Source organism: Escherichia sp. E1130, from assembly GCF_005781065.1.
GTDB lineage: Bacteria > Pseudomonadota > Gammaproteobacteria > Enterobacterales > Enterobacteriaceae > Escherichia.
The window spans coordinates 57,672-115,342 of sequence record NZ_VATL01000020.1 but is presented as its reverse complement, the minus strand read 5'-3'; the positions used below and the strand labels follow the sequence as shown (position 1 = coordinate 115,342).

Sequence of the window (57,671 nt, the reverse complement as noted above, 5' to 3'; positions counted from 1 at the left end):
CTGCTCAAGAACCTGGCGTTTAAGCGCAAATGGCGTCAGTTTTACCGGTACACTCAACAGAGATGGCCCCAAATGCACAATGCGGGAACGCAGTTTATCCAACACGAGTTTTACTCCCTGCTTCAACAATCATCCTATTTTGCCATATTGGAAAAATAACATGGCGGTATAAATCAACAATTCCATATGAAATTGCTGCTACCACCAATACAACTTTAACTGCCTTAAATCAAAAATTGTCGCAGCAGGGTTAACTAAAATCCCAGTTCGTTAACATTTTTGCGCTTTGACTGCGCAACCTTCAGGAAAAATTATGGAGCTGCTCTGCCCTGCCGGAAATCTCCCGGCGCTTAAGGCGGCCATCGAAAACGGCGCAGATGCTGTTTATATCGGGCTAAAAGATGATACTAATGCCCGTCACTTCGCCGGCCTTAACTTTACCGAGAAAAAATTGCAGGAAGCGGTGAGTTTTGTTCATCAACATCACCGCAAACTTCACATCGCAATTAACACTTTTGCGCATCCGGACGGTTACGCCCGTTGGCAGCGCGCCGTGGATATGGCGGCGCAGCTGGGTGCCGACGCGCTGATCCTCGCCGACCTCGCCATGCTGGAGTACGCCGCCGAGCGATACCCGCATATTGAGCGTCATGTGTCAGTGCAGGCTTCGGCAACCAATGAAGAGGCGATTAACTTCTATCATCGCCATTTTGACGTTGCCCGCGTGGTGCTACCGCGCGTGTTGTCGATTCATCAGGTGAAACAACTGGCGCGGGTTACCCCTGTACCGCTGGAAGTGTTCGCTTTCGGCAGCCTGTGCATTATGTCGGAAGGCCGTTGCTATCTGTCGTCGTATCTGACGGGGGAATCGCCCAACACCGTGGGCGCGTGTTCTCCGGCCCGCTTCGTGCGCTGGCAACAAACGCCGCAGGGGCTGGAATCCCGCCTGAACGAAGTGCTGATCGACCGTTATCAGGACGGCGAAAACGCAGGTTATCCGACGCTGTGTAAAGGGCGTTATCTGGTGGACGGCGAGCGTTATCACGCGCTTGAAGAACCAACCAGTCTCAATACCCTGGAACTGCTGCCGGAGTTAATGGCGGCAAATATTGCTTCGGTGAAAATTGAAGGCCGCCAGCGTAGCCCGGCGTATGTCAGCCAGGTGGCGAAAGTCTGGCGTCAGGCTATCGACCGTTGTAAGGCCGATCCGCAAAACTTCGTACCGCAAAGCGCGTGGATGGAGACGCTCGGGTCGATGTCCGAAGGCACGCAGACCACCCTTGGCGCGTATCACCGTAAATGGCAGTGAGAAAAGCAATGAAATATTCCTTAGGGCCGGTGCTGTGGTACTGGCCAAAAGAGACGCTGGAAGAATTTTATCAGCAGGCCGCAGCCAGCAGCGCCGACGTGATTTATCTTGGTGAAGCGGTATGCAGCAAGCGCCGGGCAACTAAAGTTGGCGACTGGCTGGAGATGGCAAAATCGCTCGCCGGAAGTGGCAAGCAGATTGTGCTCTCCACGCTGGCGCTGGTGCAGGCATCCTCCGAACTGGGCGAACTGAAACGCTATGTTGAGAACGGTGAGTTTCTGATTGAAGCCAGCGATCTCGGCGTGGTGAATATGTGCGCTGAGCGCAAACTGCCGTTCGTCGCCGGGCATGCGCTGAACTGCTACAACGCGGTGACGCTGAAAATATTGCTTAAACAGGGCATGATGCGCTGGTGTATGCCGGTGGAACTTTCCCGCGACTGGCTGGTGAATCTGCTTAATCAGTGCGATGAACTGGGCATTCGCAACCAGTTTGAAGTGGAAGTCTTGAGCTACGGTCATCTGCCACTGGCCTACTCCGCCCGCTGCTTTACCGCGCGTTCGGAAGACCGCCCGAAAGATGAGTGTGAAACCTGCTGCATTAAGTATCCGAACGGGCGCAACGTGCTGTCGCAGGAAAACCAACAAGTGTTTGTACTCAACGGCATTCAGACCATGAGCGGCTACGTTTACAACCTCGGTAACGAGCTGGCATCCATGCAGGGATTGGTTGATGTGGTCCGCCTGTCACCGCAGGGTACTGACACTTTCGCGATGCTCGACGCCTTCCGCGCCAATGAAAATGGCGCTGCGCCACTGCCGTTGACGGCAAACAGCGACTGTAACGGCTACTGGAGACGGCTGGCCGGGCTGGAGCTGCAAGCGTAAGTATATAGCTCACTTTGTTAACAACTTTAACTACTCTTTAATGCAGTATTAAAGATTAATCGGTAACAAAGTGAGCTGTTATGACTGATAAAACCATTGCGTTTTCGCTACTCGATCTGGCCCCCATTCCCGAAGGTTCTTCAGCGCGAGAAGCGTTCTCCCACTCTCTCGACCTCGCCCGTCTGGCTGAAAAGCGCGGCTATCATCGCTACTGGCTGGCTGAACACCACAATATGACCGGCATTGCCAGTGCTGCAACGTCGGTATTGATTGGCTATCTGGCGGCGAATACCACCACGCTGCATCTGGGTTCCGGCGGCGTGATGTTGCCTAACCACTCACCGTTGGTCATTGCCGAACAGTTCGGCACGCTTAATACACTCTATCCGGGGCGAATCGATTTAGGGCTGGGACGTGCTCCAGGTAGCGATCAGCGGACAATGATGGCGCTACGTCGTCATATGAGCGGCGATATTGATAATTTCCCCCGCGATGTCGCGGAGCTGGTGGACTGGTTTGACGCCCGCGATCCCAATCCGCATGTGCGCCCGGTACCGGGCTATGGTGAGAAAATCCCGGTGTGGTTGCTAGGCTCCAGCCTTTACAGTGCGCAACTGGCAGCGCAGCTTGGTCTGCCGTTCGCGTTTGCCTCACACTTCGCGCCGGATATGCTGTTCCAGGCGCTGCATCTTTATCGCAGCAACTTCAAACCGTCAGCACGGCTGGAAAAACCGTACGCGATGGTGTGCATCAATATTATCGCCGCCGACAGCAACCGCGATGCCGAATTCCTGTTTACCTCGATGCAGCAAGCCTTTGTGAAGCTGCGCCGCGGCGAAACCGGGCAACTGCCGCCGCCGATTCAAAATATGGATCAGTTCTGGTCGCCGTCCGAGCAGTATGGCGTGCAGCAGGCACTGAGTATGTCGCTGGTGGGCGATAAAGCGAAAGTGCGTCATGGCTTGCAGTCGATCCTGCGCGAAACCGACGCTGATGAGATTATGGTTAACGGGCAGATTTTCGACCACCAGGCGCGGCTGCATTCGTTTGAGCTGGCGATGGATGTGAAGGAAGAGTTGTTGGGATAGTGTGTTTTAACGCGGGAAGCCTTATCCGAGCTGGCAACGCTGTCCTACGTAGGCCTGATAAGCGAAGCACATCAGGCATTGTGTAGGCAGCAGACATGTCGGATAAGGCACCGCTGATTACTGATACACCGGCAGCAAATTAAAGCTCGATAAAATATGGATCAATGCGTTACCAACGCCAAACACCAGAATCAGCACAATCATCGGTTTGCCGCCCCAGACGCGGAATTTCGGGCTGCCAAAGCGTTTACGCGATGCGCGGGCCAACAGCGCCGGAACAATTGCCGCCCAGATGGTAGCCGCTAAACCGGCATAACCAATGGCGTACAGGAATCCGTTCGGGAACAGCAGACCACCCACGACAGGCGGGGCAAAGGTCAGCAATGCTGTTTTCAAACGGCCCATAGCCGAGTCGTCGAAACCAAACAGATCTGCCAGATAGTCAAACAAACCCAGCGTTACGCCAAGGAACGAACTCGCTACCGCAAAGTTTGAGAACACGACCAGCAGAAGGTCCAGGCTACGGCTGTTCAGCACGCCGCTTAATGCCTGTACCAGCACATCAATATTACCGCCCTTCTCGGCGATGCCGATAAACTCCGGACGAGGGATGTTACCCATCGTCGCCAGCAACCAGATGGTATACAGCGCCAGCGCCATCAGCGTACCGTACACCAGGCATTTCACGATGGTTTTCGGATCTTTGCCGTAATACTTCATCAGGCTCGGCACGTTACCGTGATAACCAAACGACGCCAGGCAGAACGGCAGGGTCATCAGCAAATACGGCGCATAAGACGCATTGCTTTCGGCGACGTTGAACAATGTCGCAGGCTGTACATGCCCCAGCAGGCTACCGAAGGTGAGGAAGAAGGTAATGACTTTCGCCCCCAGCACAATCGCCGTCATCCGGCTGACCGCTTTGGTGCTCAACCACACCACAAACGCCACCAACAGTGCAAAACCAAAACCCGCCGCGCGTGCCGGGACGTTCAGCGACATCTCCGCGAAGGTGTGATGCAGAATCGAACCACTGGCAGAAATATAGGCATAGGTCAGGATATAGAGCACAAAGGCAATGGAAATGCCGTTGACCACGTTCCAGCCTTTGCCCAGCAAATCTTTGGTGATGGTGTCAAAACTCGAACCGATCCGGTAATTCAGGTTAGCTTCCAGAATCATCAATCCGGAATGCAGCATGCAGAACCAAGTGAAGATCAGCGCCGCCATTGACCAGAAGAACCACGCACCGGACATGACCACTGGCAGAGAAAACATCCCTGCGCCAATAATGGTGCCGCCGATAATCACCACGCCGCCAAGCAGCGACGGTGACGTTTGGGTGGTGGTTAGTGTTGCCATGAGGGCTTCTCTCCAGTGAAAAATAGTGCGACTGCGTTGTTATGCATTGCACTGTACCAGTACACGAGTACAAAAGACAGAAAAAAAGCCCCGATTGTTAAAATCGGGGCTGTATATATTATTTTACAGACTGTGTTCGCTGTTCAGCGATGATTACGCATCGCCACCGAAACGACGACGACCGGTAGAGTCATCACGACGCGGTGCGCGGCCTTCACGACGTTCACCGCTAAAACGGCGACCATCACCACGACCACCTTCACGGCGTTCACCGCTGAAGTTACGACCGCCTTCACGACCACCTTCACGACGCTCGCCACTGAAACCACGACCACCCCCACGACGCTCACCGCCAGTATGCGGCTGTGCATCGCCCAGTAACTGCATGTTCATCGGCTTGTTGAGAATGCGAGTGCGCGTAAAGTGTTGCAGCACTTCACCCGGCATACCTTTCGGCAGTTCGATGGTGGAGTGAGAAGCAAACAGCTTGATGTTACCGATGTAACGGCTGCTGATGTCGCCTTCGTTAGCAATCGCGCCAACGATATGACGAACTTCAACACCATCATCACGGCCCACTTCAATGCGGTACAGCTGCATATCGCCAACGTCACGACGTTCACGACGCGGACGATCTTCACGGTCGCCGCGCGGGCCACGGTCGTTACGATCGCGCGGACCACGATCATCACGGTCACGGAATTCACGTTTCGGACGCATCGGCGCATCTGGCGGAACAATCAGAGTACGTTCACCCTGTGCCATTTTCAGCAGTGCGGCTGCCAGAGTTTCGAGATCCAGCTCTTCACCTTCTGCAGTCGGCTGAATTTTGCTCAGCAGTGCGCGGTATTGATCCAGATCGCTGCTTTCCAGCTGCTGCTGTACTTTAGCGGCGAATTTTTCCAGACGGCGTTTGCCCAGCAGTTCTGCGTTCGGCAGTTCTACTTCCGGAATAGTCAGCTTCATAGTACGTTCAATGTTGCGCAGCAGACGACGCTCGCGGTTCTCAACGAACAGCAGCGCGCGGCCAGCACGCCCCGCACGACCGGTACGACCGATACGGTGAACGTAAGACTCAGAATCCATCGGGATATCGTAGTTAACCACCAGGCTGATACGCTCAACGTCCAGGCCACGGGCCGCAACATCGGTCGCAATCAGGATGTCCAGACGACCATCTTTCAGGCGTTCCAGTGTCTGCTCACGCAGCGCCTGGTTCATGTCACCGTTCAGCGCGGCGCTGTTGTAGCCGTTACGCTCAAGAGCTTCAGCCACTTCCAGAGTCGCGTTTTTGGTACGAACGAAGATAATCGCCGCATCAAAATCTTCCGCTTCCAGGAAACGTACCAGTGCTTCGTTTTTACGCATGCCCCAGACAGTCCAGTAGCTCTGGCTGATGTCAGGACGGGTCGTTACGCTGGACTGAATGCGCACTTCCTGCGGCTCTTTCATAAAGCGGCGGGTAATGCGACGAATCGCTTCCGGCATGGTTGCAGAGAACAGAGCGGTCTGATGACCTTCCGGGATCTGCGCCATAATGGTTTCAACGTCTTCGATGAAGCCCATGCGCAGCATTTCGTCAGCTTCATCCAGAACCAGACCGCTCAGTTTAGAGAGGTCCAGAGTGCCACGTTTCAGGTGGTCCAGCAGACGGCCCGGAGTACCGACAACGATCTGCGGCCCCTGACGCAGGGCGCGTAATTGCACGTCATAACGCTGGCCGCCGTACAGGGCAACCACGTTTACGCCGCGCATGTGTTTAGAGAAATCCGTCATTGCTTCAGCAACCTGTACCGCCAGTTCGCGGGTCGGTGCCAGCACCAGAATCTGTGGTGCTTTCAGCTCAGGATCAAGATTCTGCAGCAGAGGTAAAGAGAATGCTGCAGTTTTTCCGCTCCCCGTCTGGGCCATACCCAGAACGTCGCGGCCATTCAGCAGATGTGGAATACACTCTGCCTGAATTGGAGATGGTTTTTCGTAACCCAGATCGTTAAGGGCTTCAAGGATAGGAGCCTTCAGGCCCAGATCTGCAAAAGTGGTTTCGAATTCAGCCATGTAGTACGTGTGCCTCAAAATTAATGGCGGCCAGTCTACATAACTCATCATGAAATTGATCAGCAATTTTCATTGAAAAGTGTGAACCGGCTCAAAGTAGGTGTATTAACGAACAACAACGCCCTCACCCGTTAAGGTGATGGCAATCAAATAAGATTACGGGCTGATGTGTACGTCAGCTATTGCTGGTCCGATTCTGCCAGGTCATCTTGGTCCTGGCCCAGGAGCGATAATTCCAACAATGCGTATCGGTGCTCAACAAAGTTATGAACGTTGTTGGCAACCGCCAGTTTGAACAGTGCCGTGGCGCTGTCCAAATCCCCCAGACTTAGGTAGTACTTACCTAAATAGAAGTTGGTTTCACTGAGATGCTCAGCGAGCGAGGTGTTATCCGTTGCGTCCGCCTTGAGCCTTTCCATTAACGTTTGTTCGCTAATGTTGCCCAGGTAGAACTCGACAATGTTCCATCCCCACTGTTCCTTGTCCGATTTTTCGAAGTGCTGTTTCAACACTTCTTTAGCCTGCTTCTCATCGAGCTTCTGCTCGGCGAGATAAAGCCACAGACTACGGAAAGGATCATTGGGATCGTCTTGATAAAACGCCAGCAGATCATCTTGCGCTAACTTGTCACGACCGCCGTAATATAATGCGATCCCGCGATTCAAGTGCGCGTAGTTGTAAGTTGGATCAAGCTCAAGTACAGAATCAAACGCTTCATAGGCAGCATCAAAATTGCCTGCCTGCGTTAAATATATGCCTAAGTAATTGAATACTTCAGGCATATCCGGTCGGATTGCCAGCGCTTGCGAAAAATCGTTACGCGCTAATGCCCTCAGACCGAGACTATCATACAACACTCCGCGCTCATATAAAAGCTGTGCGCGTTCGTCATCGGTTAAAGCCCGACTGGCAAGGATTTGTTCCATACGTGCCAGAATCACTTCCTGCTGTAAAGTCGGTTGCAATGGTACCGCGAGGACTTCACTTTTACGCCAGGAAGTATTACTGCATCCTGCAAGCGTAAGTGCTGTCGCAACGAAACACCAGCGCAAAAAAGGCTTCATTTCCCACTCCCGAAGACCACGGTTGAATGAACGTCCTGTTCCCGGTTGCTAACAAGGCGTCCTGCCCGGTTAAAAGCCCCCCGCCGCAGCGGAGGGCAAATGGCAACCTTACTCGCCCTGTTCAGCAGCCGGAGCTTCCGGTGCTGCAGCAGGTTGAGACTGCTCAGTCGCTTCTTTAATGCTCAGACGGATACGGCCCTGGCGATCAACTTCCAGAACTTTCACCGGTACTTCCTGACCCATCTGCAGGTAATCGGTCACTTTCTCAACGCGTTTGTCAGCGATTTGAGAGATGTGGACCAGACCTTCTTTACCGCCACCAATGGCAACAAATGCGCCAAAGTCAACGATACGGGTCACTTTACCATTGTAGACGCGGCCCACTTCGATTTCTGCAGTGATCTCTTCGATACGACGAATTGCGTGTTTCGCTTTCTCGCCATCGGTCGCTGCGATCTTCACAGTACCGTCATCTTCGATTTCGATGGTGGTGCCTGTTTCTTCGGTCAGAGCACGGATTACAGAACCGCCTTTACCGATAACATCTTTGATCTTGTCCGGGTTGATCTTGATGGTATGGATACGCGGTGCGAACTCAGAGATATCGCCACGCGGCGCGTTGATCGCCTGTTCCATTACACCCAAGATGTGCAGACGCGCACCTTTAGCCTGGTTCAGTGCAACCTGCATGATCTCTTTGGTGATACCTTCAATTTTGATATCCATCTGCAGTGCAGAGATACCGTCGCGGGAACCCGCAACTTTGAAGTCCATATCGCCCAGGTGATCTTCGTCACCCAAAATGTCAGACAGTACAACGTAGTTGTCGCCTTCTTTCACCAGACCCATCGCGATACCCGCAACAGCGGCTTTGATCGGCACACCTGCGTCCATCAGCGCCAGAGACGCGCCGCACACGGAAGCCATAGAAGAGGAACCGTTGGATTCGGTGATTTCAGACACAACACGTACGGTGTACGGGAATTTGTCCATATCCGGCATTACTGCCAGCACGCCGCGCTTCGCCAGACGACCGTGGCCAATTTCACGACGCTTCGGAGAACCGACCATGCCGGTTTCACCTACGGAGTACGGAGGGAAGTTGTAGTGGAACAGGAAGGTGTCAGTACGTTCGCCCATCAGTTCATCAAGAACTTGCGCGTCACGTGCAGTACCCAGCGTTGCGGTAACCAGCGCCTGCGTTTCACCACGGGTGAACAGCGCAGAACCGTGAGTACGCGGCAGCACGCCAGTACGCACATCCAGACCACGGATCATATCTTTTTCACGACCGTCGATACGCGGTTCGCCTGCCAGTACGCGGCTACGAACAACATTTTTCTCGATAGCGTGCAGAATTTCACCCAGTTCGTTTTCGTCCAGGGTTTCATCTTCAGCAAGCAGCGTCGCGATGGTTTCAGATTTGATGACGTCAACCTGCGCATAACGCTCTTGTTTGTCGGTGATGCGGTAAGCATCGCTCAGACGAGCTTCAGCCAGTGCAGCAACGCGCGCGTTCAGCGCTTCGTTTACCGGCTCCGGGTGCCAGTCCCAACGCGGTTTACCGGCTTCTTTCACCAGTTCATTGATGTTCTGAATAACAACCTGCTGTTGTTCATGACCGAACACTACTGCGCCCAGCATCTGGTCTTCGCTCAGCAGTTCAGCTTCAGATTCAACCATCAGTACAGCGGCTTCAGTACCCGCAACAACCAAGTCCAGTTTGCTCTCTTTCAGCTCGTCCTGAGTCGGGTTCAGTACGTACTGGTCATTGATGTAACCTACGCGGGCAGCACCAATCGGACCATTGAACGGAATACCAGACAGAGACAGTGCTGCGGAAGCACCAATCATCGCGACGATATCCGGGTTAACCTGCGGGTTAACAGAAACCACGGTGGCGATAACCTGAACTTCGTTGACGAAGCCTTCCGGGAACAGCGGGCGAATCGGGCGGTCAATCAGACGCGCGATCAGGGTTTCGCCTTCGCTTGGGCGGCCTTCACGACGGAAGAAGCTACCCGGGATACGACCAGCAGCGTAGGTACGCTCCTGATAGTTAACGGTCAGTGGGAAGAAGTCCTGACCTGGTTTGGCTTTTTTCTGGCCGACAACGGTAACAAATACCGCGGTGTCATCCATGCTAACCATAACAGCGGCAGTGGCTTGACGCGCCATCATGCCGGTTTCCAGAGTCACGGTGTGTTGGCCGTACTGGAATTTACGAACGATCGGATTAAGCAATGTAATACCCTTTTCTTTCTTAGACAGCACCTTACGGTACTGGTGTTAATACCCGATCTTCTGCGCATCCTCGCGACTAATGACAACCCTAACCCAGCCAAATGTGGGTAAAGCCTCTCATTAGCCGCGCGAACCTCTGCAACGGAAGATCATTCATAGCAACAATACATTAGTTTCCAGTGAATTGCTGCCGTCAGTTTGAAAAAAGGGGCCACTCAGGCCCCTTTTCTGAAACTCGCAAGAATTAGCGACGCAGACCCAGGCGCTCGATGAGCTGGGTGTAACGTGCTACGTCTTTACGTTTCAGGTAGTCGAGCAGTTTACGACGCTGAGAAACCATGCGCAGCAGACCACGACGGCTGTGGTGATCTTTTTTGTGCTCTGCAAAGTGGCCCTGCAGGTGGTTGATCTGTGCAGTCAGCAGTGCTACCTGAACTTCAGTAGAACCGGTGTCGTTTTCACCACGACCAAACTCAGAAACGATTTTAGCTGTTGCTTCAGTACTTAGAGACATTTTAAAACTCCAAAGTATATAGAATGAAAGGACGCCGATCTCTAATTCAGCGATCCCAGTGTACGTTACGCAAAGTGTTAAATATTTTACGCGACGTTAAGCGGCAGTATTCTACTCGTAGCGACCTGTTATCGCAAGACGGTTAACATTACGCCGGATATTCAACCACCAGGCGACGAGGCGCTACGCGGCCTTCATCGTCAATTTCACCCATACCGATAAACTTGCCATTCTCACCTTCTGTAACACGAACCAGTCCTTCCAGCGGCGCACCAGATGTACGAACTGGGTTACCATTTTTGAAGTAAACAGAAGACGTTAACGGAAGATTCACCACCGGATAGTCCGAAGCTGGACTGTCCATTGGCATCAGTAATGGATCAAGTAACTCCGCAGCCGGAATATCCTGCTGTTCAGCTTGCTCAACAAGTTCACGCAGGTGCTCCAGGGTCACCATCCGTTCAACCGGATATTTACTTACCGCCAGACGGCGCAGGTAAATAACATGCGCGCCACAGCCGAGTTTTTCACCCAGGTCGTCAACGATAGTGCGGATATAAGTGCCTTTTGAGCAGTGAATTTCCAGCTCCAGCTCATTGTCTTCATGGCGAATAAACAGCAATTCATAAACGGTAATCGGGCGCGCTTCACGTGGAACTTCAATGCCCTGACGCGCGTATTCGTACAGTTTTTTGCCCTGATATTTCAGTGCTGAATACATCGAAGGGATCTGTTCGACATCGCCACGGAAAGTATCCAGCGCCGCCGCCAGTTGCTCTGCGCTAAAGGTTACCGGACGCTCCTCAACGATTTGTCCATCTGCGTCAGAAGTATCGGTACGCTGTCCAAGACGCGCAATCACCCGATAGCGTTTGTCGGAGTCCAGCAGATACTGGGAAAACTTCGTCGCTTCCCCGAGGCAAATCGGTAACATGCCAGTTGCCAGCGGGTCCAGCGCACCGGTGTGTCCGGCACGGTTGGCGTTATATATACGTTTCACTTTTTGCAGCGCATCGTTGCTGGACATACCCTGCGGTTTATCCAGCAACAAAACGCCGTTAATGTCGCGACCGCGACGACGAGGACGACTCATTAGTCCTCCTTGCTGTCGTCCGGGTTAACACGACGTTCTTCGTCATGTTTGACCACGCTGGTCACCAGATTTGACATACGCATCCCTTCAACCAGTGAGTTGTCGTAGAAGAAGGTCAGTTCCGGCACGATACGCAGACGCATCGCTTTACCCAGCAGGCTGCGGATGAAACCAGAAGCTTCCTGCAACGCTTTGATGCCCGCTTTAACCGCGTCTTCATCTTTGTCGTTGAGGAACGTCACATATACTTTGGCATACGCCAGGTCACGAGACATTTCGACACCGGAAACGGTGGTCATCATGCCCAGACGAGGATCTTTAATTTCACGCTGCAGGATGAGAGCAATCTCTTTTTGCATTTCCTGCGCTACGCGCTGCGGGCGACCAAATTCTTTCGCCATAATAAATTCTCCTGACAAAAAAGGGGCTGTTAGCCCCTTTTTAAAATTAATTTCAGGTGGAAGGGCTGTTCACGTAGGCCTGATAAGACGCGCCAGCGTCGCATCAGGCAATCCATGCCGGATGCGGCGTAAACGCCTTATCCCGCATGGAACCCTAAAAACCTTAAGCGATGGTACGTTGGATCTCGATGATTTCGAATACTTCGATCACATCGCCAGTGCGGACGTCGTTGTAGTTCTTAACGCCGATACCACATTCCATACCGTTACGGACTTCGTTAACGTCATCTTTGAAGCGGCGCAGGGACTCCAGCTCACCTTCGTAGATAACCACGTTGTCGCGCAGGACGCGGATCGGGTTGTGACGTTTAACCACACCTTCGGTAACCATACAGCCTGCAATGGCACCAAATTTCGGCGATTTGAACACGTCACGAACTTCCGCCAGACCGATAATCTGCTGTTTCAGTTCAGGAGACAGCATACCGCTCATCGCCGCTTTCACTTCGTCGATCAGGTTATAGATGACGGAGTAGTAACGCAGATCCAGGCTTTCCGCTTCAATCACTTTACGTGCAGAGGCATCAGCACGAACGTTAAAGCCAACCAGGATGGCGTTGGACGCCGCAGCCAGGGTGGCGTCGGTTTCGGTGATACCACCTACACCAGAACCGATGATCTTCACTTTAACTTCGTCAGTAGACAGTTTCAGCAAGGAGTCGGAGATCGCTTCCACAGAACCCTGTACGTCTGCCTTCAGGACGATATTCACTTCGTGAACTTCGCCTTCGGTCATGTTGGCGAACATGTTCTCGAGTTTAGATTTCTGCTGACGAGCCAGTTTAACTTCGCGGAATTTGCCCTGACGGTACAGTGCAACTTCACGTGCTTTCTTCTCGTCACGTACAACGGTAACTTCATCACCCGCAGCCGGAACACCGGACAAGCCGAGGATTTCCACCGGAATGGACGGACCCGCTTCCAGCACTTCCTGACCCAGTTCGTTACGCATCGCACGAACACGACCGTATTCGAAGCCACACAGAACGATATCGCCCTTGTGCAGAGTACCTTCGCGTACCAGTACAGTAGCAACCGGACCACGACCTTTATCGAGGAAGGATTCGATAACCGCACCGCTCGCCATCCCGTTACGTACGGCTTTCAGTTCCAGGACTTCAGCCTGCAGCAGGATAGCATCCAGCAGTTCATCAATACCGGTACCCGCTTTTGCAGATACGTGTACGAACTGGCTTTCGCCGCCCCACTCTTCTGGCAGGATGCCGTACTGAGAGAGTTCGTTCTTAACGCGATCCGGATCGGCTTCTGGTTTATCGATTTTGTTCACAGCAACCACTACCGGAACACCCGCCGCTTTCGCGTGCTGGATAGCTTCGATGGTCTGCGGCATTACGCCGTCGTCTGCAGCAACAACCAGGACTACGATGTCCGTTGCCTGCGCACCACGTGCACGCATTGAAGTAAACGCGGCGTGCCCCGGGGTGTCCAGGAAGGTGATCATGCCGTTTTCAGTTTCAACGTGGTATGCACCAATGTGCTGGGTAATGCCGCCCGCTTCGCCAGAGGCCACTTTCGTTGAACGAATGTAGTCCAGCAGAGAGGTTTTACCGTGGTCAACGTGACCCATGATGGTCACAACCGGCGCGCGCGGTTCAGCCGCAGCACCCGTGTCACGGTCGCTCATTACCGCCTCTTCCAGCTCGTTTTCACGACGCAGGATAACTTTGTGGCCCATCTCTTCAGCAACCAGCTGTGCGGTTTCCTGATCGATAACCTGGTTGATGGTTGCCATTGCGCCCAGTTTCATCATCGCTTTGATGACCTGAGAGCCTTTAACCGCCATCTTGTTAGCCAGTTCGCCAACGGTGATGGTTTCGCCGATCACAACGTCACGGTTAACGGCCTGAGCAGGCTTCTGGAAGCCCTGCTGCAGCGAAGAACCTTTACGTTTTCCGCCTTTACCGCCACGTACCGCTGCACGCGCTTCTTCGCGATCAGCTTTTGATTCAGCGTGTTTGTTGCCTTTCTTCGGACGCGCTGCTTTCGCGTTACGACCACGGCCACGGCCGCCTTCGACTTCACGATCGCTTTCGTCTTCTGCCTGACGGGCATGTTGAGAGGTAGTAACGTGATAATCGCTGGAATCTTCAGTTGGTTCCGCGTTATCAGTCCATTTATTTTCTTCCGCCATACGACGTGCTTCTTCAGCAACGCGACGTGCTTCTTCTTCGAGTTTACGACGCGCTTCTTCTTCAGCTTTACGCTTGAGCTCTGCAGCTTCCTGCTCACGGCGGGCTTTTTCAGCCTGGGCGGTTTTAGTCATATCGTCTTGTTGATTGCTCACTTTGTCTTTTTCCGCAGCTTCACGTTTCGCTTGTTCAGCGGCTTCACGTTTAGCTTGTTCTGCGGCCTCACGTTCAGCTTTTTGTTGCGCCTCGCGTTTGGCCGATTCTTCTGCCTCACGACGGGCTTGCTCTTCCGCTTCACGCTGCGCTTGCTCTTCCGCCGCAAGGCGCTCGGCCTCTTGCGGGTCACGTTTCACAAAGGTGCGTTTCTTGCGGACTTCGATTTGTACCGATTTGCTTTTTCCACCGGTACCAGGAATGTTAAGGGTGCTGCGTGTTTTACGCTGCAGCGTTAATTTGTCCGGACCTGAATTTTTCTGGTTCAGGTGGTCAATTAAAGCCTGTTTCTCTTGTGCGGACACAGAGTCGTCAGCAGACTTCCGGATACCTGCATCAGCAAATTGCTGTACCAGGCGTTCCACGGAGGTCTGTCGCTCTGCGGCCAGCGTTTTAATCGTTACATCTGTCATGCTGTTCCTTCCTGCTACAGTTTATTACGCTTCGTCACCGAACCAGCAAATATTACGGGCAGCCATAATCAGTGCTCCGGCTTTTTCGTCGGTCAACCCTTCGATATCAGCCAGATCATCAATGCCCTGTTCGGCGAGATCTTCCAGCGTACAAACGCCACGGGCGGCCAGTTTGAATGCCAAATCACGATCTATCCCTTCAAGGTTCAGCAGATCGTCAGCCGGCTTGTTATCACCGAGGCTTTCTTCCTGGGCCTGTGCAATGGTGGCCAGTGCATTTTTAGCACGCTCACGCAGTGCTTCAACGGTCGGCTCATCAAGGCCTTCGATTTCCAACAGCTCTTTCATCGGCACATAGGCCAGTTCTTCCAACGTTGAGAAACCTTCTTCTACCAGGACAGTCGCGAAGTCTTCGTCAATGTCGAGATAACGGGTGAAGGTGTCAATCGCTGCATGCGCTTCCGCCTGATGCTTAGCCTGCAGGTCGTCAACGGTCATCACGTTGAGTTCCCAACCGCTGAGCTGCGAAGCCAGACGCACGTTCTGACCGTTACGGCCAATCGCCTGCGCCAGGTTACCGGCTTCAACGGCGATATCCATGGTGTGTTTATCTTCATCCACCACGATAGAAGCAACGTCTGCCGGTGCCATCGCATTAATCACGAACTGCGCCGGGTTATCATCCCACAGGACGATATCGATACGCTCGCCGCCCAGTTCAGTAGAAACCGCCTGAACACGCGCGCCACGCATACCTACGCAAGCACCTACCGGATCGATACGTTTATCGTTGGTTTTCACCGCGATTTTCGCACGAGAACCCGGGTCGCGAGCCGCTGCTTTAATTTCAATCACTTCTTCGCCGATTTCTGGCACTTCAATGCGGAACAGTTCGATCAGCATTTCCGGCTTGGAACGGGTAACGAACAGTTGCGCGCCACGCGCTTCCGGGCGAACGGAATAAAGCACGCCACGAACGCGGTCGCCAGGGCGGAAGTTTTCACGCGGAAGCATATCTTCGCGCAGGATCACGGCTTCAGCGTTGTTGCCCAGATCCAGAGAGATGTTGTCGCGGTTTACTTTTTTCACCACGCCGGTGATGATTTCACCTTCGTGTTCACGGAACTGATCAACCACCATCGCACGTTCGGCTTCACGCACTTTCTGCACGATAACCTGTTTTGCCGTCTGGGTGGTGATACGGTCAAAGGTAACAGACTCAATCTGATCTTCAACGTAATCGCCCAGGTTCAGGCTTTCATCTTCATAACGTGCGGCTTCAAGGGTGATTTCCTTGGTCGGCTGGGTGACTTCATCAACAACTAACCAGCGACGGAAGGTGTCAAAATCACCGCTTTTGCGATCGATCTGTACGCGGACGTCGATCTCTTGTTCATATTTTTTCTTTGTTGCTGTCGCCAGCGCGCTTTCCAATGCTTCGAAAATCTTCTCGCGAGGTAGCGCCTTTTCATTGGATACGGCTTCAACTACAGCCAAAATTTCTTTGTTCATCGCGGGCTTTTCACCTCATCCAGACTATTAAAAGTGGGGAACCAGGTTCGCCTTCTGGATATTACTCAGCGCGAACACTTCATCTTTACCTTCGACGGTAACTGTGATCATTTCACCGTCTACCGCTTTGATAACGCCCTGCCATTTACGACGGTTTTGTACCGCCATACGGAGAACCAGAGTCACCTCTTCTCCGACAAAACGGGCGTAGTGTTCAGCCGTGAACAGTGGGCGATCGAGACCCGGTGAGGAGACTTCCAGGTTATAAGCAACGGTGATGGGATCTTCAACATCCAGCACAGCACTTACCTGGTGGCTCACATCAGCACAATCATCAACATTGATGCCATCTTCACTATCAATATAGATGCGCAGTGTGGATGTGCGACCGCGAATAAACTCGATGCCAACCAGCTCAAAACCCAGGGCCTCAACTGGCGCAGTAATCATCTCTGTTAATTTTTGCTCTAATGTGGACAAGCCCACCCCCAAGACATAAAAAAAGGGCCTAAAGCCCAGTTATTCTGTAGTCAGATAACAAAAAACCCCGATAAATCGGGGCTTTATATAACTGAACCCTATAACCGCAACTGCGGTCTGGAGCACTTTCCAGAAGGATTTTTTCAAATCCCACTACGAAGGCCGAAGTCTTCACAGTATATTTGAAAAAGAACTCTAAGGGAAAGTGGTTGCGGGGGCCGGATTTGAACCGACGACCTTCGGGTTATGAGCCCGACGAGCTACCAGGCTGCTCCACCCCGCGCCTGAAACGTGGCAAATTCTACTCGTTTTGGGTAAAAAATGCAAATACTGCTGGGATTTGGTGTACCGAGACGGGACGTAAAATCTGCAGGTATTATAGTGATCCACGCCACATTTTGTCAACATTTATTGCTAATCACATGAATGAATATCCAGTTCACTTTCATTTGTTGAATACTTTTGTCTTCTCCTGTTCTCCCTTAAGCGCATTATTTTACAAAAAACACACTAAACTCTTCCTGTCTCCGATAAAAGATGATTAAATGAAAACTCATTTATTTTGCATAAAAATTCAGTTAGAGCGGAAATCCAGGCTCATCATCAGTTAATTAAGCAGGGTGTTATTTTATGACGACGATTCTCAAGCATCTCCCGGTAGGTCAACGTATTGGTATCGCTTTTTCTGGCGGTCTGGACACCAGTGCCGCACTGCTGTGGATGCGAAAAAAGGGAGCGGTTCCTTATGCATATACTGCAAACCTGGGCCAGCCAGACGAAGAGGATTACGATGCGATCCCTCGTCGTGCCATGGAATACGGCGCGGAGAACGCACGTCTGATCGACTGCCGCAAACAACTGGTGGCCGAAGGTATTGCCGCTATTCAATGTGGCGCATTTCATAACACTACTGGCGGCCTGACCTATTTCAACACGACGCCGCTGGGCCGCGCCGTGACCGGTACCATGCTGGTTGCTGCCATGAAAGAAGATGGCGTGAATATCTGGGGTGACGGCAGCACCTATAAAGGAAACGATATCGAACGTTTCTATCGTTACGGTCTGCTGACCAATGCTGAACTGCAGATTTACAAACCGTGGCTTGATACTGACTTTATTGATGAACTGGGCGGCCGTCATGAAATGTCTGAATTTATGATTGCCTGCGGTTTCGACTACAAAATGTCTGTCGAAAAAGCCTACTCCACGGACTCCAACATGCTTGGTGCAACGCATGAAGCGAAGGATCTGGAATACCTCAACTCCAGCGTCAAAATCGTCAACCCGATTATGGGCGTGAAGTTCTGGGATGAGAGCGTGAAGATCCCGGCAGAAGAAGTCACAGTACGCTTTGAGCAAGGTCATCCAGTGGCGCTGAACGGTAAAACCTTTAGCGACGACGTAGAAATGATGCTGGAAGCTAACCGTATCGGCGGTCGTCACGGCCTGGGCATGAGCGACCAGATTGAAAACCGTATCATCGAAGCGAAAAGCCGTGGTATTTACGAGGCTCCGGGGATGGCACTGCTACATATCGCTTATGAACGTCTGTTGACCGGTATTCACAACGAAGACACCATTGAGCAGTATCATACACATGGTCGTCAATTGGGCCGTCTGCTGTACCAGGGGCGTTGGTTTGACTCCCAGGCGCTGATGCTGCGTGACTCTCTGCAACGCTGGGTTGCCAGCCAGATAACAGGTGAAGTGACGCTGGAACTGCGTCGCGGGAACGACTACTCGATCCTCAATACCGTCTCTGACAACCTGACCTATAAAGCAGAGCGTTTGACCATGGAGAAAGGCGACTCTATGTTTACGGCTGAAGATCGTATTGGTCAACTGACCATGCGTAACCTGGATATTACCGATACCCGCGAGAAGCTGTTCGGTTATGCCAAAACTGGACTGCTCTCCTCCTCCGCCTCTTCGGGCCTGCCGCAGGTGGAGAATCTGGAAAATAAAGTTAAGTAATCTCAGAGCTTTCATGCTAAAGGCCGCCGATGCGGCCTTTTTTACGACCAATATAATGTGATCGCGCATAACGATTTAGATGTCTGTTCCAGCAAAGCTGGCCAATGTCATGAGTTGATTAATATCGCTTGTCGCATGCAAAACTGAAGCTGAACGAACTATTGCGCCGATTCGTTTGACGTTCGAAAGGCTACGGAAATTGGTCAAGTTGATGACATTCAGGACGGGTCATTAAAACGAAAAAAGACGCTTTTCAGCGTCTCTTTTCTGGAATTTGGTACCGAGGACGGGACTTGAACCCGTAAGCCCTATTGGGCACTACCACCTCAAGGTAGCGTGTCTACCAATTCCACCACCTCGGCACGGATACTGCTTTTTAGTTCGGGATATCGCTGGTCGGCTTAGCCGGAGCAGCTGGCTGAGTTTGTTCGGTTTTCGCCGGCGCACTCAGGTTTTCCCATTCGCTACCTTTATTGGTTTTGTTGCTATTGATGTTACCCAGCACCAGACTGATGATGAAGAATAACGTTGCCAGCAGCGCCGTCATGCGGGTCATGAAGTTACCAGAACCACTTGAACCAAACAGCGTAGCGGAAGCGCCTGCTCCGAAGGAGGCTCCCATATCAGCGCCTTTACCTTGCTGCAGCATGATCAGACCTACAAGGCCAATTGCTACAATAAGGAAAACTACTAAAAGAGCTTCGTACATAATCAACCTGTTCCTTGCGGAGTTGCCGCGTACCAATGCTTCAACCAATAAAGCGGGAGTTTTTAATCTTTCCCACTGAAGCGGGTGTGAATACTAACCAAAGCGAATGACCTTCGCAAGGGCAATTTTATTGCATTGTATCAACTGCGGAAAAAAACAGCAAAACCGATGTACTTAAGAAGAACAAAGGCGACAATCGCCGCCTTTTTAGCCAGTTAGCTATCGAATCAAACTGCTTTTACCGCGTCAGCGATGCGATGCGCAAATTCGGTTACCTGCGCTTCGTCTTCACCTTCTACCATCACGCGAATTAACGGCTCGGTGCCAGATTTACGCAGCAACACGCGTCCACGGTTGCCCAGCGCAGCTTCAACCTCTGCGGTCACGGCTTTAACTGACTCATGCTCAAGCGGATCGCCGCTACCTGCGGTGTAACGCACATTAACCAGAATCTGCGGGAACATTTTCATGCCGCTGCAAAGGTCGTGCAGGCTCATATGGTTACGCGCCATAGCCGCCAGGACCTGCAAACCTGCAACAATGCCATCACCGGTGGTGGTTTTATCCAGCAGGATCACATGACCGGAGTTCTCGGCACCGATGCGCCAGCCTTTCTCCTGCATTTTTTCCAGTACGTAGCGGTCGCCCACTTTCGCACGAGCAAATGGAATACCTAACTGTTTCAGCGCCAGTTCCAGCCCCATGTTGCTCATCAATGTACCCACCGCGCCACCACGCAGCTGGCCCTGACGAAGACCTTCACGCGCGATGATATACATGATCTGATCGCCATCGACTTTATTACCTTCATGGTCAACCATAATCACGCGGTCGCCGTCACCGTCAAAGGCGATACCGAGATCTGCTTTTTCAGCCAGTACGCGCGCCTGTAACGCACGAACATCAGTTGCGCCCACTTCGGCATTGATGTTTACGCCGTTCGGCTCACAACCGATAGCGATAACATTCGCTCCCAGCTCGCGCAGCACGTTCGGCGCAATGTGATAAGTCGCGCCGTTGGCGCAATCCACCACAATTTTCAGTTCGCTCAAACTAAGTTCATTCGGGAACGTGGCTTTACAAAATTCGATATAGCGCCCCGCTGCGTCAACGATACGGCTGGCTTTACCCAGTTCTGCCGAATCAACGCAGCTAATCTCTTTTTCCATTTCAGCTTCAATGGCTTCTTCAACTGCATCCGGCAGCTTGGTGCCGTCAATAGAAAAGAATTTGATCCCGTTATCATAGAATGGGTTATGTGATGCAGAAATTACAATCCCAGCTTCGGCGCGGAAGGTACGCGTCAGATAAGCCACGGCCGGTGTTGGCATTGGACCGGTAAAGAGCGCGGAAAGACCGGCAGCCGCCAGACCCGCCTCCAGCGCCGACTCCAGCATATAGCCAGAAATACGGGTGTCTTTACCGATAATAATCTTGCGGGAACCATGACGTGCCAGCACTTTACCCGCAGCCCACCCCAGCTTAAGCACAAAATCAGGCGTGATCGGCGCATCCCCAACACGACCACGAATCCCATCGGTACCGAAATATTTACGATTACTCATAGCGTTTGTTTTCCTTTGCAGACAGAGTGGCTTCCACCACTCGCATCGCTTCTACGGTTTCTTTGACGTCATGAACACGAATAATGTGCGCGCCTTGCATTGCGGCAATGACCGCACAGGCCAGACTACCGCTCAGGCGCTCGGACGGCCCCACGTTCAACAGCTGTCCAATCATCGATTTTCGTGACATACCCACCAACAGCGGCAGGTTGAAATGATGAAATTCAGCCAGACGCGCCAGTAATGCATAGTTGTGATGGAGATTTTTACCGAAACCGAATCCGGGGTCGAGCAACAATTTCTCTTTTGCGATACCAGCCTGTTCGCAGCGTGCTATTTGCTCAACAAAGTAGCGATTTACCTCGGCAAAGACATCGTCATACTTTGGCGCTTCCTGCATAGTCTTTGGATTTCCCTGCATATGCATCAGGCATACTGGCAAACCAGTTGCAGCAGCAGCTTCGAGGGCGCCGGGTTCGGAAAGGGAGCGGATATCATTAATGATGTGAGCGCCTGCTTTCGCTGACTCACGGATCACTTCCGGTTTGGATGTATCTACCGAGATCCAAACTTCAAATCGTTGCGCAATTGCCTCAACGACTGGAATAACACGCTGCAACTCTTCTTCAACGCTCACTTCCGCAGCCCCTGGACGTGTGGACTCGCCGCCAACGTCAATGATCGTTGCGCCAGCATTGATCATCAGATTCGCATGTTTCACCGCATCAATCAGCGAATTATGCGTGCCGCCATCGGAGAAAGAATCAGGCGTGACGTTGAGGATCCCCATTACGTGAGGATGGCTAAGGTCCAGTGAAGAGCCCTGGGCAAAGAGTTTCATGGTGTTATCCCTGGTATGAATTGATAAGAAAAAACCCCGGAGCACGCCCCGGGGTTTTCGGTACAAATACAGTCATCTGATGCGGGAACTTACTTGTCGCCTAACTGCTCTGACATGGTGTTACCCGGGTTCGGCGTACGCGGTTCATCAACCGGACGAGGAGCCTTTGGACTACCATTGTCGCCAGAATTGTTAGAAGCGCCTGGTTCTTCCCAGCCCGCTGGCGGGCGTACATCGCGACGTGCCATCAGGTCGTCAATCTGCGGTGCATCGATGGTTTCATATTTCATGAGCGCATCTTTCATTGCATGCAGAATATCCAGGTTGTCGTTCAACAACTGACGCGCACGATTGTAGTTACGCTCAATCAGTAACTTCACTTCCTGGTCGATGATACGCGCAGTTTCATCGGACATATGTTTCGCTTTCGCCACGCTACGACCGAGGAACACTTCACCCTCTTCTTCCGCGTACAGCAGCGGACCAAGTTTTTCGGAGAAGCCCCACTGAGTCACCATGTTACGTGCCAGGTTGGTCGCAACTTTAATATCGTTGGACGCACCGGTAGAAACATGTTCCGGCCCGTAGATGATCTCTTCTGCCAGACGACCACCGTACAGCGTAGAAATCTGGCTTTCCAATTTCTGACGGCTGGCGCTGATTGCGTCGCCTTCAGGCAGGAAGAAGGTCACACCCAACGCACGTCCGCGCGGGATAATCGTCACTTTGTGCACCGGATCGTGTTCCGGCACCAGGCGACCGATAATCGCGTGGCCTGCTTCGTGATACGCGGTAGATTCTTTCTGCGCTTCCGTCATCACCATGGAGCGACGTTCTGCACCCATCATGATTTTGTCTTTCGCTTTTTCGAACTCAACCATCGATACAACGCGTTTGTTGCCACGAGCGGCGAACAGTGCTGCTTCGTTCACCAGGTTCGCCAGGTCAGCACCGGAGAAACCTGGGGTACCACGGGCAATGATTGCCGCGTCAATATCTGGTGCCAATGGTACGCGACGCATGTGAACTTTCAGGATCTGCTCACGACCGCGAACATCTGGCAAGCCAACCACAACCTGACGGTCGAAACGACCAGGACGCAGCAGCGCCGGGTCCAGAACGTCCGGACGGTTAGTCGCGGCGATAACGATGATACCTTCGTTACCTTCGAAGCCATCCATCTCAACCAGCATCTGGTTCAGAGTCTGTTCACGTTCATCGTGACCACCGCCCAGACCTGCGCCACGTTGGCGGCCGACGGCGTCGATTTCATCGATAAAGATGATACACGGTGCCGCTTTCTTCGCCTGTTCGAACATGTCACGAACACGGGATGCCCCCACACCGACGAACATTTCTACGAAGTCAGAACCGGAGATAGTAAAGAACGGAACTTTCGCTTCGCCTGCAATCGCTTTCGCCAGCAGCGTTTTACCGGTACCCGGAGGACCGACCATCAGGACGCCTTTCGGGATCTTACCGCCGAGTTTCTGGAAGCGGCTTGGCTCGCGCAGATACTCAACCAGTTCAGCAACTTCTTCTTTTGCTTCGTCGCAGCCCGCAACGTCAGCAAAGGTCGTTTTGATCTGATCTTCCGTCAGCATGCGCGCTTTGCTCTTACCGAACGACATGGCACCTTTACCACCGCCGCCCTGCATTTGACGCATGAAGAAGATCCAGACACCAATCAGCAACAGCATCGGGAACCAGGAGATGAAGATAGAAGCCAGCAGGCTTGGCTCTTCAGGCGGTTCACCGACAACCTTGACGTTCTTGGTCAGCAGGTTATCCAGTAACTTCGGATCCTGAACCGGAATGTAAGTGGTATAACGGTTACTATCTTTCTTGGTAACGTTGATTTCACGTCCGTTGATACGCGCTTCACGAACCTGGTCGTTATTGACCTCTTGTAGGAAGGTAGAGTAATCCACCTTACGTCCATTAGACTCGCTGGGCCCAAAGCTCTGGAATACTGACATCAGCACAACGGCAATGACCAGCCAGAGTATTAGGTTTTTCGCCATGTCACTCAAGGGATTAACCTCTTATTACAACTGTGTTAAAAACAGCGTCAGGATACTCTATATCCAGCAGCTTTCAAACTTTCGTCTGAAATCTCCCGGTTAGGGTTTACGCCCGGTCGCTACAATATACACTTCCCGCGAACGTGCACGAGAAGAGTCCGGCTTACGAACTTTGACCTTCGTAAACAGGGAGCGAATTTCCCTTAGATACTCATCGAAACCTTCGCCCTGGAACACCTTCACTACAAAACTGCCACCTGGCGCTAATACATCACGACACATTTCTAGCGCCAGTTCCACCAGATACATGGCACGGGGGATATCCACCGCCGGTGTTCCGCTCATGTTTGGTGCCATATCGGACATGACAACCTGGACTTTGCTGTCGCCTACGCGCTCCAGCAGTGCTTTCATCACCAGTTCATCACGAAAATCGCCCTGAAGAAAGTCCACACCAACGATAGGATCCATAGGTAAAAGATCGCAAGCGATGATACGGCCTTTGCCGCCAATTTGGGTGACCACATATTGTGACCAACCACCTGGCGCAGCACCAAGGTCGACAACCGTCATTCCCGGTTTAAAGAGTTTGTCACTTTGCTGTATTTCATCAAGTTTAAACCAGGCACGGGAACGTAACCCCTTTTTCTGTGCCTGTTGAACATATTTATCGCTAAAGTGTTCCTGAAGCCAGCGACTGGAGCTGGCAGAACGCTTCTTACCTGTCATTTAACTTTCCCATTGGGATAACTCATCGTAACCAATTGCGTAAATTTTTACGCGCCTATTTGGCGATATATGGGAGATGGCGGTAGAATGACCCGTTTTCAATCCCAACGTAAGCAAAAAAATACGATGAATCTGAGTACTAAACAAAAACAGCACCTGAAAGGTCTGGCACATCCGCTCAAGCCAGTTGTTCTGCTTGGCAGTAATGGTTTGACCGAAGGGGTGCTGGCCGAGATTGAACAAGCGTTAGAGCACCATGAACTCATCAAGGTGAAAATCGCCACTGAAGATCGCGAAACTAAAACCTTGATCGTGGAAGCTATCGTGCGCGAAACCGGCGCCTGTAATGTACAGGTCATCGGTAAAACGCTGGTGCTTTATCGTCCAACTAAAGAACGTAAAATCTCGCTGCCACGCTAAGATTATCCTAAAGTTACACACATTTGCTGTGTAAAACGAGGGATTTTCCGCAAGCAGGAGAGCAAAATGCCACGCTCTGTTCGTTGATAAAAGGCCGCATAGCGGCCTTTTTCCTTTCTTTACAATACATCAACATTTTGAGTATTGGGTAATTCTTACAGGTATTCCACCTTAATTACTTCAAATTCTACATCGCCGCCCGGCGTTTTGATGACCACTACATCATCTTCTTCTTTGCCAATCAGTCCACGAGCGATAGGCGAGTTTACAGAAATCAGGTTCTGTTTAAAGTCAGCTTCGTCATCGCCTACGATGCGATAGGTCTGTTCTTCATCAGAATCCAGATTCAAAACCGTCACGGTAGCGCCAAAAATCACGCGACCATTGTTTGGCATTTTGGTGACATCAATTACCTGCGCGTTCGACAGCTTGGCTTCGATATCTTTGATACGGCCTTCGCAAAAACCCTGCTGCTCACGCGCAGCGTGGTATTCGGCGTTCTCTTTCAGGTCGCCATGCTCACGCGCTTCCGCGATAGCAGCAATGATTTCAGGACGGCGCACAGATTTCAGAAAATCCAGCTCTTCGCGTAATTTTTCAGCGCCGCGTAAGGTCATCGGAATAGCTTGCATTTGTTATACCTCTTGAATATTCCTGATGGGGAGAGTCTCCACTCGCCCCGGCTGTTCGGCATGCCCGGCACAACTCCTCGTCGGGGCCAGAAGCAAAAAAATACCGACCCGGGAACAGGTCCCAGGCCAGCAATAATTCACATTTTGATAGTCATTTTACCCTGAAGTTCCCGAAGGGTCATCGTTTACTTTATAGGGCGTTGCGCCGTAGTATGACGGCTCGATTCCAGGTTGTTAGCGCGAGATTATGCGATTTTCCAGATTTATCATCGGATTGACCAGCTGTATAGCGTTCAGTGTTCAGGCCGCGAATGTTGATGAGTACATTACTCAACTCCCCGCTGGCGCCAACCTTGCCCTGATGGTGCAAAAAGTCGGCGCGTCTGCCCCCGCTATTGATTACCATAGTCAGCAAATGGCGCTGCCCGCCAGTACGCAGAAGGTGATCACTGCGCTGGCGGCGTTGATTCAACTTGGCCCCGATTTTCGTTTCACCACTACACTTGAAACCAAAGGCAATGTGGAGAACGGCGTACTCAAGGGTGACTTAGTGGCGCGATTTGGTGCCGATCCGACGCTAAAACGTCAGGATATTCGTAATATGGTGGCGACCCTGAAAAAATCAGGCGTCTCCCAAATCGATGGCAATGTGTTCATAGACACGTCCATTTTTGCCAGTCACGATAAAGCCCCCGGCTGGCCCTGGAACGATATGACACAATGCTTTAGCGCCCCGCCTGCCGCCGCCATTGTTGACCGCAATTGCTTTTCCGTCTCGCTCTACAGTGCCCAAAAACCCGGTGATATGGCCTTTGTTCGCGTGGCCTCTTATTACCCTGTGACTATGTTCAGCCAGGTACGCACTCTCCCCCGAGGTTCAGCCGAAGCGCAATATTGCGAGCTGGATGTGGTGCCAGGCGACCTTAACCGCTTTACGTTAACCGGATGCCTACCACAACGTTCAGAGCCGCTACCGTTGGCTTTTGCCGTACAGGATGGCGCCAGCTACGCCGGAGCGATTCTGAAAGATGAGTTAAAACAGGCAGGCATTACCTATTCCGGCACGCTACTGCGACAAACGCAGGTTAACGACCCAGGAACGGTGGTTGCCAGTAAACAGTCGGCCCCTTTGCACGATCTGCTTAAGATTATGCTGAAAAAGTCCGACAACATGATCGCCGATACCGTCTTTCGCATGATTGGTCATGCGCGCTTTAATGTCCCGGGGACATGGCGTGCCGGGTCGGACGCCGTGCGTCAGATCCTGCGTAAGCAGGCGGGTGTGGATATTGGCAACACGATTATTGCAGATGGTTCGGGGCTTTCACGGCATAACCTGATTGCACCAGCCACCATGATGCAGGTGCTGCAATACATTGCCCAACACGACAATGAGCTTAACTTTATCTCAATGCTACCTTTAGCAGGCTACGATGGTTCGTTGCAGTACCGTGCAGGTCTGCATCAAGCGGGCGTAGATGGTAAAGTTTCAGCGAAAACAGGTTCGTTGCAGGGCGTGTATAACCTGGCAGGATTCATCACCACAGCAAGCGGGCAACGAATGGCGTTCGTACAATATCTTTCTGGTTATGCAGTAGAACCCGCGGATCAGCGTAATCGCCGTATTCCGTTGGTACGTTTTGAAAGCCGTTTGTATAAAGATATTTACCAGAACAATTAGTCAAAAAGAAACCCCGGCACATGACCGGGGTTTCAGATTATTGACAAAGTGCGTTTTGTTTATGCCGGATGCGCCGTGAACGCCTTATCCGCCCTACAAAATCTTTCAAATTCAATATATTGCAATCATCTTGTAGGCCTGATAAGTGTAGCGCATCAGGCTTATTTGGCATTGGTCATCAGTGATTAACGCTTGTAAATGAACTCAACGCCTTCTTCGTCGTCTTCGTCCCAGTCGTCATCCCAGTCTTCATCATCCTCTTCAGCAATCTCTTCAAGCTGCTGACGATGATAATCATCCCACATGAATTCGACTTTCTCAGGCTGTTTCGCTTCTTCTGCCTGCACGACCGGGTTTTCAATGATAAAGGTCATCACATCCCAGCAGAGATCTTTCACACCCAGTCCGCTCGCCGCAGAGATCAGATAATATTTATCTTCCCAGCCCAGCGCCTCAGCGATCGCTTTCGCTTTCTCTTCAGCTTCTGCTTTATCCAGCAGGTCGATCTTGTTGAAGACTAACCAGCGTGGTTTCGCCGCCAGATCCTGGCTGTATTTTTCCAGCTCGCTGATAATAATACGCGCGTTTTCAACTGGATCGGTGCCGTCAATCGGATCGATATCGATGAGGTGCAACAGGACGCGGCAACGTTCCAGGTGCTTCAGGAAGCGAATACCCAGACCTGCGCCTTCCGCAGCACCTTCAATCAACCCCGGGATATCAGCAACAACGAAGCTCTTCTCGTTGTCCATACGTACCACGCCCAGGCTTGGTACCAGAGTAGTAAACGGATAGTCCGCTACTTTCGGTTTAGCCGCCGAGACAGCGCGGATAAATGTCGATTTACCGGCATTTGGCATCCCCAGCATACCGACATCAGCCAGCAGCATCAGCTCCAGCAGCAGCTCGCGCTTATCGCCCGGCGTACCGTTGGTTTTCTGCCGTGGTGTACGGTTAACGGACGATTTGAAACGGGTATTGCCCAGACCGTGCCAGCCGCCCTTGGCAACCAGCAGACGCTGACCGTGTTTGGTCATATCGCCCATGGTTTCACCGGTACCCTGGTCGATTACACGCGTACCTACCGGCACTTTAATCGTCACGTCTTTACCGCGCTTACCGGTACAATCGCGGCTTGCGCCGTTCTGACCGCGCTCTGCACGGAAAGATTTTTCAAAACGATAATCGATAAGCGTGTTCAGGTTCTCGTCGGCTTCCATCCATACGTCACCACCGTCACCGCCGTCGCCGCCATCCGGGCCGCCTTTCGGAATATATTTTTCGCGGCGGAAGCTCACGCAACCATTACCGCCATCACCTGCAACGACCAGAATCGATGCTTCATCAACAAACTTCATTTTATTCTCCGTAAATCATTCGCCTGCGCGGGGTTGCGATACCACCGTTGTATGCTTACGTAATCCGCCCCAAATACGATGACCAATGGCGGAATACATCGCGCCCGCAACCACGACAAACGCACCGAGATAACCTAAAAGGTTTAACATCGGTCTGGCGAAGAAATCGGGCCAGGCCAGTGATAAAAGATCTGAAAAAAACAGCGTAAACAGTGGGGTGAGCGTGATGATCGCGCTCACCTGCGCTGCCTGCCAGCGAGCCATCGCTTCCGCCAGGGCGCCATATCCTACCAAGGTATTCAGTCCGCAAAAAATTAAACATGCGAGCTGCCAGTGGCTAAGCTGCGCTATCACCCCTGGCTTTGCCAGAGGGAAGAGCGCAATTGTACATAAAGTGTACAGTAAAAACAGGATCTGCGGTGAGGCCAGCCGACGCAATAAAACCTTTTGCGCCACGCCATAACTCACCCAAACCGTCGCCGCACCGACCCCAAAGATAACTCCCCAGGTGTAATCGGTGAGCTTTGTAAATATCTCGACCAGACTGGTATTAAAAAACATGACCAGGCCGCTCAGGAGCATCAATGCCCCTACAACCTGAGTGCTGCGCATTTTCTCTTTCAGGATAAATACGCTGGCAACCATCATGCCAACCGGCGAGAGTTGCCCAATCACCTGCGAAGCGGTCGGGCTCAGGTATTGCAAGGATGAACTGAACAGGATGAAGTTCCCAAACAGCCCAGCGGTCGCCACTGCCAACAAAATCAACCAGCGTGGCTTACGAAACACGCGTAATGGCGGCAACCTCTTCTTCAGTGCAAGAATGGCACCAAGACCAATACTCGCCATCAAGAAACGGTAAAACACGATTGTCGGAGGCTCCATCACCTCCAGCACCTGCTTCATTGCGATTGGCAACGCCCCCCAGCAAATTGCTGTGGTGAGCGCCAAAAGAATGCCAATGCCTGCCTGCTGCTTCATACCGTATTCCCTGCAAAGCGCATTTGCGGATTAACGCCGCACCATGCGCATTTTACCGGTTATCGAATGTAAAAAGCCCCGCAACGTGTTGCGGGGCTTTCATCCGTTACCGGGACGCGAAAAACTTATTCAGCTTCGATGCTGATAAATTTACGGTTTTTCGGGCCTTTAACTTCGAATTTCACTTTACCGTCTGCTTTAGCAAACAGAGTGTGGTCACGACCGCAACCTACGTTAGCGCCAGCGTGGAATTTGGTACCACGTTGACGAACGATGATGCTACCCGCCAGAACGGATTCGCCACCGAAACGCTTAACGCCCAGGCGTTTAGCTTCTGAATCGCGACCGTTACGTGTGGAGCCGCCAGCCTTTTTATGTGCCATTTGAAATCTCTCCTCAGGTCTTAGGCGCTGATGCCAGTAATTTTCACATCAGTGAACCACTGACGATGGCCCTGCTGCTTACGATAGTGTTTACGACGGCGAAACTTAACGATTTTAACTTTCTCGCCACGACCGTGAGCAACAACTTCAGCTTTGATTACGCCGCCATCAACGAAAGGAACGCCGATTTTGACTTCTTCACCGTTTGCGATCATCAGCACTTCAGCGAACTCAACAGTTTCGCCAGTTGCGATGTCCAGCTTTTCCAGGCGAACGGTCTGACCTTCGCTTACTCGGTGTTGTTTACCACCACTTTGGAAAACCGCGTACATATAAAACTCCGCTTCCGCGCACACCTTTTCAATGATTCAGAGTGCGCTATAAATATTCACAATAGGGCGCGAATATTACGCAAAACGCACGCCTTTGACAAGTGCTACAGTCAATACACGAAGAAAAAAAACACAACTTGTACGGTAACGTTTATCTGTGCCATTTTTTCAGTACAATCACTCTATATTCCTAACCATAAACCCTAAGTTGCCTCTGTTCACAGTAAGGTAATCGGGGCGAAAAGCCCGGCTTTTGCGATGAATTTAGAAAAAATCAATGAGTTAACCGCGCAAGATATGGCGGGTGTTAATGCAGCAATTCTCGAGCAGCTTAATTCCGACGTCCAACTGATCAATCAGTTAGGCTATTACATCGTCAGCGGCGGCGGTAAACGTATTCGTCCGATGATTGCTGTACTGGCTGCACGAGCTGTTGGCTATGAGGGGAATGCACATGTCACCATTGCTGCCCTAATTGAGTTTATCCACACGGCGACCCTGCTACACGACGACGTTGTGGATGAATCAGATATGCGCCGAGGTAAAGCTACCGCCAACGCCGCTTTTGGTAACGCTGCCAGCGTGCTGGTAGGCGATTTTATTTATACCCGTGCGTTCCAGATGATGACCAGCCTCGGCTCGCTCAAAGTGCTGGAAGTGATGTCAGAGGCCGTAAACGTCATCGCGGAAGGTGAAGTTCTGCAACTGATGAACGTTAACGACCCGGACATCACCGAAGAGAACTACATGCGTGTTATTTACAGCAAAACCGCACGTCTGTTCGAGGCTGCAGCCCAGTGTTCCGGTATTCTGGCAGGCTGTACGCCGGAAGAGGAAAAAGGCCTGCAAGATTATGGTCGTTACCTCGGCACGGCTTTCCAGCTGATCGACGATTTGCTCGATTACAATGCCGATGGCGAACAGTTGGGCAAAAATGTCGGTGATGATCTGAACGAAGGTAAACCGACGCTGCCGCTGCTGCATGCGATGCATCATGGCACACCAGAACAGGCACAGATGATCCGTTCCGCCATCGAACAAGGGAACGGTCGACATCTTCTGGAACCGGTTCTGGAAGCAATGAACGCTTGCGGCTCTCTGGAATGGACACGTCAGCGTGCGGAAGAAGAAGCAGACAAAGCCATTGCTGCATTGCAAGTGTTGCCGGATACCCCATGGCGAGAGGCGTTAATCGGCCTCGCACACATCGCTGTTCAACGCGATCGTTAATCCCTTCCTGTTATCCCGCGTACTGCGCGGGATAATTCTAATAAACTCCAAAAAACCCTCAATCAATCGCAAAATTGTCTGAAATACAGATAACTTATCTTAATATATTCTGAATATTCACACTCCTTACAGGAACTTTTTAGAACAATGCGCCATCAGGAGTATAGTGGCGTTACCCGGAGTGCATGTTCTGAAAGTAAGCGACTAACTTAAGGAGTGAGGAAAGATGGAGAATAATTTTATTGACTGGCATCCCGCCGATATCATTGCGGGTTTGCGGAAAAGAGGAACGTCAATGGCGGCGGAATCTCGCAGAAATGGTTTGAGTTCCTCGACACTGGCGAATGCATTATCGCGTCCCTGGCCGAAAGGAGAGATGATTATTGCAAAAGCATTAGGAACTGATCCCTGGGTTATCTGGCCATCACGCTATCATGACCCGCTGACCCATGAGTTTATCGACAGATCGCAGTTGATGCGCAGCTACACCAAACCGCAAAAATGAGTAGCCTGGCGGTAGCCCCGCGAACGGGGCTGCCAGCTATCAGACGATTACTCGCCTTTCACACGCTCAATGTTAGCACCAAGCGCGCGAAGTTTGTCTTCAATGCGTTCGTAGCCACGATCGATGTGATAAATACGATCAACAACCGTAGTACCTTCTGCAATGCAGCCAGCCAGCACCAGACTTGCTGAAGCACGCAGATCGGTTGCCATTACCTGTGCGCCGGAAAGTTTTTCAACACCGTGACAAATAACGGTATTGCTTTCAATTTCGGCATGCGCGCCCATACGGCTTAGCTCAGGTACGTGCATAAAGCGGTTTTCAAAGACCGTTTCGGTGATAAATCCGGTTCCTTCTGCCACCAGGTTCAGCAGCGTGAACTGGGCCTGCATATCGGTCGGGAACGCCGGATGCGGCGCAGTACGTACGTTAACGGCCTTCGGACGTTTGCCGTGCATATCCAGGCTAATCCAGTCTTCGCCTACTTCGATGTCCGCCCCAGCGTCACGCAGTTTCGCCAGCACAGCGTCAAGGGTATCTGGCTGGGCGTTACGGCAGATGATTTTGCCGCGAGAGATCGCCGCAGCAACCAGGAAAGTACCGGTTTCAATTCGATCCGGCAGGACGCGGTAAACGCCGCCACCTAAACGTTCTACCCCTTCGATGACAATACGATCGGTACCCTGGCCGCTAATTTTCGCGCCCAGCGTAACCAGGAAGTTCGCGGTATCGACGATTTCCGGTTCACGCGCCGCGTTTTCAATAATCGTGGTGCCTTCCGCCAGGGTTGCAGCACACATAATGGTCACGGTTGCACCAACACTGACTTTATCCATCACGATGTGCGCGCCTTTCAGACGGCCATCGACGGAAGCTTTAACGTAACCTTCTTCCAGTTTGATGGTCGCGCCTAATTGCTCAAGGCCGGAAATATGTAAATCAACCGGACGAGCGCCTATCGTACAACCACCAGGCAAAGAAACCTGCCCCTGACCAAAACGAGCCACCAGCGGCCCAAGCGCCCAGATAGAAGCACGCATGGTTTTAACCAGATCGTAAGGCGCGCAGAAGACATTAACGTCACGGGCATCGATACGCACAGAACCATTACGTTCTACTTTGGCGCCAAGCTGGCTAAGCAGCTTCATTGATGTATCGACGTCTTTCAGTTTCGGGACGTTCTGGATCTCCACCGGTTCTTCCGCCAACAGTGCAGCGAAAAGGATAGGCAGAGCAGCATTTTTAGCGCCGGAAATTGTGACTTCGCCCTGGAGCTTCGTTGGCCCCTGAACACGAAATTTATCCATTTAGTATGTTCTCAGTTAACAATTCATATCCGCTACCGGCGTATCGCCCATAGCTCAAAAGCCGTTCAGTTTGCGATCACGCGCCCACTCCGCAGGGGTATACGCTTTGATCGACACAGCATGAATGCGGTTATCCGCAATATATTCCATCAGCGGACCGTAAACCGTCTGCTGTTTTTTAACCCGGCTCATGCCATCAAACATCTCACCCACGGCAATAACCTGAAAGTGGCTGCCATCGCCGGAAACGTGGACTTCCTGGAGGGAAAGAGCGTTCATCAGCACGCTCTGAATTTCATTATTTTCCATGGGATCTTCATTCATCAGTTAATAAACCAGCGAAACATCTTAGAGCAAAGTTGCGCTGTCATAAATAAGCAAAAAGCCTTGCTGATTAATCAGACAAGGCTCGACTTACTGGTAGGTTTGCCGGACTGGCGGGTAACGCCTTATCCAGCCTGAAAAAAATTAACGAGGCAGAACATCAGACGGCAAATTATACAATTTTGCCAGGGTATACACCTTGTCGTTTACCCCCTGAAGCGTCACGCTGTTGCCTTGCTTTTTCGCCAGATCGATCAGATGGAGCAGCAACGCCAGTCCACCCGTATCAACGCGGGACACTCGACTAAGATCGATGCGGGTAATCCCCCTCACCGCTTCGTCACGCATTTCCCACAGCGGCAGCAGAACGTCCTGATCCAGCTCTCCGGTCAATACCAGGGTGTCACCCGTCTGCATCCAGCTCAGTGACTCGCTCATTATTTTTTCTCTTCCAGGGTGATTTTCTGTTGAGAAATAGACTTCAGTTGTGCGGTCAGACCATCGATGCCTTTCGTGCGCAGTAAAGTCCCCCACTCATTTTGTTTCGTGGTGATCATGCTGACGCCTTCGGCAATCATGTCATAAGCCTGCCACTTGCCAGTCTGAGAGTTTTTACGCCACTGGAAATCGAGACGTACCGGTGGACGGCCATTCGGGTCAATAATGGTGACGCGGATAGGCACAATGGTTTTATCACCCAACGGCTGTTCTGGCGCAATCTGATAGGTCTGACCGTGATACATCGCCAGCGCCTGACCGTAAGCCTGCTTCAGATACTCATGGAAAGCGGCAAAGTAGGCTTCACGCTGGGCTGGGGTCGCGCTTTTGTAGTACTGACCCAGTACCAGCGCACCGGCGTATTTTATCTGTACGTATGGAAGCAGTTCCTGATCGACGATGGTACGCAGGTAATCAGGATTAGCCCGAATTTGCGATTGTTCATTCTTCAGGCGATCGAACGTTTTCTGTGCCGCCTCGTCCATCAGCTTATACGGATTGGTCTGATCTGCCGCGGTTGCCGCACTCAGAGGTGCAATCATTAGCAAAGCGACCATCATTAAACGTTTAAACATGCGTCGGTTCTCCTGAAATTATTTCGTTGTACCCACAGGTTCAGTGGTTTCATTATTACCTGGCACAGCGGCTGGCGCATCGCCACTATTCTTATTGTCATCACCTTTACTGCCGTAAAGGAACTGACCAATGAGATCTTCCAGAACCATCGCAGATTTGGTGTCCTGAATCGTATCCCCCTCTTTCAGAATAGCAGTCCCCAGTTCCGGGTCTTCAAAACCGACGTTTAATGCCAGATATTGTTCCCCAAGCAAACCGGAAGTACGAATGCTCAACGAACTGGTATCAGGAATGTGGTTATAACGTTGTTCAATTTCCAGCGTCACGCGCGGTAGATAGGTTTTCGGGTCCAGCGTAATATCTGCAACCCGGCCGACGACAACACCACCAATACTGACCGGAGAGCGCGCTTTCAGCCCGCCGATATTATCGAACGTCGCATAAAGCGTGTAGGTCGGTTCAGTTCGCATTGACGTCACGTTTGCCGCTTTCAGGCAAACAAACAGCGCCGCCAGCAGTGCTGCTAATAAAAAGATACCCACCCAAATTTCATTTTTTTTCGTTTGCATGAACTCAATTCCCAAACATCAATGCGGTCAGCACAAAATCCAGCCCCAGTACGGCCAGAGACGAGTGGACAACGGTACGAGTGGTTGCCCGGCTAATCCCGGCAGAGGTCGGGATGGCGTCATAACCGTTAAACAGCGAAATCCACGTCACCGTAATAGCGAACACCACGCTCTTAATCAGACAGTTGACCAGATCCATACGCCAGTCGACGGCGTTTTGCATTGCCGACCAGAAGAACCCACTATCAATGCCTTTCCAACTGACGCCAACCAGCGATCCGCCCCAGATCCCCACGGCGACGAAAATTATCGTCAGCAGCGGTAGTGAAATTACCCCAGCCCAGAAACGTGGGGAAATGACGCGGCGCAGTGGATCCACGGCCATCATCTCCATGCTGGAGAGCTGCTCTGTGGCGCGCATCAAACCGATTTCCGCAGTTAACGCCGAACCGGCACGTCCGGCAAACAGCAGTGCTGCGACCACCGGCCCCAGTTCGCGCAGCAGCGACAAGGCCACCAGCATCCCCAGACTGGTTTCCGCACTATAAGTGGTCAGTACCAGATAACCTTGCAGACCCAGCACCATTCCGATGAACACGCCAGAAACCACAATAATCAGCATCGACAGGACGCCGACATTATAGAGCTGACGCACCAACAGCGGCGCATGTTTGCGAAATTCCGGTTTGCCGACCAGCGCATTGAATAACATTAACCCGGCCCGCCCGAACGTTCTCAGGGTTTTAATCCCTTTATGTCCGAGCGACGCCAGCGCATTTAACAGCATGAGTGGCTTAACTCCCTGGTAAAAGATCAGCGTGATAATCGCCGGCAGGATAGCGGAACGGAACTGGTCCGTCAGCAATCCCGTCCAGAAACTGACGTACGCGAGGATCAGGATTCGCCTGCAACGCCTGGGCGCTACCGTGAGCGACAATCTTTTTGTCTGCCAGGATCCAGGCGTGATCAGCAATACTTAAGACTTCCGGCACATCGTGAGAAACCACCACACAAGTTACGCCCAGCGCGCTGTTCAGCTCGGAAATCAGCTTCACCAGGACGCCCATAGTGATGGGATCTTGCCCAACAAACGGCTCATCAAACATGATGAGATCCGGCTCCAGCGCAATTGCACGCGCCAGCGCCGCACGACGCGCCATCCCGCCTGAAAGCTCCGATGGCATAAGTTTGGCCGCTCCGCGCAGCCCCACGGCTTCCAGCTTCATCATCACCGTGCTATGCAGCAACGGTACGGGAAGGTGGGTATGCTCGCGCAGTGGATAGGCGACGTTGTCAAAAACGTTCATATCGGTGAACAGCGCTCCAGACTGAAACAACATGCTCATCCGTTTACGCACGGTATACAGGCGCGAACGAGACATCGCCGGAATATTCTCACCATCAAAAAGGATCTCACCGTGATCTGGCGCGATTTGCCCACCAATCAGACGGAGTAGCGTCGTTTTACCGATGCCTGATGGCCCCATAATCGCCGTGATCTTCCCTCGCGGCACGGTCAGGGAAATATTATCGAAGATGCAGCGATTGCCACGCGTAAAACTGACATCGCGCATATCGACTAAATTCGCCACAGACTGCTCCATAATTCACCCTTTGTCTTGCGTTGATTTTCTAAGCATGGCGCTCAATTTAACCTTGAACCCAACATATTTACAGAATATTACCCGCCGCGGTTAGCGAAAGCTGGCATTTGTTTTACTTTTTAGCCGCATAAAGTCAAAATTAAGAATTCATTACGGCTTTCTGAAAATCTTCAGCGGACCGGCGAGTATACCTGAAGAAAGGACGTTAGATGCTTTTAGCTACGGCACTGTTAATTGTTGGTTTACTTTTGGTCGTTTACAGTGCCGACCGTCTGGTATTTGCCGCCTCTATTCTTTGCCGCACTTTTGGCATCCCACCGCTGATCATCGGCATGACGGTGGTCAGTATTGGTACGTCACTTCCAGAAATAATCGTTTCGCTTGCCGCGTCGCTGCATGAACAACGAGATTTAGCCGTCGGCACAGCACTCGGCTCAAACATAATCAATATTTTACTGATCCTCGGTCTGGCTGCGCTGGTGCGCCCTTTTACCGTACATTCCGATGTTCTGCGCCGTGAATTACCATTAATGTTATTAGTCAGTGTGGTGGCCGGTTCCGTACTCTATGACGGACAACTTGGTCGCAGCGATGGTATCTTTCTCCTCTTTCTGGCTGTGCTATGGCTGCTGTTCATTGTTAAACTTGCACGTCAGGCAGAACGTCAGGGGACTGACAGCCTGACCAGAGAACAGCTTGCAGAGCTACCGCGCGAAGGCGGTTTACCTGTCGCGTTTTTATGGCTCGGCATTGCATTGATTATCATGCCGGTAGCAACGCGGATGGTGATTGACAACGCCACCGTACTGGCGAATTACTTTGCCATCAGCGAGTTGACTATTGGTCTGACGGCAATCGCTATCGGCACTAGTCTGCCGGAACTGGCAACCGCGATAGCAGGTTTTCGCAAAGGTGAAAACGACATTGCTGTCGGTAATATCATTGGCGCAAACATTTTTAATATTGTCATCGTGCTGGGTTTACCCGCGCTGATAACGCCCGGGGAGGTTAACCCACTGGCGTACAGCCGTGACTGCAGCGTGATGCTGTTGGTCAGTATTATTTTTGCGTTGCTATGCTGGCGACGCTCCCGGCAATCTGGCCGTGGCATTGGGGTATTATTAACAGGCGGATTTGTCGTATGGCTGGCGATGTTGTACTGGTTATCGCCAATACTCGTTGAATAACTGGAAACGCATTATGTCGCACGTAGAGTTGCAACCGGGTTTTGACTTTCAGCAAGCAGGTAAAGAAGTCCTGGCGATTGAACGTGAATGCCTGGCAGAGCTTGATCAATACATCAATCAGAATTTCACGCTCGCCTGTGAAAAGATGTTCTGGTGTAAAGGTAAAGTCGTGGTCATGGGAATGGGTAAATCGGGACACATTGGGCGCAAAATGGCAGCAACCTTTGCAAGCACCGGTACTCCGTCATTTTTCGTCCATCCCGGTGAGGCCGCACATGGCGATTTAGGCATGGTCACCCCGCAGGACGTGGTCATTGCGATTTCTAACTCAGGTGAATCCAGCGAAATCACGGCCTTAATCCCGGTACTCAAACGCCTGCATGTACCGTTAATTTGCATCACCGGTCGTCCGGAGAGCAGCATGGCACGCGCAGCAGACGTGCATCTGTGTGTTAAAGTAGCGAAAGAAGCCTGTCCGTTAGGGCTGGCACCAACCAGCAGTACTACCGCGACGCTGGTCATGGGAGATGCGCTCGCCGTCGCTTTGCTGAAAGCGCGCGGCTTTACCGCCGAAGATTTTGCACTTTCGCATCCAGGCGGCGCACTTGGTCGTAAACTTCTGCTTCGCGTCAGCGATATTATGCATACGGGCGACGAGATCCCGCATGTCAAGAAAACAGCCAGCCTGCGCGATGCGCTGCTGGAAGTCACCCGCAAAAATCTTGGTATGACCGTCATTTGCGATGACAATATGATGATTGAAGGCATCTTTACCGACGGTGATTTACGCCGTGTCTTCGATATGGGCGTGGATGTCCGTCAGTTAGGTATTGCCGATGTGATGACGCCAGGGGGAATTCGTGTACGTCCTGGCATTCTGGCCGTTGAGGCGCTGAACTTAATGCAGTCCCGCCATATCACTTCCGTAATGGTTGCCGATGGCGACCACTTACTCGGTGTGTTACATATGCACGATTTATTGCGTGCTGGCGTAGTGTAAAGATTCAAGGATAAACAACAATGAGTAAAGCAGGTGCGTCGCTTGCGACCTGTTACGGCCCTGTTAGCGCCAATGTGATGGCAAAAGCAGAGAACATTCGTCTGCTGATCCTCGACGTTGATGGCGTATTGTCAGATGGTCTGATTTATATGGGTAACAATGGCGAAGAGCTGAAAGCGTTCAATGTTCGTGACGGTTACGGTATCCGCTGTGCGCTCACCTCTGATATTGAAGTCGCCATCATTACTGGACGAAAGGCTAAACTGGTAGAAGATCGGTGTGCAACGTTAGGGATCACCCATCTGTATCAGGGGCAATCAAACAAGCTTATCGCCTTTGGCGATCTGCTGGAAAAACTGGCGATTGCGCCAGAAAACGTGGCTTACGTTGGTGATGATCTTATCGACTGGCCAGTGATGGAAAAAGTGGGCTTAAGCGTGGCCGTAGCCGATGCGCATCCGCTATTGATTCCGCGCGCTGATTACGTGACGCGCATTGCTGGCGGTCGTGGCGCGGTTCGTGAAGTTTGCGACTTATTACTTCTGGCGCAGGGCAAACTGGATGAAGCCAAAGGGCAATCGATATGAGTAAAGCCAGACGTTGGGTTATCATTGTGCTATCACTGGCGGTACTGGTGATGATCGGCGTTAACATGACCGAGAAAGACGATACCGCCCAGGTGGTCGTCAACAACAATGATCCCACCTATAAAAGCGAGCATACGGACACGCTCGTCTATAACCCAGAAGGAGCCCTAAGCTATCGATTGATTGCTCAACACGTTGAATATTATTCCGATCAGGCCGTTTCGTGGTTTACGCAACCCGTACTTACCACGTTTGATAAGGATAAAATCCCGACATGGTCGGTTAAAGCAGATAAAGCCAAGCTAACCAATGACCGGATGCTCTATTTATATGGACACGTTGAAGTCAACGCACTCGTGCCGGACTCTCAACTTCGCAGAATCACGACGGATAACGCGCAGATCAATCTGGTGACGCAGGATGTTACCTCTGAAGACCTCGTCACGTTATACGGAACAACATTTAACTCCAGCGGTCTGAAAATGCGCGGCAACTTACGCAGCAAGAATGCCGAGCTGATTGAAAAGGTTAGAACATCCTATGAAATTCAAAACAAACAAACTCAGCCTTAATCTTGTGCTTGCCAGCTCACTTCTGGCCGCCAGCATTCCGGCATTTGCCGTTACCGGAGATACTGACCAACCGATCCACATTGAGTCGGACCAGCAATCTCTTGATATGCAAGGCAACGTGGTTACCTTTACCGGTAATGTCGTTGTGACTCAAGGCACCATTAAAATTAATGCCGATAAAGTAGTCGTCACCCGTCCGGGTGGTGAACAAGGCAAGGAAGTGATCGACGGTTACGGTAACCCGGCCACCTTCTATCAAATGCAGGATAACGGTAAGCCAGTCGAAGGCCATGCTTCCCAGATGCATTACGAACTGGCAAAAGATTTTGTCGTTCTGACGGGTAATGCTTATCTGCAGCAGGTCGATAGCAATATTAAGGGCGATAAGATCACTTACCTGGTGAAAGAGCAGAAAATGCAGGCTTTCAGTGACAAAGGTAAGCGTGTGACCACCGTTCTGGTGCCGTCACAGTTGCAGGACAAAAACAACAAAGGCCAGACCCCGGCGCAGAAGAAGGGTAATTAATTCGTTATGGCAACTTTAACTGCAAAGAACCTTGCAAAAGCCTATAAAGGCCGCCGCGTGGTGGAAGACGTCAGCCTGACCGTCAACTCCGGGGAGATTGTCGGTCTGCTGGGGCCAAACGGTGCCGGTAAGACGACCACTTTCTACATGGTCGTTGGCATTGTGCCGCGCGATGCGGGCAACATTATTATTGATGACGACGATATCAGCCTTCTGCCACTGCATGCGCGTGCGCGTCGCGGTATCGGCTATTTGCCGCAGGAAGCCTCTATTTTCCGTCGCCTCAGCGTTTACGATAACCTGATGGCGGTACTGCAAATTCGTGACGACTTATCCGCTGAACAGCGTGAAGATCGCGCGAACGAGCTGATGGAAGAGTTCCACATTGAGCATTTACGCGACAGCATGGGGCAATCGCTCTCCGGTGGTGAACGCCGTCGTGTAGAAATTGCGCGCGCACTGGCTGCGAATCCGAAATTTATCCTCCTCGATGAACCATTTGCCGGGGTTGACCCGATCTCGGTTATCGACATCAAACGTATCATTGAACACCTGCGCGACAGCGGCCTGGGCGTGCTTATCACCGACCATAACGTGCGTGAAACGCTGGCTGTTTGTGAACGCGCTTATATCGTCAGCCAGGGGCATTTAATCGCTCATGGCACGCCGACAGAAATCTTACAAGATGAACATGTTAAGCGTGTATACCTTGGGGAAGACTTCAGACTCTGATAGGGTAGAAGTTTGCGACGTTTTAGCAGGAGAGTACGATTCTGAACATGAAGCAAGGTTTGCAACTCAGGCTTAGCCAACAACTGGCGATGACGCCTCAGCTACAACAGGCGATTCGTCTGTTGCAGTTGTCCACGCTGGAGCTTCAGCAGGAGCTACAGCAGGCGCTGGAAAGTAATCCATTGCTTGAGCAAATCGACACTCATGATGAAATCGACACTCACGAAACGCCAGACAGCGAAACGCTGGATACCGCTGAAGCACTCGAACAAAAAGAGATGCCGGAAGAGCTGCCGCTCGATGCCAGTTGGGATACCATCTACACCGCCGGTACGCCATCAGGCACTAGCGGTGACTACATCGACGATGAGCTGCCGGTCTATCAGGGCGAAACGACGCAGACCTTGCAGGATTATCTGATGTGGCAGGTCGAGCTGACACCGTTTTCCGACACTGACCGCGCTATCGCCACCTCCATAGTCGATGCCGTTGATGACACCGGTTATCTGACCGTCCCGCTGGAAGATATTCTCGAAAGTATGGGCGATGAAGAGATCGACATCGATGAAGTTGAAGCAGTCCTGAAACGCATCCAGCGTTTTGATCCGGTCGGTGTGGCGGCGAAAGATCTGCGTGACTGTCTGCTGATCCAACTTTCCCAATTCGATAAAACCACGCCGTGGCTGGAAGAAGCTCGACTGATCATTAGCGATCATCTCGATCTGCTGGCCAATCACGACTTTCGCTCATTAATGCGCGTCACGCGTCTGAAAGAAGATGTGCTGAAAGAAGCCGTCAATCTGATCCAGTCACTCGATCCACGCCCCGGCCAGTCGATCCAGACCGGTGAACCGGAATATGTCATCCCTGATGTGCTGGTGCGTAAGCATAACGGCCAGTGGACGGTTGAACTGAACAGCGACAGTATTCCACGTCTGCAAATCAACCAGCATTACGCCTCAATGTGCAATAACGCACGTAACGATGGCGACAGTCAGTTTATCCGCAGTAATCTGCAGGATGCTAAATGGTTGATTAAGAGTCTGGAAAGCCGTAACGATACGCTGCTGCGCGTCAGTCGCTGTATTGTTGAACAACAGCAAGCCTTCTTTGAGCAAGGCGAAGAATATATGAAACCGATGGTGCTGGCTGATATCGCCCAGGCCGTCGAGATGCATGAATCGACGATATCTCGCGTGACCACGCAAAAGTACCTGCATAGTCCACGAGGCATTTTTGAACTGAAGTATTTCTTTTCCAGTCACGTCAATACCGAAGGGGGTGGCGAAGCCTCTTCCACGGCGATTCGTGCACTGGTGAAGAAATTAATCGCGGCGGAAAACCCAGCGAAACCGTTGAGCGACAGCAAGTTAACCTCTTTGTTGTCAGAACAGGGTATCATGGTGGCACGCCGTACTGTTGCGAAGTACCGAGAGTCTTTATCCATTCCGCCGTCAAACCAGCGTAAACAGCTCGTTTGACCCAACCGATAAGGAAGACACTATGCAGCTCAACATTACCGGAAATAACGTCGAGATCACCGAGGCCCTGCGCGAATTTGTCACCTCAAAGTTTGCCAAACTTGAGCAATATTTTGACCGAATCAACCAGGTTTATGTTGTTCTGAAAGTGGAGAAAGTCACCCACACCTCAGATGCAACACTGCATGTTAACGGTGGCGAAATTCATGCCAGCGCGGAAGGTCAGGACATGTACGCCGCCATTGATGGCTTAATTGATAAGTTGGCACGTCAGCTAACCAAGCATAAAGATAAATTGAAACAACACTAATTGTCCGGGCAATTAGCAAGTGCATGGCGGCCTGTTGTATGGCACAACAGGCCATTTGTACGGTTAATGCTCCGAATCTGCCCCACTGTTTGAGTGGGCAGATTCTTAGGTGAAATTATGACAAATAATGATACAACTCTACAGCTTAGCAGTGTTCTTAACAGGGAATGTACGCGAAGCCGCGTCCACTGTCAGAGCAAAAAACGCGCCCTGGAAATCATCAGCGAACTGGCGGCAAAACAACTTAGCCTGCCACCGCAGGTGGTTTTTGAAGCTATTCTGACGCGGGAAAAAATGGGCAGTACCGGTATTGGTAATGGCATTGCCATTCCGCACGGCAAACTGGAAGAAGATACCCTACGCGCGGTTGGCGTTTTCGTTCAGCTAGAAACACCCATTGCTTTTGATGCCATCGATAACCAGCCGGTAGACTTACTTTTTGCCCTGTTGGTACCCGCAGACCAAACCAAAACGCACCTGCACACTCTTTCGCTGGTCGCGAAACGTCTGGCGGACAAAACTATCTGCCGCCGTTTACGTGCAGCCCAGAGCGATGAAGAGCTGTATCAAATCATTACGGATACCGAAGGTACTCCGGATGAAACGTAGTTATTCTGTAATGTCTCTTTTAGACGTTGTGAGGAGAAACAGTACATGGTACTGATGATCGTCAGCGGACGTTCAGGGTCAGGCAAATCTGTCGCCCTGCGGGCGCTGGAAGATATGGGTTTTTACTGCGTGGATAACCTTCCCGTAGTGCTGTTACCCGATCTGGCTCGGACTCTGGCCGATCGCGAGATTTCTGCCGCCGTCAGCATTGATGTCCGCAATATGCCAGAGTCGCCAGAAATATTCGAGCAGGCGATGAGCAATCTGCCTGATGCTTTCTCACCGCAACTCCTGTTTCTCGATGCCGATCGTAACACGCTGATTCGTCGTTACAGCGATACGCGCCGCCTGCATCCGCTTTCCAGCAAAAACCTGTCGCTGGAAAGTGCTATCGACAAAGAAAGCGATCTGCTGGAACCGCTGCGTTCACGGGCGGATCTGATTGTCGATACGTCTGAAATGTCCGTTCATGAACTGGCAGAAATGCTGCGTACCCGCCTGCTGGGTAAACGCGAGCGTGAACTGACAATGGTCTTTGAATCTTTCGGCTTCAAACACGGTATTCCTATCGACGCGGATTACGTCTTTGACGTACGTTTCCTGCCGAACCCACACTGGGATCCGAAACTGCGTCCGATGACGGGCCTTGATAAACCTGTCGCCGCATTCCTCGATAGGCACACAGAAGTACACAATTTTATCTACCAGACGCGTAGCTATCTTGAGCTATGGTTACCTATGCTGGAAACCAACAACCGTAGCTACCTGACGGTTGCCATTGGTTGTACTGGCGGGAAACACCGTTCGGTGTATATTGCAGAACAGTTGGCTGACTACTTCCGCTCACGCGGTAAAAACGTCCAGTCACGCCATCGCACGCTGGAAAAACGTAAACCATGACCGTCAAACAAACTGTCGAAATCACTAACAAGCTGGGCATGCATGCCCGGCCTGCTATGAAACTGTTTGAATTAATGCAGGGTTTTGACGCCGAAGTGCTTTTACGTAATGACGAAGGCACCGAGGCTGAAGCCAACAGCGTTATTGCGCTGTTGATGCTGGATTCTGCCAAAGGACGACAGATTGAAGTCGAAGCGACCGGTCCGCAGGAAGTTGAGGCGCTGGCCGCCGTCATCGCCCTCTTTAACTCAGGTTTTGACGAAGATTAATCTTCGTCATTCCGACACTTAATTCCCCCAGACACGCCCCTTCCGCCCTAACGTACGAAAAAAGTACAAACCCCAAATATCCCAATTTCTCGCAAATTGTACATTTCGTGCGCTTTTCTGTAAGTATAAAACCTTAAGAAAACCTTAAAAAAGCTTGTTTAGGTTTTGTTTAAGTTAAGCCCTCATACTGGAGACGGTCAGAAAATACCTCCAGGAGATGGCATGATTCGCTTATCTGAACAAAGTCCCCTGGGCACCGGAAGACATCGAAAATGTTATGCGCATCCGGAAGATGCCCAACGCTGTATTAAAATTGTCTACCACCGTGGCGACGGTGGTGATAAAGAGATCCGCCGTGAGTTAAAGTACTATGCACATCTTGGTCGTCGTTTGAAAGACTGGAGCGGTATTCCGCGCTATCACGGTACGGTTGAGACTGATTGCGGAACCGGTTATGTCTACGATGTGATTGCCGATTTTGATGGCAAACCGTCTATTACACTGAGCGAATTTGCTAAACAATGCCATTACGAAGAAGATATCGCGCAACTGCGTCAGTTATTGAAACAGTTAAAGCGTTATTTGCAGAATAACCACATCGTGACGATGTCACTGAAGCCGCAGAATGTCCTCTGCCACCGCATCAGTGAGTCAGAAATTATCCCTGTCGTCTGTGACAACATTGGTGAAAGCACGTTGATTCCATTGGCGACCTGGTCGAAGTGGTGTTGTCTGCGTAAGCAAGAGCGGTTGTGGCGACGTTTTATCACTCAACCAGCGTTAGCTGTTGCTCTGCAAAAAGAGGCGCAACCGAGTGAAAGCAAAAAGCTCTCCCTCACCTCGCGCGAAGCCTAATACAGCTGGTGTTGTTGCAAAAACGACTCACCGCCTAACTGATGCATTTGCTGCAAAATCCACGCCTGACGGCTACGCACGTAGCCCGAAGGTGCAGTAACTTTGAAACGAAGTGGATTGGGTAATACAGCCGCCAATAACGCTGCTTCCGAACGGGTAAGTTTGCTGGCGGATTTATGGAAATAACGCTGTGCCGCTGCCTCGACGCCAAACACACCGTCGCCAAATTCGACGACATTCAGGTAAACCGTCAGGATGCGCTTTTTGCTCCAGACCGTTTCTATCCCCAGTGTTAATCCGGCTTCCAGCCCTTTTCTTACCCAGCTTCGCCCATCCCACAAAAAGAGATTTTTAGCTGTCTGCTGCGAAATTGTTGATGCGCCGCGAATGCGGTTTTCATTGCGCTCGTTGTGCGCCAGGGCTTTCTCAATGGAAGCGACATCAAAACCCCAGTGCGCGGGAAATTTCTGATCTTCTGCGGCAATCACCGCCAGCCCCATCCACGGCGAGATTTGATCCATACTGACCCAGTCAGAATGCGCCACGTAACGAAAGTTGCCATGCAGCCAGGCACTTAGCTGACGCTCGCCCATCACCGCAGAGAACGGGACTGGCGCTATACTAAACAGCGCTATACCCCCGCCCCAGAGCACAAAGAGGACAATCAGTAATCGCAGAATGAAACGGCGAACGAAACCGAACGCCGTTACGCGGCGTTTGCTCATTCCGCCAGAACCAGTACGCGGGAAACCAGCTTATCAATACCACTTGCTGCTTCCGCAATGTTCTGTGCCAACATATACGCAGGTGTGGTAACAATCTTATTGTCTTCATCAACGACAATATCATCTACCGGACATGGCACATGCTCCGCGCCCATATCTTCCAGCACTTCTGCGGTATCGATATCAGTACCGATAGTCAAACGCAGCGGGAAATTGAAGATTTTCGGCAACATTGCCGGGGCAATGCACATAAAGCCAAGCGGTTTTCCGGCCTGATGCATTGCCAGCGCCAGCGCCTTTAACTCACGGTCCACGCTGCATTCACTGCCAAGACTGGCAAAATCACTCAAATTCTTTGCCGCGCCAAATCCACCCGGCACAATTAACGCATCCAGTTCGGCGGCATCAGCCTGTGCCAGAGGGCGGATCTCACCACGCGTAATACGCGCCGCTTCAATCAACACATTGCGCGTTTCCGCCATTGCTTCACCGGTTAAATGGTTAATGACATCAACCTGCTGCTTATCTGGAGCAAAACAAACTGCCTGCGCGCCGCTGCGAGATATCGCTAATAACGTCAATACCGCTTCATGAATTTCAGAACCGTCATAGACGCCGCATCCGCTCAGAACTACGCCAATTTTCTTCATTGTGATCATCCTTTCCCAATTGACTGAAACACATTAATTTTTTTAATAAAAACGCTACGCATCACACATTTAACTGATTCATGTAACAAATCATTTAAGATTTGCTATCTTAACTGCATGCGGCCTGAAAAACAGTGCTGTGCCTTTGTTACTTATCATAAAAAATTACGGCGCAGCCAAGATTTCCCTGGTGTTGGCGCAGTATTCGCGCACCCCGGTTTAGCCGGGGTCATTTTTTAGCAGCTTTTGCCACCCACGCTTTCAGCACTTCTACGTCGTGACGCCACTCTTCTTTCATCTCTTCAATCCATTCACCAACATTATCTTCCCATGCAGGAAGATCGGGAGACTGAATTTGCTGACCCAGCTGTTGTAAATGGCGTAACCCCACAGAACCTGCTGCGCCTTTAATTTTATGTCCTTCCTCAACGATGCCTTTTTTGTCCTGTGCCGTCAGGTTCGACTCCAGTACGCTGACATATCCCGGCATCATCTTCTCAAACACGGCCAACCCGTCGGTAATCAACTTCGGTCCTACAAGTTCGAGATACTGTTCCAGCATGGGAATATCGAGCAATGCTTCTGATTTACCACTCTCTTCTGTCGTCACCGTGCTCTCCTCATCATCCTGGGTATCCCAGAATTTCTTGATCATCGCGGTTAGCGCCGGAACAGAAAGCGGCTTACTTAGCACATCATCCATTCCAGCATTGATGTACTCTTGTTTATCTTTCAGCACGTTGGCGGTTAAGGCCACCAGCGGTGGTAAATCTTCACGCGGATAACGCTTCGTCAGTTCGCGTGATATATCCAGCCCGGTCATATCTGGTAACTGAATATCCAGCAATACAAGGTCGTATTCGCCCGGCTTAAACATCTCCAGTGCTGCCTTACCAGACATCGCCACATCAACGCTGTTGCCCAGTTTTTCCAGCACCGAACGGGCAACGATGACGTTCAGCTCAATGTCCTCTACCAACAGCACATTCAGCGCCGGTAAAGGCATATCATTTTCGTCAAACGCATCATCCACTTCTTCCGCCACCGACGGCGCGTGGATCGTCAGGGTAAAGGTAGAGCCTTTACCTTGTTCGCTGGTGACAGTGATATCACCGCCCATATTTTTCGCCAGTCGACGAGAAACCGCCAGGCCAATACCCGTACCGGTTGCAGGTTTGCCACCGTGGCTGTCTTTCACCTGATAATACATGGCGAAAATTTTATCCAGTTCATTCTGTGGAATACCGATGCCGGAGTCTTCCACTTCAAAATGCAGCATGTCGCCTTCGTCATAACGTACGCGAACAGTCACCTGGCCCTTCTGGGTAAATTTCACAGCGTTACTGATTAAGTTCCACAGGATCTGGCGTAAGCGAGTCCCGTCGGTAATCACCTGATGCGGCAGCGGCAGTGTTGGTTCAAGAACAAAGCGCAAGCCTTTTTGTTGCGCCTGCAGTGCGGAGAGGTTTTCCAGATCGGCCAGGAAACTGGTGAAATCAACCGGCTGGTTATCGAGCTGAACTTTACGTCGCTCCATCTTATCCATATCAATAATATCGTTGAAGATATTCCCCAAAGTGATGGCGGAAACATGGATAGTTTTGAGATATTTTTCCTGCTCGGCGGTGAGCTCTGTATCCAGCAGAATTCGGCTTAAGCCGACGATACCGTTCAGCGGCGTACGCAACTCATGACTGATGGTGGAGATAAAGGTTGTTTTGTCGCGGCTGGCGCGTTCGAGCGCATCCTGATAACGCTTACGCTCGGTAATGTCGCGGCCGAACCCCATCAAGCCGTGGCGTTTACCCACGCGGTCGTAGTACGGCACTTTACGGATTTCAAAGCAGGCTTTGCGTCCATCCGGATAATCCAGCCACTGCTCATAGGTCAGTGACACATTATGACGGAACACCTTCTCGTCGGTTTCAATGACTTTCGCTGCGGCTTCCGGCGAGTAAACGTCCGCAGGTTTCAAATGCACCAACTGTTTTTCGCTTTTCCCGGTCAGCAGTTCCATCGCACGGTTACAGCCGGAAAACTCTTTATCTTCGTTACGGTAAAAAACCAGATCGGGTGAAGCATCAAGGAAGGAACGTAAGAACGAAGATTGTTGTTCGAGTTGAATTTGCGTCTCTTCGCGCTCTTTGATTTCAATTTTCAGCTGACCGAAGGTTTCCTGCAGTTCTGCTTCTGCTTTTTCACGAACGGCGATTTCCTGATTTAGCTGGGCAATATTATCTTTTAACTGAACGTTGAGGCTTAGATCGCGCTCGCGCATCTCCTCCAGCTTTTGTACCAGACGTGACAGGCGTTGCCGTGACTCCTCGAGTTGCTCAACGACTACCGAAAGAAAGTAGACCGCCCATGGCGTAATCAACAAACCAAAGAAAATAGAGCGGATAACATCAATGCTTTCGACCTGACCATGCAGCACCATGGTTACCGCCATTTGTACCACAATGGCAAGAACGACGAGGGCCAGCGCCAGCAACATTGAGAAGCGCACCAGACCTAACTTCATCATCAGGTCAACATAGTACTGCGCCAGCAGACGAATTTGCTTCATTAGGGGATTCCTTCACGACAACCTGCCCCAATAATACCCAATTCTGACAGTTACGTTATAAATTGTGTGAGAAATGCGGAATTCCCCTCAATGGCCTACGCCGTTGGAGGTAGCCACGGACGTCCCAGCGCCGATCCCTGTACGCCATGTTCAGTAAGATAGCGATCCAACTCAACCATCCCCGTCCAGCGATTTTCACACCATAGCGGTGCAAGTAGCGTCGGGCGACGGGCGCTGGCGGAAATGCGGTGGTAGATCACTTCCGGCGGCGTATGGCGAATCATTTCTCCGGCAGTGAGCGTGTAATCTTCCAGTTCGATACCGTTCAAACGCCCCGCTTCCCAGGCTTTCGCCATAATGCTGCCTTTCACAATATGCAGCGGATGCAGTTTTATGCCGTCCACGCCGGTTTCAACCACTCGCTCCAGCGTTTGCAAACATTCAGCCTGCCCTTCGCCAGGCAGGCCGACAATTAAGTGAGAACACACCTTCAGCCCGCGCTCACGCGCCAGCTGCGTCGTGCGCTGATAGCAGGCAAAATCATGACCGCGATTGATGCGATGCAGCGTTTTGTCGTGTGCGGTTTGCAGCCCCAGTTCCAGCCACACTTCATAGCCCTGGTCTTTATATTCACAAAGCAGATCAAGCACTGCATCTGGCACGCAGTCCGGGCGCGTACCAACACACAAACCAACGATATTGGCCTGGCTTACCGCCTGTTGATACATAGAACGCAGCACCTGAACTTCCGCAAAGGTGCTGGTATAGGCCTGAAAGTAGGCCAGATAGCGTTTAGCGCGGTTAACTAAATTCGCCTGGTGCGCCAGTTGCTCGGCAATGGAACGATGTTGCTGCGCTTCATCGGCAAACGAGGCAACATTACAGAATGTGCAGCCGCCGCGCCCGATGGTACCGTCACGGTTAGGGCAGCTAAAACCGCCGTGCAGCGTCAGCTTATGCACCTTTTGCCCATAGCGACGGGTGAGATCACCACCAAACATATTGACTAATTTCTGTAACTGCATAATCTGATAGACCGCGCCTTGAAAAGAGGCCAAAGCCTGCCATTTTTAGCTCAATTCGGCGATGACCTGGATCAATCGTCCCGGCCTGCTTTTATCAACTGCATAATCAATCAAAATTTCCGAAATTTCATGCATAATCACATAAATCACTTTTGCTTATCTTGTGTCAGATTTTTTTATCTCCTTATGGATTTTAGGCAAAAACAGTAGCATGAAACGTCATTACCAATTAAGGCAGTATAAAATGCTGGTTTTCTCGTCAGTTCAAGGCAGGATAAGGGTTAACACGCCTTAATGACAGTCAGGAATTGGCTGTTTCTCTAACGACGTCCCTTTTAGCCTTAAATAGAAAATCTATTTTAATTTCAGCTAATTAATAAAGAATTTTGCGCTAAAGCACATTTTTGTACCAATAAGCTTGCCATTTGACCTGTATCAGCTTTCCCGATAAGTTGGAAATCCGCTGGAAGCTTTCTGGATGAGCAGCCTGCTCATCATATTTATGCAGTAATTGAGATCCCCTCTTCACCGTATTAACCGATGCGAAAAGGACAACAAGGGGGCGAATGCGAGGCGCGCGTATGACACGCAAACCCCGTCGCCACGCTCTTTCTGTGCCCGTGCGTAGCGGTTCGGAAGTGGGGTTCCCGCAGAGCCTGGGGAGGTTCACTGATATGTTGTACGATAAATCCCTTGAGAAGGATAACTGTGGTTTCGGCCTGATCGCCCACATAGAAGGCGAACCTAGCCACAAGGTAGTGCGTACTGCAATACACGCACTGGCCCGAATGCAGCACCGTGGTGCGATTCTCGCCGATGGTAAAACCGGTGACGGTTGCGGCCTGCTATTACAAAAACCGGATCGCTTTTTTCGCATCGTTGCGCAGGAGCGCGGCTGGCGTTTAGCAAAAAACTACGCCGTCGGGATGCTCTTCCTGAATAAAGATCCTGAACTCGCCGCTGCCGCACGCCGCATCGTTGAAGAAGAGCTGCAACGTGAAACCTTGTCGATTGTGGGCTGGCGTGATGTCCCCACTAACGAAGGCGTGCTGGGTGAAATCGCCCTCTCTTCTCTGCCACGCATTGAGCAAATTTTCGTTAACGCTCCGGCTGGCTGGCGTCCGCGTGATATGGAGCGCCGTCTGTTTATCGCCCGCCGCCGCATTGAAAAGCGTCTCGAAGCCGACAAAGACTTCTACGTCTGTAGCCTGTCGAATCTGGTGAACATCTATAAAGGTCTGTGTATGCCGGCAGATCTGCCGCGCTTCTACCTGGATCTTGCGGACCTGCGTCTGGAATCGGCTATCTGCCTGTTCCACCAGCGCTTCTCCACTAACACCGTACCACGCTGGCCGCTGGCGCAGCCGTTCCGCTACCTGGCGCATAACGGCGAGATCAACACCATTACCGGTAACCGCCAATGGGCGCGCGCCCGTACCTATAAATTCCAGACGCCACTGATCCCTGACCTGCACGACGCCGCGCCGTTCGTCAACGAAACCGGTTCCGACTCCAGCTCGATGGATAACATGCTGGAACTGTTGCTGGCTGGCGGGATGGATATCATCCGCGCCATGCGCCTGTTAGTACCACCCGCCTGGCAGAACAACCCGGATATGGACCCGGAACTGCGTGCCTTCTTTGACTTTAACTCCATGCATATGGAGCCGTGGGATGGCCCGGCGGGCATCGTGATGTCTGACGGTCGTTTTGCCGCCTGTAACCTTGACCGTAACGGTCTGCGTCCGGCGCGCTATGTCATCACCAAAGATAAGCTCATCACCTGCGCCTCTGAAGTCGGTATCTGGGATTATCAGCCTGACGAAGTGGTCGAAAAAGGCCGCGTCGGGCCAGGCGAACTGATGGTAATCGACACTCGCAGTGGGCGCATTCTGCACTCGGCAGAAACCGATGACGATCTGAAAAGCCGCCATCCCTATAAAGAGTGGATGGAGAAAAACGTCCGCCGTCTGGTACCGTTTGAAGATCTGCCCGATGAAGAAGTAGGTAGCCGCGAACTGGACGACGACACGCTTGCCAGCTACCAGAAACAGTTTAACTACAGCGCGGAAGAGCTGGACTCTGTAATCCGTGTGCTGGGCGAAAACGGCCAGGAGGCGGTCGGTTCGATGGGCGACGACACTCCATTCGCCGTGCTCTCCAGTCAGCCGCGCATTATTTACGACTATTTCCGTCAGCAGTTTGCGCAGGTAACCAACCCGCCAATCGACCCGCTGCGTGAAGCGCACGTTATGTCGCTCGCCACCAGCATCGGTCGTGAAATGAACGTCTTCTGTGAAGCAGAAGGCCAGGCGCACCGTTTAAGCTTTAAATCGCCGATTCTGCTCTACTCCGATTTCAAACAGCTCACGACGATGAAAGAGGAGCACTACCGCGCAGATACGCTGGATATCACCTTTGACGTTACTAAAACCACGCTCGAAGCGACGGTCAAAGAGCTGTGCGACAAAGCCGAAAAAATGGTACGTAGCGGCACTGTGCTGCTGGTGCTCTCCGACCGGAATATCGCTAAAGATCGCCTGCCGGTTCCGGCCCCGATGGCGGTTGGCGCGATCCAGACTCGTCTGGTCGATCAAAGCCTGCGTTGCGATGCCAACATCATCGTCGAAACCGCCAGCGCCCGCGATCCGCACCATTTCGCCGTGTTGCTGGGCTTCGGCGCGACGGCTATTTATCCATACCTTGCCTATGAAACGCTGGGCCGCCTGGTAGACACTCAGGCGATTGCTAAAAATTATCGTACCGTGATGCTGAACTACCGTAACGGCATCAACAAAGGCTTGTACAAAATCATGTCCAAAATGGGCATCTCCACCATCGCCTCTTATCGCTGCTCGAAACTGTTTGAAGCGGTCGGCCTGCACGATGATGTAGTGGGCCTGTGCTTCCAGGGCGCGGTCAGCCGCATTGGTGGGGCAAGCTTTGAAGACTTCCAGCAGGATCTGCTGAACCTCTCGAAACGAGCCTGGCTGGCGCGCAAGCCCATCAGCCAGGGCGGCCTACTGAAATATGTGCACGGCGGCGAATACCACGCCTACAACCCGGACGTGGTGCGCACGCTGCAACAGGCGGTCCAGAGTGGCGAGTACAGCGACTATCAGGAATACGCGAAGCTGGTTAATGAGCGTCCGGCAACAACGCTGCGCGATCTGCTGGTAATTACGCCGGGTGATGAAGCGATCAACATTGCTGATGTTGAACCGGCAAGCGAACTGTTTAAACGCTTCGATACCGCTGCAATGTCTATTGGCGCATTAAGCCCGGAAGCGCACGAAGCGCTGGCAGAAGCGATGAACAGCATCGGCGGTAACTCGAACTCCGGTGAAGGTGGTGAAGACCCTGCCCGCTATGGCACCAACAAAGTGTCGCGCATCAAGCAGGTGGCTTCCGGTCGATTCGGTGTTACTCCGGCGTACCTGGTCAATGCCGACGTCATTCAGATTAAAGTCGCCCAGGGCGCGAAGCCGGGTGAAGGCGGTCAGTTGCCGGGCGATAAAGTCACGCCTTACATCGCCAAACTGCGCTATTCGGTGCCGGGTGTGACACTGATCTCCCCGCCGCCGCACCACGATATCTACTCTATCGAGGACCTGGCGCAGCTGATTTTCGACCTCAAGCAGGTCAACCCGAAAGCGATGATCTCCGTAAAACTGGTGTCCGAACCGGGCGTCGGTACCATCGCGACTGGCGTGGCGAAAGCTTATGCCGATTTAATCACCATCGCAGGCTATGACGGCGGTACCGGCGCAAGTCCGCTGTCGTCGGTGAAATATGCAGGCTGCCCGTGGGAACTCGGTCTGGTGGAAACCCAGCAGGCGCTGGTTGCCAATGGTCTGCGTCATAAAATTCGTTTGCAGGTTGATGGCGGCCTGAAAACGGGTGTCGATATCATCAAAGCGGCAATTCTCGGCGCAGAAAGCTTCGGCTTCGGCACTGGCCCAATGGTCGCGCTCGGCTGTAAATATCTGCGTATTTGCCACCTGAACAACTGCGCAACGGGCGTAGCAACTCAGGATGACAAGCTGCGTAAGAATCACTATCACGGCCTGCCGTTCAAGGTGACGAATTACTTTGAATTTATCGCCCGTGAAACCCGCGAGCTGATGGCACAGCTGGGCGTAACGCGTCTGGTGGATCTGATTGGTCGCACCGACCTGCTGAAAGAGCTGGACGGTTTCACCGCCAAACAGCAGAAACTGGCGCTGTCGAAGTTGCTGGAGACTGCCGAGCCACATGCAGGTAAGGCACTCTACTGCACCGAAAACAACCCGCCGTTTGATAACGGCCTGCTGAACGCGCAGTTGCTGCAACAGGCGAAACCGTTTGTCGATGAATGCCAGAGCAAAACCTTCTGGTTCGATATCCGCAACACCGACCGTTCTGTCGGCGCGTCGCTCTCAGGCTATATCGCCCAGACGCACGGCGATCAGGGGCTGGCTGCCGATCCTATCAAAGCGTACTTCAACGGCACCGCAGGCCAGAGCTTCGGCGTGTGGAACGCAGGCGGCGTAGAGCTGTACCTGACCGGCGATGCCAACGACTACGTCGGTAAAGGCATGGCGGGCGGCTTAATCGCCATTCGTCCTCCGGTTGGCTCAGCCTTCCGCAGCCATGAAGCAAGCATTATCGGCAACACCTGCCTGTACGGCGCGACCGGTGGTCGTCTGTATGCCGCAGGCCGCGCGGGTGAACGTTTCGGCGTGCGTAACTCTGGTGCAATTACCGTGGTAGAAGGCATTGGCGACAACGGCTGTGAATATATGACGGGCGGTATTGTCTGTATTCTGGGTAAAACCGGCGTTAACTTCGGCGCGGGCATGACCGGCGGCTTCGCTTACGTTCTCGATGAAAGCGGCGATTTCCGCAAACGCGTTAACCCGGAACTGGTCGAGGTCTTAAGCGTTGACGATCTGGCGATCCATGAAGAGCATCTGCGTGGTCTTATCACCGAGCATGTGCAGCATACCGGTTCCCAGCGTGGTGAAGAGATTCTGGCAAACTGGTCAACCTTCGCCACTAAATTCGCGCTGGTTAAACCGAAGTCCAGCGATGTAAAAGCACTGCTGGGTCACCGTAGTCGTAGCGCAGCAGAGTTGCGCGTGCAGGCGCAGTAAGGGGTAGCAACAATGAGTCAGAATGTTTATCAATTTATCGACCTGCAGCGTGTTGATCCGCCAAAGAAACCGCTGAAGATCCGCAAAATTGAGTTTGTTGAAATTTACGAGCCGTTTTCCGAAGGCCAGGCCAAAGCGCAGGCTGATCGCTGCCTGTCGTGCGGCAACCCATACTGCGAGTGGAAATGCCCGGTACACAACTACATCCCGAACTGGCTGAAGCTCGCCAACGAGGGGCGTATTTTTGAAGCGGCGGAACTGTCGCATCAGACCAACACGCTGCCGGAAGTATGCGGACGTGTCTGCCCGCAAGACCGTCTGTGCGAAGGTTCCTGCACCCTGAACGATGAGTTTGGCGCGGTGACCATCGGCAACATTGAGCGTTATATCAATGATAAAGCGTTCGAAATGGGCTGGCGCCCGGATCTGACAGGCGTGAAACAGACCGGTAAAAAAGTGGCGATTATCGGCGCAGGCCCGGCGGGTCTGGCGTGCGCGGATGTCCTGACGCGCAACGGCGTAAAAGCGGTCGTCTTCGACCGTCACCCGGAAATCGGCGGCCTGCTGACCTTCGGTATTCCGGCCTTCAAGCTGGAAAAAGAGGTAATGACGCGCCGCCGTGAAATCTTCACTGGCATGGGCATTGAGTTCAAACTCAATACCGAAGTGGGTCGTGACGTACAGCTGGACGATCTACTGAATGATTACGATGCTGTATTCCTTGGCGTCGGGACTTATCAGTCAATGCGCGGCGGGCTGGAAAACGAAGACGCCGATGGCGTGTACGCAGCGCTGCCGTTCCTCATCGCCAACACCAAACAGTTAATGGGCTTTGGTGAAACCAACGACGAACCGTTTGTCAGCATGGAAGGTAAACGCGTGGTGGTCCTTGGCGGTGGCGACACTGCGATGGACTGCGTGCGCACGTCTGTACGCCAGGGGGCAAAGCACGTTACCTGTGCCTATCGTCGTGATGAAGAGAACATGCCGGGTTCCCGCCGCGAAGTGAAAAACGCGCGGGAAGAAGGCGTAGAGTTCAAATTCAACGTCCAGCCGCTGGGTATAGAAGTGAATGGCAACGGCAAAGTCAGCGGCGTAAAAATGGTGCGCACAGAAATGGGCGAACCGGATGCCAAAGGCCGTCGCCGCGCGGAGATCGTGGCAGGGTCAGAACATATCGTTCCGGCAGATGCGGTGATCATGGCGTTTGGTTTCCGCCCACACAGCATGGAATGGCTGGCGAAACACAGCGTCGAGCTGGATTCCCAAGGCCGCATCATCGCCCCGGAAGGCAACGACAACGCTTTCCAGACCAGCAACCCGAAAATCTTTGCTGGCGGTGATATCGTCCGTGGTTCCGATCTGGTGGTGACCGCTATTGCCGAAGGTCGTAAGGCGGCAGATGGGATCATGAACTGGCTGGAAGTTTAAACTCTGTCCCAGCGCCGCCTCCTC

55 protein-coding genes and 2 tRNA genes (1 of these 57 only partly in view) are annotated in these 57,671 nt (G+C 52.0%); 22 read left to right on the top strand and 35 right to left on the bottom strand.

The genetic code is table 11. The features are described from left to right. Window positions 1-105 carry the beginning of an SCP2 domain-containing protein gene (locus FEK66_RS19055; RefSeq protein WP_046081285.1) on the bottom strand. 420 nt of this gene lie to the left of the window's left edge, so 105 of the gene's 525 nt are visible here — the first part of the coding sequence; the start codon lies at window positions 103-105; its stop codon lies off the left edge, out of view. 208 nt (window positions 106-313) lie between these two features. Between FEK66_RS19055 and FEK66_RS19050 the strand changes: the two genes are divergently transcribed. The 3 genes from FEK66_RS19050 to FEK66_RS19040 all read left to right on the top strand — a co-directional run bounded on the left by FEK66_RS19050 (window position 314) and on the right by FEK66_RS19040 (window position 3,284). Continuing rightward, window positions 314-1,309 (top strand): peptidase U32 family protein, encoded by a 996-nt coding sequence (locus FEK66_RS19050; RefSeq protein WP_059270998.1) that lies wholly within the window; start codon window positions 314-316, stop codon window positions 1,307-1,309. Window positions 1,310-1,317: 8 nt separating this feature from the next. Beyond that, complete coding sequence (locus tag FEK66_RS19045; protein ID WP_001298329.1) at window positions 1,318-2,196, top strand: U32 family peptidase; 879 nt, start codon at window positions 1,318-1,320, stop codon at window positions 2,194-2,196. 80 nt (window positions 2,197-2,276) lie between these two features. Continuing rightward, window positions 2,277-3,284 carry a luciferase-like monooxygenase gene (locus FEK66_RS19040; protein WP_000130380.1) on the top strand — a complete coding sequence of 336 codons (1,008 nt, stop codon included), beginning with the start codon at window positions 2,277-2,279 and terminating at the stop codon, window positions 3,282-3,284. Window positions 3,285-3,401: 117 nt separating this feature from the next. On the opposite strand, the gene mtr is transcribed toward FEK66_RS19040, so the two are convergent. The 12 genes from mtr to FEK66_RS18980 all read right to left on the bottom strand — a co-directional run bounded on the left by mtr (window position 3,402) and on the right by FEK66_RS18980 (window position 17,128). Beyond that, complete coding sequence (mtr, locus tag FEK66_RS19035) at window positions 3,402-4,646, bottom strand: tryptophan permease (RefSeq protein ID WP_130204608.1); 1,245 nt, start codon at window positions 4,644-4,646, stop codon at window positions 3,402-3,404. 153 nt (window positions 4,647-4,799) lie between these two features. Further along, window positions 4,800-6,701: an ATP-dependent RNA helicase DeaD gene (deaD, locus tag FEK66_RS19030; protein WP_130204606.1), complete on the bottom strand. Its 1,902-nt coding sequence runs from the start codon at window positions 6,699-6,701 to the stop codon at window positions 4,800-4,802. Then, the gene (gene yrbN, locus FEK66_RS19025) at window positions 6,694-6,774 is read right to left on the bottom strand and encodes a protein YrbN (RefSeq protein ID WP_010723222.1); all 81 of its coding nucleotides are present in this window, start codon (window positions 6,772-6,774) and stop codon (window positions 6,694-6,696) included. Before yrbN ends, deaD begins: the two co-directional genes overlap by 8 nt. Before the next feature lie 106 nt (window positions 6,775-6,880). Next, window positions 6,881-7,765, bottom strand: coding sequence for a lipoprotein NlpI (gene nlpI, locus FEK66_RS19020; protein ID WP_000802080.1), 885 nt, complete (start codon window positions 7,763-7,765; stop codon window positions 6,881-6,883). A gap of 108 nt (window positions 7,766-7,873) precedes the next feature. Beyond that, complete coding sequence (pnp, locus tag FEK66_RS19015; protein WP_130260168.1) at window positions 7,874-10,009, bottom strand: polyribonucleotide nucleotidyltransferase; 2,136 nt, start codon at window positions 10,007-10,009, stop codon at window positions 7,874-7,876. A 244-nt stretch (window positions 10,010-10,253) separates the two neighbouring features. Then, window positions 10,254-10,523, bottom strand: a complete 270-nt coding sequence (gene rpsO / locus FEK66_RS19010) for a 30S ribosomal protein S15 (protein WP_000059470.1) — start codon at window positions 10,521-10,523, stop codon at window positions 10,254-10,256. Between the two features lie 148 nt (window positions 10,524-10,671). Continuing rightward, window positions 10,672-11,616 (bottom strand): tRNA pseudouridine(55) synthase TruB, encoded by a 945-nt coding sequence (gene truB, locus FEK66_RS19005; protein ID WP_135495196.1) that lies wholly within the window; start codon window positions 11,614-11,616, stop codon window positions 10,672-10,674. Then, complete coding sequence (rbfA, locus tag FEK66_RS19000) at window positions 11,616-12,017, bottom strand: 30S ribosome-binding factor RbfA (protein ID WP_001040205.1); 402 nt, start codon at window positions 12,015-12,017, stop codon at window positions 11,616-11,618. Before rbfA ends, truB begins: the two co-directional genes overlap by 1 nt. 163 nt (window positions 12,018-12,180) lie before the next feature. Then, window positions 12,181-14,853: a translation initiation factor IF-2 gene (infB, locus tag FEK66_RS18995; RefSeq protein WP_130204600.1), complete on the bottom strand. Its 2,673-nt coding sequence runs from the start codon at window positions 14,851-14,853 to the stop codon at window positions 12,181-12,183. Window positions 14,854-14,877: 24 nt separating this feature from the next. After that, window positions 14,878-16,365, bottom strand: coding sequence for a transcription termination factor NusA (nusA, locus tag FEK66_RS18990; RefSeq protein WP_130204598.1), 1,488 nt, complete (start codon window positions 16,363-16,365; stop codon window positions 14,878-14,880). Window positions 16,366-16,392: 27 nt separating this feature from the next. Beyond that, window positions 16,393-16,845, bottom strand: coding sequence for a ribosome maturation factor RimP (gene rimP, locus FEK66_RS18985; protein WP_001300397.1), 453 nt, complete (start codon window positions 16,843-16,845; stop codon window positions 16,393-16,395). Between the two features lie 206 nt (window positions 16,846-17,051). Next, window positions 17,052-17,128, bottom strand: a tRNA-Met gene (locus tag FEK66_RS18980). Between the two features lie 347 nt (window positions 17,129-17,475). On the opposite strand from FEK66_RS18980, the gene argG reads away from it, so the two are divergent. After that, window positions 17,476-18,819 (top strand): argininosuccinate synthase, encoded by a 1,344-nt coding sequence (gene argG, locus FEK66_RS18975; RefSeq protein WP_135495197.1) that lies wholly within the window; start codon window positions 17,476-17,478, stop codon window positions 18,817-18,819. 275 nt (window positions 18,820-19,094) lie between these two features. Here the strand turns inward: argG and FEK66_RS18970 are convergent. The 6 genes from FEK66_RS18970 to rlmE form a co-directional block, all read right to left on the bottom strand. Then, window positions 19,095-19,181 (bottom strand) — tRNA-Leu (locus FEK66_RS18970). A gap of 14 nt (window positions 19,182-19,195) precedes the next feature. After that, a complete protein-coding gene (gene secG / locus FEK66_RS18965) occupies window positions 19,196-19,528 on the bottom strand; it encodes a preprotein translocase subunit SecG (RefSeq protein WP_001295556.1) in 333 nt (110 codons plus the stop codon). A 227-nt stretch (window positions 19,529-19,755) separates the two neighbouring features. Further along, entirely contained in the window at window positions 19,756-21,093 is a 1,338-nt protein-coding gene (glmM, locus tag FEK66_RS18960) for a phosphoglucosamine mutase (RefSeq protein ID WP_000071134.1), read from the bottom strand. Next, window positions 21,086-21,934 (bottom strand): dihydropteroate synthase, encoded by an 849-nt coding sequence (gene folP / locus FEK66_RS18955; protein WP_135495198.1) that lies wholly within the window; start codon window positions 21,932-21,934, stop codon window positions 21,086-21,088. Before folP ends, glmM begins: the two co-directional genes overlap by 8 nt. 89 nt (window positions 21,935-22,023) lie before the next feature. Then, window positions 22,024-23,958, bottom strand: a complete 1,935-nt coding sequence (ftsH, locus tag FEK66_RS18950) for an ATP-dependent zinc metalloprotease FtsH (protein WP_064529531.1) — start codon at window positions 23,956-23,958, stop codon at window positions 22,024-22,026. Window positions 23,959-24,057: 99 nt separating this feature from the next. Continuing rightward, window positions 24,058-24,687, bottom strand: a complete 630-nt coding sequence (gene rlmE / locus FEK66_RS18945) for a 23S rRNA (uridine(2552)-2'-O)-methyltransferase RlmE (RefSeq protein ID WP_000145975.1) — start codon at window positions 24,685-24,687, stop codon at window positions 24,058-24,060. Between the two features lie 126 nt (window positions 24,688-24,813). Between rlmE and yhbY the strand changes: the two genes are divergently transcribed. Next, window positions 24,814-25,107 (top strand): ribosome assembly RNA-binding protein YhbY, encoded by a 294-nt coding sequence (yhbY, locus tag FEK66_RS18940; RefSeq protein ID WP_001054420.1) that lies wholly within the window; start codon window positions 24,814-24,816, stop codon window positions 25,105-25,107. A 155-nt stretch (window positions 25,108-25,262) separates the two neighbouring features. Here the strand turns inward: yhbY and greA are convergent, their stop codons facing one another. Next, window positions 25,263-25,739 (bottom strand): transcription elongation factor GreA, encoded by a 477-nt coding sequence (gene greA, locus FEK66_RS18935; protein WP_064529530.1) that lies wholly within the window; start codon window positions 25,737-25,739, stop codon window positions 25,263-25,265. Between the two features lie 247 nt (window positions 25,740-25,986). Between greA and dacB the strand changes: the two genes are divergently transcribed. Continuing rightward, entirely contained in the window at window positions 25,987-27,420 is a 1,434-nt protein-coding gene (gene dacB / locus FEK66_RS18930) for a serine-type D-Ala-D-Ala carboxypeptidase (protein ID WP_130204590.1), read from the top strand. A 185-nt stretch (window positions 27,421-27,605) separates the two neighbouring features. Here the strand turns inward: dacB and cgtA are convergent, their stop codons facing one another. From cgtA to rplU, 4 genes are all read right to left on the bottom strand, one after another. Continuing rightward, on the bottom strand, window positions 27,606-28,778 hold the full coding sequence (gene cgtA / locus FEK66_RS18925; protein ID WP_000673561.1) for an Obg family GTPase CgtA: 1,173 nt from the start codon (window positions 28,776-28,778) through the stop codon (window positions 27,606-27,608). Window positions 28,779-28,793: 15 nt separating this feature from the next. Then, on the bottom strand, window positions 28,794-29,759 hold the full coding sequence (locus FEK66_RS18920) for a DMT family transporter (RefSeq protein ID WP_130204588.1): 966 nt from the start codon (window positions 29,757-29,759) through the stop codon (window positions 28,794-28,796). Between the two features lie 125 nt (window positions 29,760-29,884). Next, window positions 29,885-30,142, bottom strand: a complete 258-nt coding sequence (gene rpmA, locus FEK66_RS18915) for a 50S ribosomal protein L27 (RefSeq protein ID WP_000940595.1) — start codon at window positions 30,140-30,142, stop codon at window positions 29,885-29,887. 20 nt (window positions 30,143-30,162) lie between these two features. Further along, the gene (rplU, locus tag FEK66_RS18910) at window positions 30,163-30,474 is read right to left on the bottom strand and encodes a 50S ribosomal protein L21 (RefSeq protein ID WP_000271401.1); all 312 of its coding nucleotides are present in this window, start codon (window positions 30,472-30,474) and stop codon (window positions 30,163-30,165) included. 258 nt (window positions 30,475-30,732) lie between these two features. Here rplU and ispB point away from each other — a divergent pair, with 258 nt between their 5' ends. Continuing rightward, window positions 30,733-31,704, top strand: a complete 972-nt coding sequence (ispB, locus tag FEK66_RS18905; protein WP_130204586.1) for an octaprenyl diphosphate synthase — start codon at window positions 30,733-30,735, stop codon at window positions 31,702-31,704. A gap of 226 nt (window positions 31,705-31,930) precedes the next feature. Next, window positions 31,931-32,209, top strand: a complete 279-nt coding sequence (gene sfsB / locus FEK66_RS18900; RefSeq protein ID WP_064529526.1) for a DNA-binding transcriptional regulator SfsB — start codon at window positions 31,931-31,933, stop codon at window positions 32,207-32,209. A 47-nt stretch (window positions 32,210-32,256) separates the two neighbouring features. Here sfsB and murA read toward each other — a convergent pair whose 3' ends face one another. The 7 genes from murA to mlaF all read right to left on the bottom strand — a co-directional run bounded on the left by murA (window position 32,257) and on the right by mlaF (window position 37,087). Next, window positions 32,257-33,516, bottom strand: coding sequence for a UDP-N-acetylglucosamine 1-carboxyvinyltransferase (gene murA, locus FEK66_RS18895; protein WP_130204584.1), 1,260 nt, complete (start codon window positions 33,514-33,516; stop codon window positions 32,257-32,259). Between the two features lie 54 nt (window positions 33,517-33,570). Beyond that, entirely contained in the window at window positions 33,571-33,825 is a 255-nt protein-coding gene (gene ibaG, locus FEK66_RS18890; RefSeq protein WP_010379217.1) for a BolA family iron metabolism protein IbaG, read from the bottom strand. Between the two features lie 159 nt (window positions 33,826-33,984). Then, complete coding sequence (gene mlaB / locus FEK66_RS18885) at window positions 33,985-34,278, bottom strand: lipid asymmetry maintenance protein MlaB (protein ID WP_130204582.1); 294 nt, start codon at window positions 34,276-34,278, stop codon at window positions 33,985-33,987. Next, window positions 34,278-34,913: a phospholipid-binding protein MlaC gene (gene mlaC / locus FEK66_RS18880; RefSeq protein WP_130204580.1), complete on the bottom strand. Its 636-nt coding sequence runs from the start codon at window positions 34,911-34,913 to the stop codon at window positions 34,278-34,280. The genes mlaB and mlaC overlap by 1 nt, the downstream gene beginning before the upstream one ends. Before the next feature lie 18 nt (window positions 34,914-34,931). Next, window positions 34,932-35,483 (bottom strand): outer membrane lipid asymmetry maintenance protein MlaD, encoded by a 552-nt coding sequence (gene mlaD / locus FEK66_RS18875; protein ID WP_130204578.1) that lies wholly within the window; start codon window positions 35,481-35,483, stop codon window positions 34,932-34,934. A 4-nt stretch (window positions 35,484-35,487) separates the two neighbouring features. Further along, complete coding sequence (gene mlaE / locus FEK66_RS18870; protein WP_000925792.1) at window positions 35,488-36,270, bottom strand: lipid asymmetry maintenance ABC transporter permease subunit MlaE; 783 nt, start codon at window positions 36,268-36,270, stop codon at window positions 35,488-35,490. 7 nt (window positions 36,271-36,277) lie between these two features. Next, entirely contained in the window at window positions 36,278-37,087 is an 810-nt protein-coding gene (gene mlaF, locus FEK66_RS18865) for a phospholipid ABC transporter ATP-binding protein MlaF (RefSeq protein ID WP_130204576.1), read from the bottom strand. Window positions 37,088-37,296: 209 nt separating this feature from the next. Here mlaF and FEK66_RS18860 point away from each other — a divergent pair, with 209 nt between their 5' ends. The 12 genes from FEK66_RS18860 (at window position 37,297) to yrbL (ending at window position 46,115) form a co-directional block, all read left to right on the top strand. After that, window positions 37,297-38,274 (top strand): calcium/sodium antiporter, encoded by a 978-nt coding sequence (locus FEK66_RS18860; protein ID WP_130219199.1) that lies wholly within the window; start codon window positions 37,297-37,299, stop codon window positions 38,272-38,274. A gap of 13 nt (window positions 38,275-38,287) precedes the next feature. Then, a complete protein-coding gene (kdsD, locus tag FEK66_RS18855) occupies window positions 38,288-39,274 on the top strand; it encodes an arabinose-5-phosphate isomerase KdsD (protein ID WP_130204572.1) in 987 nt (328 codons plus the stop codon). 20 nt (window positions 39,275-39,294) lie between these two features. Next, window positions 39,295-39,861 carry a 3-deoxy-manno-octulosonate-8-phosphatase KdsC gene (gene kdsC, locus FEK66_RS18850; protein WP_130204570.1) on the top strand — a complete coding sequence of 189 codons (567 nt, stop codon included), beginning with the start codon at window positions 39,295-39,297 and terminating at the stop codon, window positions 39,859-39,861. Next, entirely contained in the window at window positions 39,858-40,433 is a 576-nt protein-coding gene (gene lptC, locus FEK66_RS18845) for an LPS export ABC transporter periplasmic protein LptC (protein ID WP_064529518.1), read from the top strand. Before kdsC ends, lptC begins: the two co-directional genes overlap by 4 nt. Beyond that, window positions 40,402-40,959, top strand: coding sequence for a lipopolysaccharide ABC transporter substrate-binding protein LptA (gene lptA / locus FEK66_RS18840; RefSeq protein WP_064529517.1), 558 nt, complete (start codon window positions 40,402-40,404; stop codon window positions 40,957-40,959). The genes lptC and lptA overlap by 32 nt, the downstream gene beginning before the upstream one ends. A gap of 6 nt (window positions 40,960-40,965) precedes the next feature. Next, window positions 40,966-41,691 (top strand): LPS export ABC transporter ATP-binding protein, encoded by a 726-nt coding sequence (gene lptB / locus FEK66_RS18835; RefSeq protein ID WP_000224099.1) that lies wholly within the window; start codon window positions 40,966-40,968, stop codon window positions 41,689-41,691. A 47-nt stretch (window positions 41,692-41,738) separates the two neighbouring features. Then, on the top strand, window positions 41,739-43,172 hold the full coding sequence (rpoN, locus tag FEK66_RS18830) for an RNA polymerase factor sigma-54 (RefSeq protein WP_135495199.1): 1,434 nt from the start codon (window positions 41,739-41,741) through the stop codon (window positions 43,170-43,172). A gap of 22 nt (window positions 43,173-43,194) precedes the next feature. Next, window positions 43,195-43,482 carry a ribosome hibernation promoting factor gene (gene hpf, locus FEK66_RS18825; RefSeq protein ID WP_001176602.1) on the top strand — a complete coding sequence of 96 codons (288 nt, stop codon included), beginning with the start codon at window positions 43,195-43,197 and terminating at the stop codon, window positions 43,480-43,482. A gap of 117 nt (window positions 43,483-43,599) precedes the next feature. Further along, window positions 43,600-44,091 carry a PTS IIA-like nitrogen regulatory protein PtsN gene (ptsN, locus tag FEK66_RS18820; protein ID WP_000183677.1) on the top strand — a complete coding sequence of 164 codons (492 nt, stop codon included), beginning with the start codon at window positions 43,600-43,602 and terminating at the stop codon, window positions 44,089-44,091. A 45-nt stretch (window positions 44,092-44,136) separates the two neighbouring features. Continuing rightward, window positions 44,137-44,991, top strand: coding sequence for an RNase adapter RapZ (rapZ, locus tag FEK66_RS18815; RefSeq protein WP_000243741.1), 855 nt, complete (start codon window positions 44,137-44,139; stop codon window positions 44,989-44,991). Continuing rightward, complete coding sequence (gene npr / locus FEK66_RS18810; protein ID WP_000216792.1) at window positions 44,988-45,260, top strand: PTS phosphocarrier protein NPr; 273 nt, start codon at window positions 44,988-44,990, stop codon at window positions 45,258-45,260. Before rapZ ends, npr begins: the two co-directional genes overlap by 4 nt. Before the next feature lie 222 nt (window positions 45,261-45,482). Continuing rightward, window positions 45,483-46,115 (top strand): PhoP regulatory network protein YrbL, encoded by a 633-nt coding sequence (gene yrbL / locus FEK66_RS18805; protein WP_135407967.1) that lies wholly within the window; start codon window positions 45,483-45,485, stop codon window positions 46,113-46,115. On the opposite strand, the gene mtgA is transcribed toward yrbL, so the two are convergent. The 4 genes from mtgA to FEK66_RS18785 all read right to left on the bottom strand — a co-directional run bounded on the left by mtgA (window position 46,112) and on the right by FEK66_RS18785 (window position 51,081). Beyond that, entirely contained in the window at window positions 46,112-46,840 is a 729-nt protein-coding gene (gene mtgA, locus FEK66_RS18800) for a monofunctional biosynthetic peptidoglycan transglycosylase (protein ID WP_130204564.1), read from the bottom strand. The two genes, yrbL and mtgA, sit on opposite strands and share 4 nt — an antisense overlap. Then, window positions 46,837-47,490: an isoprenoid biosynthesis glyoxalase ElbB gene (gene elbB / locus FEK66_RS18795; protein WP_130204562.1), complete on the bottom strand. Its 654-nt coding sequence runs from the start codon at window positions 47,488-47,490 to the stop codon at window positions 46,837-46,839. Before elbB ends, mtgA begins: the two co-directional genes overlap by 4 nt. Before the next feature lie 229 nt (window positions 47,491-47,719). Then, on the bottom strand, window positions 47,720-50,056 hold the full coding sequence (arcB, locus tag FEK66_RS18790; protein WP_138211523.1) for an aerobic respiration two-component sensor histidine kinase ArcB: 2,337 nt from the start codon (window positions 50,054-50,056) through the stop codon (window positions 47,720-47,722). A gap of 95 nt (window positions 50,057-50,151) precedes the next feature. Further along, window positions 50,152-51,081, bottom strand: coding sequence for a TIGR01212 family radical SAM protein (locus FEK66_RS18785; RefSeq protein WP_130260175.1), 930 nt, complete (start codon window positions 51,079-51,081; stop codon window positions 50,152-50,154). Between the two features lie 674 nt (window positions 51,082-51,755). On the opposite strand from FEK66_RS18785, the gene gltB reads away from it, so the two are divergent. Then, a complete protein-coding gene (gene gltB / locus FEK66_RS18780) occupies window positions 51,756-56,216 on the top strand; it encodes a glutamate synthase large subunit (RefSeq protein WP_135495200.1) in 4,461 nt (1,486 codons plus the stop codon). Window positions 56,217-56,228: 12 nt separating this feature from the next. Further along, the gene (gltD, locus tag FEK66_RS18775; protein ID WP_135495201.1) at window positions 56,229-57,647 is read left to right on the top strand and encodes a glutamate synthase subunit GltD; all 1,419 of its coding nucleotides are present in this window, start codon (window positions 56,229-56,231) and stop codon (window positions 57,645-57,647) included. The last annotated feature ends 24 nt before the right edge of the window (window positions 57,648-57,671 follow it).

Bases quoted from the DNA above. Each gene is read 5' to 3' on its own strand.
- rpoN (WP_135495199.1), top strand. From the start codon at position 41,739: ATGAAGCAAGGTTTGCAACTCAGGCTTAGCCAACAACTGGCGATGACG.
- rplU (WP_000271401.1), bottom strand. From the start codon at position 30,474: ATGTACGCGGTTTTCCAAAGTGGTGGTAAACAACACCGAGTAAGCGAA.
- FEK66_RS19040 (WP_000130380.1), top strand. From the start codon at position 2,277: ATGACTGATAAAACCATTGCGTTTTCGCTACTCGATCTGGCCCCCATT.
- mlaD (WP_130204578.1), bottom strand. From the start codon at position 35,483: ATGCAAACGAAAAAAAATGAAATTTGGGTGGGTATCTTTTTATTAGCA.
- dacB (WP_130204590.1), top strand. From the start codon at position 25,987: ATGCGATTTTCCAGATTTATCATCGGATTGACCAGCTGTATAGCGTTC.
- rapZ (WP_000243741.1), top strand. From the start codon at position 44,137: ATGGTACTGATGATCGTCAGCGGACGTTCAGGGTCAGGCAAATCTGTC.
- lptA (WP_064529517.1), top strand. From the start codon at position 40,402: ATGAAATTCAAAACAAACAAACTCAGCCTTAATCTTGTGCTTGCCAGC.
- yrbL (WP_135407967.1), top strand. From the start codon at position 45,483: ATGATTCGCTTATCTGAACAAAGTCCCCTGGGCACCGGAAGACATCGA.
- rbfA (WP_001040205.1), bottom strand. From the start codon at position 12,017: ATGGCGAAAGAATTTGGTCGCCCGCAGCGCGTAGCGCAGGAAATGCAA.
- ibaG (WP_010379217.1), bottom strand. From the start codon at position 33,825: ATGGAAAATAATGAAATTCAGAGCGTGCTGATGAACGCTCTTTCCCTC.
- mlaE (WP_000925792.1), bottom strand. From the start codon at position 36,270: ATGCTGTTAAATGCGCTGGCGTCGCTCGGACATAAAGGGATTAAAACC.
- FEK66_RS19050 (WP_059270998.1), top strand. From the start codon at position 314: ATGGAGCTGCTCTGCCCTGCCGGAAATCTCCCGGCGCTTAAGGCGGCC.
- FEK66_RS19045 (WP_001298329.1), top strand. From the start codon at position 1,318: ATGAAATATTCCTTAGGGCCGGTGCTGTGGTACTGGCCAAAAGAGACG.
- npr (WP_000216792.1), top strand. From the start codon at position 44,988: ATGACCGTCAAACAAACTGTCGAAATCACTAACAAGCTGGGCATGCAT.
- rpsO (WP_000059470.1), bottom strand. From the start codon at position 10,523: ATGTCTCTAAGTACTGAAGCAACAGCTAAAATCGTTTCTGAGTTTGGT.
- greA (WP_064529530.1), bottom strand. From the start codon at position 25,739: ATGCAAGCTATTCCGATGACCTTACGCGGCGCTGAAAAATTACGCGAA.
- FEK66_RS18920 (WP_130204588.1), bottom strand. From the start codon at position 29,759: ATGAAGCAGCAGGCAGGCATTGGCATTCTTTTGGCGCTCACCACAGCA.
- gltB (WP_135495200.1), top strand. From the start codon at position 51,756: ATGTTGTACGATAAATCCCTTGAGAAGGATAACTGTGGTTTCGGCCTG.
- elbB (WP_130204562.1), bottom strand. From the start codon at position 47,490: ATGAAGAAAATTGGCGTAGTTCTGAGCGGATGCGGCGTCTATGACGGT.
- gltD (WP_135495201.1), top strand. From the start codon at position 56,229: ATGAGTCAGAATGTTTATCAATTTATCGACCTGCAGCGTGTTGATCCG.
- truB (WP_135495196.1), bottom strand. From the start codon at position 11,616: ATGAGTCGTCCTCGTCGTCGCGGTCGCGACATTAACGGCGTTTTGTTG.
- FEK66_RS18860 (WP_130219199.1), top strand. From the start codon at position 37,297: ATGCTTTTAGCTACGGCACTGTTAATTGTTGGTTTACTTTTGGTCGTT.
- mlaB (WP_130204582.1), bottom strand. From the start codon at position 34,278: ATGAGCGAGTCACTGAGCTGGATGCAGACGGGTGACACCCTGGTATTG.
- kdsC (WP_130204570.1), top strand. From the start codon at position 39,295: ATGAGTAAAGCAGGTGCGTCGCTTGCGACCTGTTACGGCCCTGTTAGC.
- sfsB (WP_064529526.1), top strand. From the start codon at position 31,931: ATGGAGAATAATTTTATTGACTGGCATCCCGCCGATATCATTGCGGGT.
- infB (WP_130204600.1), bottom strand. From the start codon at position 14,853: ATGACAGATGTAACGATTAAAACGCTGGCCGCAGAGCGACAGACCTCC.
- murA (WP_130204584.1), bottom strand. From the start codon at position 33,516: ATGGATAAATTTCGTGTTCAGGGGCCAACGAAGCTCCAGGGCGAAGTC.
- deaD (WP_130204606.1), bottom strand. From the start codon at position 6,701: ATGGCTGAATTCGAAACCACTTTTGCAGATCTGGGCCTGAAGGCTCCT.
- arcB (WP_138211523.1), bottom strand. From the start codon at position 50,056: ATGAAGCAAATTCGTCTGCTGGCGCAGTACTATGTTGACCTGATGATG.
- mlaF (WP_130204576.1), bottom strand. From the start codon at position 37,087: ATGGAGCAGTCTGTGGCGAATTTAGTCGATATGCGCGATGTCAGTTTT.
- nusA (WP_130204598.1), bottom strand. From the start codon at position 16,365: ATGAACAAAGAAATTTTGGCTGTAGTTGAAGCCGTATCCAATGAAAAG.
- cgtA (WP_000673561.1), bottom strand. From the start codon at position 28,778: ATGAAGTTTGTTGATGAAGCATCGATTCTGGTCGTTGCAGGTGATGGC.
- ispB (WP_130204586.1), top strand. From the start codon at position 30,733: ATGAATTTAGAAAAAATCAATGAGTTAACCGCGCAAGATATGGCGGGT.
- mlaC (WP_130204580.1), bottom strand. From the start codon at position 34,913: ATGTTTAAACGTTTAATGATGGTCGCTTTGCTAATGATTGCACCTCTG.
- nlpI (WP_000802080.1), bottom strand. From the start codon at position 7,765: ATGAAGCCTTTTTTGCGCTGGTGTTTCGTTGCGACAGCACTTACGCTT.
- mtgA (WP_130204564.1), bottom strand. From the start codon at position 46,840: ATGAGCAAACGCCGCGTAACGGCGTTCGGTTTCGTTCGCCGTTTCATT.
- hpf (WP_001176602.1), top strand. From the start codon at position 43,195: ATGCAGCTCAACATTACCGGAAATAACGTCGAGATCACCGAGGCCCTG.
- ptsN (WP_000183677.1), top strand. From the start codon at position 43,600: ATGACAAATAATGATACAACTCTACAGCTTAGCAGTGTTCTTAACAGG.
- secG (WP_001295556.1), bottom strand. From the start codon at position 19,528: ATGTACGAAGCTCTTTTAGTAGTTTTCCTTATTGTAGCAATTGGCCTT.
- FEK66_RS18785 (WP_130260175.1), bottom strand. From the start codon at position 51,081: ATGCAGTTACAGAAATTAGTCAATATGTTTGGTGGTGATCTCACCCGT.
- argG (WP_135495197.1), top strand. From the start codon at position 17,476: ATGACGACGATTCTCAAGCATCTCCCGGTAGGTCAACGTATTGGTATC.
- yrbN (WP_010723222.1), bottom strand. From the start codon at position 6,774: ATGAAAATTGCTGATCAATTTCATGATGAGTTATGTAGACTGGCCGCC.
- mtr (WP_130204608.1), bottom strand. From the start codon at position 4,646: ATGGCAACACTAACCACCACCCAAACGTCACCGTCGCTGCTTGGCGGC.
- lptC (WP_064529518.1), top strand. From the start codon at position 39,858: ATGAGTAAAGCCAGACGTTGGGTTATCATTGTGCTATCACTGGCGGTA.
- yhbY (WP_001054420.1), top strand. From the start codon at position 24,814: ATGAATCTGAGTACTAAACAAAAACAGCACCTGAAAGGTCTGGCACAT.
- rpmA (WP_000940595.1), bottom strand. From the start codon at position 30,142: ATGGCACATAAAAAGGCTGGCGGCTCCACACGTAACGGTCGCGATTCA.
- folP (WP_135495198.1), bottom strand. From the start codon at position 21,934: ATGAAACTCTTTGCCCAGGGCTCTTCACTGGACCTTAGCCATCCTCAC.
- ftsH (WP_064529531.1), bottom strand. From the start codon at position 23,958: ATGGCGAAAAACCTAATACTCTGGCTGGTCATTGCCGTTGTGCTGATG.
- glmM (WP_000071134.1), bottom strand. From the start codon at position 21,093: ATGAGTAATCGTAAATATTTCGGTACCGATGGGATTCGTGGTCGTGTT.
- kdsD (WP_130204572.1), top strand. From the start codon at position 38,288: ATGTCGCACGTAGAGTTGCAACCGGGTTTTGACTTTCAGCAAGCAGGT.
- lptB (WP_000224099.1), top strand. From the start codon at position 40,966: ATGGCAACTTTAACTGCAAAGAACCTTGCAAAAGCCTATAAAGGCCGC.
- rlmE (WP_000145975.1), bottom strand. From the start codon at position 24,687: ATGACAGGTAAGAAGCGTTCTGCCAGCTCCAGTCGCTGGCTTCAGGAA.